General features: G+C 34.8%; 38 protein-coding genes, 1 pseudogene and 1 riboswitch (2 of these 40 running past the window's edge). Of the genes and pseudogenes, 21 read left to right on the plus strand and 18 right to left on the minus strand.

The features are described from left to right. From ACFO3N_RS18965 to ACFO3N_RS18985, 5 genes are all read left to right on the plus strand, one after another. Positions 1-2,073, plus strand: partial view of a TonB-dependent receptor gene (locus ACFO3N_RS18965; RefSeq protein ID WP_379800386.1) — the 3' portion only. The gene continues 132 nt to the left of window position 1, outside the view; only the last 2,073 of its 2,205 coding nucleotides appear in the window; its start codon lies beyond the left edge, outside the window; the stop codon is at positions 2,071-2,073. A 505-nt stretch (positions 2,074-2,578) separates the two neighbouring features. Beyond that, on the plus strand, positions 2,579-3,307 hold the full coding sequence (locus ACFO3N_RS18970) for a CPBP family intramembrane glutamic endopeptidase (RefSeq protein WP_379800388.1): 729 nt from the start codon (positions 2,579-2,581) through the stop codon (positions 3,305-3,307). A gap of 240 nt (positions 3,308-3,547) precedes the next feature. Continuing rightward, positions 3,548-4,714: a sensor histidine kinase gene (locus ACFO3N_RS18975; protein ID WP_379800390.1), complete on the plus strand. Its 1,167-nt coding sequence runs from the start codon at positions 3,548-3,550 to the stop codon at positions 4,712-4,714. After that, positions 4,714-5,421 (plus strand): LytR/AlgR family response regulator transcription factor, encoded by a 708-nt coding sequence (locus tag ACFO3N_RS18980; RefSeq protein ID WP_379800392.1) that lies wholly within the window; start codon positions 4,714-4,716, stop codon positions 5,419-5,421. The genes ACFO3N_RS18975 and ACFO3N_RS18980 overlap by 1 nt, the downstream gene beginning before the upstream one ends. An 854-nt stretch (positions 5,422-6,275) precedes the next feature. Beyond that, positions 6,276-6,689, plus strand: a complete 414-nt coding sequence (locus ACFO3N_RS18985; protein ID WP_095927837.1) for a 3-hydroxyacyl-ACP dehydratase FabZ family protein — start codon at positions 6,276-6,278, stop codon at positions 6,687-6,689. Positions 6,690-6,988: 299 nt separating this feature from the next. On the opposite strand, the gene ACFO3N_RS18990 is transcribed toward ACFO3N_RS18985, so the two are convergent. The 6 genes from ACFO3N_RS18990 to ACFO3N_RS19015 form a co-directional block, all read right to left on the minus strand. Beyond that, on the minus strand, positions 6,989-8,917 hold the full coding sequence (locus ACFO3N_RS18990) for an OmpA family protein (protein WP_379800394.1): 1,929 nt from the start codon (positions 8,915-8,917) through the stop codon (positions 6,989-6,991). A gap of 12 nt (positions 8,918-8,929) precedes the next feature. After that, positions 8,930-9,895 (minus strand): PorP/SprF family type IX secretion system membrane protein, encoded by a 966-nt coding sequence (locus ACFO3N_RS18995; protein ID WP_379800396.1) that lies wholly within the window; start codon positions 9,893-9,895, stop codon positions 8,930-8,932. 13 nt (positions 9,896-9,908) lie between these two features. After that, a complete protein-coding gene (locus tag ACFO3N_RS19000) occupies positions 9,909-20,339 on the minus strand; it encodes a PKD domain-containing protein (RefSeq protein WP_379800398.1) in 10,431 nt (3,476 codons plus the stop codon). Positions 20,340-20,599: 260 nt separating this feature from the next. Next, complete coding sequence (locus tag ACFO3N_RS19005) at positions 20,600-21,667, minus strand: BamA/TamA family outer membrane protein (RefSeq protein WP_379800400.1); 1,068 nt, start codon at positions 21,665-21,667, stop codon at positions 20,600-20,602. A 110-nt stretch (positions 21,668-21,777) separates the two neighbouring features. Then, the gene (locus ACFO3N_RS19010; RefSeq protein WP_379800403.1) at positions 21,778-22,980 is read right to left on the minus strand and encodes an FAD-dependent oxidoreductase; all 1,203 of its coding nucleotides are present in this window, start codon (positions 22,978-22,980) and stop codon (positions 21,778-21,780) included. 29 nt (positions 22,981-23,009) lie between these two features. Then, on the minus strand, positions 23,010-23,768 hold the full coding sequence (locus ACFO3N_RS19015; RefSeq protein WP_379800405.1) for a DUF6597 domain-containing transcriptional factor: 759 nt from the start codon (positions 23,766-23,768) through the stop codon (positions 23,010-23,012). Positions 23,769-24,078: 310 nt separating this feature from the next. On the opposite strand from ACFO3N_RS19015, the gene ACFO3N_RS19020 reads away from it, so the two are divergent. Beyond that, positions 24,079-24,591 (plus strand): hypothetical protein, encoded by a 513-nt coding sequence (locus ACFO3N_RS19020; RefSeq protein WP_379800407.1) that lies wholly within the window; start codon positions 24,079-24,081, stop codon positions 24,589-24,591. Positions 24,592-24,997: 406 nt separating this feature from the next. On the opposite strand, the pseudogene ACFO3N_RS19025 reads toward ACFO3N_RS19020, so the two are convergent. The 3 genes and pseudogenes from ACFO3N_RS19025 to ACFO3N_RS19035 all read right to left on the minus strand — a co-directional run. Further along, positions 24,998-25,447, minus strand: a pseudogene (locus ACFO3N_RS19025) (transposase); the annotation flags it as partial. Positions 25,448-25,746: 299 nt separating this feature from the next. Then, positions 25,747-26,124 carry a hypothetical protein gene (locus ACFO3N_RS19030; protein WP_379800409.1) on the minus strand — a complete coding sequence of 126 codons (378 nt, stop codon included), beginning with the start codon at positions 26,122-26,124 and terminating at the stop codon, positions 25,747-25,749. A 258-nt stretch (positions 26,125-26,382) separates the two neighbouring features. Next, positions 26,383-27,015: a nitroreductase family protein gene (locus tag ACFO3N_RS19035; RefSeq protein WP_379800411.1), complete on the minus strand. Its 633-nt coding sequence runs from the start codon at positions 27,013-27,015 to the stop codon at positions 26,383-26,385. A 107-nt stretch (positions 27,016-27,122) separates the two neighbouring features. Here ACFO3N_RS19035 and ACFO3N_RS19040 point away from each other — a divergent pair, with 107 nt between their 5' ends. Then, positions 27,123-27,479: a winged helix-turn-helix transcriptional regulator gene (locus ACFO3N_RS19040; protein ID WP_379800413.1), complete on the plus strand. Its 357-nt coding sequence runs from the start codon at positions 27,123-27,125 to the stop codon at positions 27,477-27,479. Position 27,480: 1 nt separating this feature from the next. On the opposite strand, the gene ACFO3N_RS19045 is transcribed toward ACFO3N_RS19040, so the two are convergent. The 3 genes from ACFO3N_RS19045 to ACFO3N_RS19055 form a co-directional block, all read right to left on the minus strand. Then, the gene (locus tag ACFO3N_RS19045; RefSeq protein WP_379800415.1) at positions 27,481-27,954 is read right to left on the minus strand and encodes a MarR family winged helix-turn-helix transcriptional regulator; all 474 of its coding nucleotides are present in this window, start codon (positions 27,952-27,954) and stop codon (positions 27,481-27,483) included. Positions 27,955-27,957: 3 nt separating this feature from the next. Further along, complete coding sequence (locus ACFO3N_RS19050) at positions 27,958-28,443, minus strand: GNAT family N-acetyltransferase (protein ID WP_379800418.1); 486 nt, start codon at positions 28,441-28,443, stop codon at positions 27,958-27,960. A 125-nt stretch (positions 28,444-28,568) separates the two neighbouring features. Beyond that, positions 28,569-29,162 carry a hypothetical protein gene (locus ACFO3N_RS19055; RefSeq protein WP_379800420.1) on the minus strand — a complete coding sequence of 198 codons (594 nt, stop codon included), beginning with the start codon at positions 29,160-29,162 and terminating at the stop codon, positions 28,569-28,571. Between the two features lie 330 nt (positions 29,163-29,492). Between ACFO3N_RS19055 and ACFO3N_RS19060 the strand changes: the two genes are divergently transcribed. The 3 genes from ACFO3N_RS19060 (at position 29,493) to ACFO3N_RS19070 (ending at position 31,796) form a co-directional block, all read left to right on the plus strand. Further along, positions 29,493-30,404 (plus strand): YybH family protein, encoded by a 912-nt coding sequence (locus ACFO3N_RS19060; RefSeq protein ID WP_379800422.1) that lies wholly within the window; start codon positions 29,493-29,495, stop codon positions 30,402-30,404. A 47-nt stretch (positions 30,405-30,451) separates the two neighbouring features. Next, a riboswitch (cobalamin riboswitch) is annotated at positions 30,452-30,651 on the plus strand. Positions 30,652-30,691: 40 nt separating this feature from the next. After that, on the plus strand, positions 30,692-30,889 hold the full coding sequence (locus tag ACFO3N_RS19065; RefSeq protein WP_379800424.1) for a hypothetical protein: 198 nt from the start codon (positions 30,692-30,694) through the stop codon (positions 30,887-30,889). Positions 30,890-31,157: 268 nt separating this feature from the next. Continuing rightward, positions 31,158-31,796, plus strand: a complete 639-nt coding sequence (locus ACFO3N_RS19070) for an NAD(P)H-binding protein (protein ID WP_379800426.1) — start codon at positions 31,158-31,160, stop codon at positions 31,794-31,796. A gap of 156 nt (positions 31,797-31,952) precedes the next feature. On the opposite strand, the gene ACFO3N_RS19075 is transcribed toward ACFO3N_RS19070, so the two are convergent. Next, positions 31,953-34,235: a cation:proton antiporter domain-containing protein gene (locus ACFO3N_RS19075; RefSeq protein WP_379800428.1), complete on the minus strand. Its 2,283-nt coding sequence runs from the start codon at positions 34,233-34,235 to the stop codon at positions 31,953-31,955. A 301-nt stretch (positions 34,236-34,536) separates the two neighbouring features. On the opposite strand from ACFO3N_RS19075, the gene ACFO3N_RS19080 reads away from it, so the two are divergent. The 6 genes from ACFO3N_RS19080 (at position 34,537) to ACFO3N_RS19105 (ending at position 41,076) form a co-directional block, all read left to right on the plus strand. Further along, positions 34,537-36,522, plus strand: a complete 1,986-nt coding sequence (locus ACFO3N_RS19080; RefSeq protein ID WP_379800430.1) for a GAF domain-containing hybrid sensor histidine kinase/response regulator — start codon at positions 34,537-34,539, stop codon at positions 36,520-36,522. 75 nt (positions 36,523-36,597) lie between these two features. Next, complete coding sequence (locus ACFO3N_RS19085) at positions 36,598-36,963, plus strand: response regulator transcription factor (protein WP_202001909.1); 366 nt, start codon at positions 36,598-36,600, stop codon at positions 36,961-36,963. Then, a complete protein-coding gene (locus tag ACFO3N_RS19090) occupies positions 36,963-38,177 on the plus strand; it encodes a tetratricopeptide repeat protein (protein ID WP_379800433.1) in 1,215 nt (404 codons plus the stop codon). Before ACFO3N_RS19085 ends, ACFO3N_RS19090 begins: the two co-directional genes overlap by 1 nt. A gap of 1 nt (position 38,178) precedes the next feature. Further along, on the plus strand, positions 38,179-39,000 hold the full coding sequence (locus tag ACFO3N_RS19095) for a hypothetical protein (RefSeq protein ID WP_379800435.1): 822 nt from the start codon (positions 38,179-38,181) through the stop codon (positions 38,998-39,000). A 12-nt stretch (positions 39,001-39,012) separates the two neighbouring features. After that, complete coding sequence (locus tag ACFO3N_RS19100) at positions 39,013-40,443, plus strand: glycosyltransferase family 2 protein (RefSeq protein WP_379800437.1); 1,431 nt, start codon at positions 39,013-39,015, stop codon at positions 40,441-40,443. Positions 40,444-40,446: 3 nt separating this feature from the next. Next, positions 40,447-41,076, plus strand: a complete 630-nt coding sequence (locus ACFO3N_RS19105; RefSeq protein ID WP_379800439.1) for a response regulator — start codon at positions 40,447-40,449, stop codon at positions 41,074-41,076. Here the strand turns inward: ACFO3N_RS19105 and ACFO3N_RS19110 are convergent. Continuing rightward, on the minus strand, positions 41,073-44,084 hold the full coding sequence (locus ACFO3N_RS19110; protein ID WP_379800441.1) for a sensor histidine kinase: 3,012 nt from the start codon (positions 44,082-44,084) through the stop codon (positions 41,073-41,075). The two genes, ACFO3N_RS19105 and ACFO3N_RS19110, sit on opposite strands and share 4 nt — an antisense overlap. A 163-nt stretch (positions 44,085-44,247) precedes the next feature. Here ACFO3N_RS19110 and ACFO3N_RS19115 point away from each other — a divergent pair, with 163 nt between their 5' ends. Further along, positions 44,248-44,802 (plus strand): NAD(P)-binding domain-containing protein, encoded by a 555-nt coding sequence (locus tag ACFO3N_RS19115; RefSeq protein ID WP_379800443.1) that lies wholly within the window; start codon positions 44,248-44,250, stop codon positions 44,800-44,802. A gap of 265 nt (positions 44,803-45,067) precedes the next feature. Here the strand turns inward: ACFO3N_RS19115 and ACFO3N_RS19120 are convergent, their stop codons facing one another. The 4 genes from ACFO3N_RS19120 to ACFO3N_RS19135 all read right to left on the minus strand — a co-directional run bounded on the left by ACFO3N_RS19120 (position 45,068) and on the right by ACFO3N_RS19135 (position 53,213). Further along, on the minus strand, positions 45,068-47,491 hold the full coding sequence (locus ACFO3N_RS19120) for an ABC transporter permease (RefSeq protein ID WP_379800445.1): 2,424 nt from the start codon (positions 47,489-47,491) through the stop codon (positions 45,068-45,070). Between the two features lie 183 nt (positions 47,492-47,674). Beyond that, complete coding sequence (locus ACFO3N_RS19125) at positions 47,675-50,086, minus strand: ABC transporter permease (protein WP_379800447.1); 2,412 nt, start codon at positions 50,084-50,086, stop codon at positions 47,675-47,677. A gap of 1 nt (position 50,087) precedes the next feature. After that, positions 50,088-52,499: an ABC transporter permease gene (locus ACFO3N_RS19130; protein ID WP_379800449.1), complete on the minus strand. Its 2,412-nt coding sequence runs from the start codon at positions 52,497-52,499 to the stop codon at positions 50,088-50,090. A 3-nt stretch (positions 52,500-52,502) separates the two neighbouring features. Continuing rightward, the gene (locus ACFO3N_RS19135; RefSeq protein ID WP_250835859.1) at positions 52,503-53,213 is read right to left on the minus strand and encodes an ABC transporter ATP-binding protein; all 711 of its coding nucleotides are present in this window, start codon (positions 53,211-53,213) and stop codon (positions 52,503-52,505) included. A gap of 284 nt (positions 53,214-53,497) precedes the next feature. On the opposite strand from ACFO3N_RS19135, the gene ACFO3N_RS19140 reads away from it, so the two are divergent. The 4 genes from ACFO3N_RS19140 to ACFO3N_RS19155 form a co-directional block, all read left to right on the plus strand. Further along, complete coding sequence (locus ACFO3N_RS19140) at positions 53,498-54,847, plus strand: sigma-54-dependent transcriptional regulator (RefSeq protein WP_379800452.1); 1,350 nt, start codon at positions 53,498-53,500, stop codon at positions 54,845-54,847. 2 nt (positions 54,848-54,849) lie between these two features. Next, positions 54,850-56,184 carry a sensor histidine kinase gene (locus ACFO3N_RS19145; RefSeq protein ID WP_379800454.1) on the plus strand — a complete coding sequence of 445 codons (1,335 nt, stop codon included), beginning with the start codon at positions 54,850-54,852 and terminating at the stop codon, positions 56,182-56,184. A gap of 109 nt (positions 56,185-56,293) precedes the next feature. Next, positions 56,294-56,890 (plus strand): biliverdin-producing heme oxygenase, encoded by a 597-nt coding sequence (locus tag ACFO3N_RS19150; protein ID WP_379800456.1) that lies wholly within the window; start codon positions 56,294-56,296, stop codon positions 56,888-56,890. Between the two features lie 5 nt (positions 56,891-56,895). Further along, on the plus strand, positions 56,896-57,671 hold the start of the coding sequence (locus ACFO3N_RS19155; protein WP_379800458.1) for an ATP-binding protein. Its footprint extends 1,501 nt past the window's final position; only the first 776 of its 2,277 coding nucleotides appear in the window; its start codon is at positions 56,896-56,898; its stop codon lies off the right edge, out of view.

A 57,671-nucleotide genomic window follows, 5' to 3' on the forward strand; every position in this document is an offset into this window, starting at 1 on the left:
ACACACGCACATACTGATGCCAACGGAAAATTTACATTGGAAGGAGTGGAGGTAAATGATAGTTTGCTGATTACAAAAAAAGGATTTTCTCCTCAAAAAATTAAACTTGCTTCTTTGGATTTCTTAACGATTTCAATAAATGAGAAACCTTTTTTGTTGGAAGAAGTTAAGATTAGCAATAATCTAAAATACCTGAATACTATTTCTAAAATTGATTTTGAAATCCAGCCAATTTCAAATTCTCAAGATCTGCTGCGAAAAGTCCCAGGACTTTTCATCGGTCAGCACGCAGGAGGAGGAAAAGCAGAACAGATCTTTTTAAGAGGTTTTGACTGTGATCACGGAACCGATATTAACATCACTGTTGACGGAATGCCCGTAAACATGGTTTCGCACGCACACGGGCAAGGGTATTCAGATCTGCATTTTGTAATTCCGGAAACAGTCGATAATATTGATTTTGATAAAGGAGCTTATTTTGTAGATAAAGGCGATTTTACAACTGCAGGATATGTTGGCTTTAATACCAAAAATGCTTTACAGAATAGTTCTATTTCTTTTGAAGGCGGACAGTTTGATACCTTCCGTACTGTTGCGATGTTTAATTTATTGAATAAAGAAAACCAATCGGCTTATTTTGCGGGAGAATACATGATGACGGATGGTTATTTTGATGCGCCTCAGAACTTTAGCCGAATTAATTTATTTGGAAAATATAATGCTAAAATGGAGAATGGAGATCGTCTGACTATTTCGGTTTCCCATTTTAAAAGCCAATGGGATGCCAGCGGACAGATTCCAGATCGCGCTGTAAACGATGGAACCATTTCGCATTTTGGAGCAATCGATTCTAATGAAGGTGGAAATACAGATAGAACCAATTTCAATCTGCAATACGATGCAAAAATTGACGAAAATACGCATATCAAAAGCAGTGCTTATTTGAGCAAATATGATTTTGAGCTGTATTCTAATTTTACTTTTTTCTTGAATGATCCTGTAAATGGCGATCAGATTAAACAAAAAGAAAATAGAACGATTGTAGGTTTTCAGTCGGAATACGATCAGAAACTAAATGAAAAATGGCGTTTTAAATTGGGCGCTGGACTTCGAAATGATAATAATAAAGATGTAGAGTTGTCTCATACATTAGACAGAAAAACGGTCTTAGATTATTTGAGTTTAGGAACGGTAAATCAAACTAACTTATTTACGTATTCAAGTCTTGATTTTACAGCAGGAAAATGGCTGGTAAACGGAGGTTTGCGTTTAGATTATTTCAAATTTGGCTATGAAGATCAATTGGCGGCGACTTACAGCAATCAGACGCAGACCAAAGCAATTGTGAGTCCGAAACTGAACTTTTTGTATACGCAGAATGAAAAATTAAACTATTTCTTGAAATTAGGAAAAGGATTTCATAGCAACGATACACGTGTAGTAGTGGCGCAAAAAGGGGAAAAGATTCTTCCAGAAACGTACGGAGCAGATTTAGGAATCAATTGGAAACCATTTCCCCGCATGATTGTTAATTCGGCAATTTGGTATTTGTATTTAGCGCAGGAGTTTGTTTATGTTGGAGACGAAGCGGTTGTTGAACCAAGCGGAAAAACAGAAAGAAAAGGTTTCGATTTTGGTTTTAGATATCAATTGACCAATTGGTTATTCTGGAATACCGATTATACCTATACGCACGCAAGAGCAATTGACGAACCTAAAGGAAACGATTATCTTCCATTAGCTCCAAAAAACACGTTGATGAACGGAATTTCGGTAAAAGATCTAAAAGGATTTTCAGGAAGTATAAGAACTCGTTTCTTAGGAGATAGACCAGCAAACGAAGATAATTCAGTTATAGCAAAAGGCTATTGCATTACCGATTTTTCTGTGAATTATCAAATAAAGAAAGTCTCGATTGGCGTAAACATCGACAATATTTTCAATACAAAATGGAAAGAAACACAATTCTTAACCGAATCAAGACTGGCAAATGAAACCGATCCTGTAGAAGAAATTCATTTTACAGCAGGAACACCGTTTAATGCAAGATTGATATTGAAATATATGTGGTAGAAATTAGTCAATATGTCAATTAGAAAATGTGCCAATTAGATAATGTGAGTAATTATCTAATTGGCACATTTTCTAATTAATGGTTTATTTTAAATCGAATTGAATTGAATTGAACTCTTCATATTTAATAGAGGCTGTCATTCCGTAGGAATGTTTCGTCGGTAGAAAAAAAATGGTATCCCAAATTTACGTTCCGTAGGAACGTTTGATATGTTTAATGAAAAAAATATGAAACTAACCAAACGTTCCTACGGAACGTAAAACGATTTAAAAACATAATTTTTTCTACCGATGAGATGTTCCTACGGAACATAAAATGAATATTAGCTGTTTTGATTTTTGAGATAGCCTTTTTTTAAACCCAAATCTAAAATCTGAAATCAACAATCTATTATCGGGTAAAATAACATTTTTACCGAGCAGATAGTGTGTTCTACCGATCACAATTTTAATTGATATACTCGCGATATACTTTTGATCAAAATTAAAACCTTAAATCAAAATTATGTCATTATTTACACCCCTTCTTTGGATTTTGCTAATCGCTCCGATTATTGTTATTGCGTGTTTCAAATCGGAAAAATTGAATTTAAAATATTTAGGATTTTTCATTTTATATTTTCTTGCCGATGTGTTTTTACAGGCTTCAGGAAAACAATTGATAAATCTTGATTTAAAGTTCAATTGGGCAGGAAAATTCCTGAGCTTAGTTTTAGCATTGATTATTATCTTTTCGGTTTCAAAAGAAGAAAGAATCAAAATCGGATTTACTTCTAAAACCAATTCGCCAACAAATTTGAAATTCGGATTATTAGTTTTCTTCGGATTCACTTTCTTCGACATTATTTTTAAACTCATTTTATTTCCAAAAGGAAATGCCTTCAATCTAGAAACTTTTCTTTTTCAAGCCACAATGCCTGGATTAACAGAAGAAATCCTTTTTAGAGGAATCTCTTTATGGCTTTTAGATAAAGCTTTTGCGCCAACATGGAATTATCGAGGCATTAAATTTGGCTGGGCGTTTGTTATCGTAACGGTTTTATTTGGAGTTTCGCACGGAGCAATTTTAGATCAGGATCTACATTTGAAGTTGGATATTGTTACAATGGTGTACTTAACCTTGATTTCTTCTTTGAGTGTTGGTATTCTAAGACAGTTTTCAGGAAATCTTATTTATTCTATTCTAGGGCATAACACGATTAATTTGATCAATGCGGTTATTAGAATTTTATAAAAAATGAACTCAATAAGTAATTAATTTTTAAACACATTTCGAAAAAGAAAAGGGAAAGAAACTAGTTTCTCACACATAGATATAAATTTTGCAAACATCTCTAGATACAACTATGTGTATTGAAATAAAGTGAAACGTCTCTAAACGCAAAGAAAATCTATGTTTCTATGTGTTTAATATATTTCCGCATTCAGTGGAAAAAAATAAATTATATTTGAAACTGCTTTACAAATCTTTTACATGCCAAATACCACATCGACTTCGGGATATTTTTTAGATAAAATGGCGTTGCTGAATTTTGATCACTTTTTTACGAGAAGAAATCGAATTTTACTGCACGTTTTCATGTGGTTAGGTTTTTCTGTTTTGCTTTTTTTGAGCTATGTAATTGGCTATAAATTAGTCTATTTTGATGCTGTTTTGCTAACAATAAGAATGGCATTGGTCAATATGATAGTATTTTATATGCTGTTCTATTTACTGTTGCCAAAGATATTTTCAGAAAGCAAAAACCGAATTATAATATTGCTGCTATTGGTTTTTCCAGTTTCCATATTGGTCTGGATGGCGGCGACGTATTTTATTTCGTTGTTTTATTATGCTTTAGGTCTTGAAATTACTTTTGGAGAACTGAAAGGCGTTATTAAAATGAGTGCAAATCAAACTTTTCTAGAAGCGGTTTCTCCAAAAAGAATGCTTTCTCAAACTATAATTGTCATCTCATTGCTTTCGCCTTTTTGTTTTGCTAAAATATTGGTCGAAATCACGAAATTGTATAACAAGAAATTTCAAATTGAAAGAGAAAAGGCCACTTTGGAACTTCAGAATATTCAAATTGAAAAAGACTTTCTGAAAGCGCAGTTAAATCCGCATTTTTTATTTAATACTTTGAATAATCTGTACGGACTGACGGTTAGGAAAGACAATCTGGCGCCAGAATTAATTTTGAATCTTTCTGATATTATGAGCTATACGCTCTACGAATCAAATACCGAAATGGTCCGTTTGGAAAAAGAATTGGACTTTATCAAAAATTATATCGCTTTAGAAAAAATGCGTTATCCCGATGATACCAATATTCAAGTCAGCATTGAAGGAGAAAGAAATACACCAGGACTTTTTATAGCACCGCTTCTGACTTTTACTTTTATAGAAAATGCGTTCAAGTATGGTTTGAAAACCAAGAATGCTTTTGTAAAACTAGACATTAAGATAGAAAATAATGCATTTTTGTTTAGTTTAAAGAACGATTCTGAAAAAATGGTACACGAATCAGTCTTTGGCGGAATAGGAGCGCAAAACGCTTGTAAACGATTAGAATTGCTATATCCCGACTTGCATGAGTTAGAAATTGAAAGATTGGAAAGTTCGTTTAGAGTCGATTTAAAAATTGTATTAAGGAAATAATGGAAAAATTAAAATGCATTGTCGTTGACGATGAGCCGATTGCAAGAGATATTATCGAATCGTTTATTGCTGAAGTTCCGTTTTTGGAATTGAAGAATTCGTTTGCAGAAGCCTCTAAAGCTTTTTTGTTTCTGGAGGATAACGAAATTGATATTGTTTTCAGCGATATTGAGATGCCTAAATTTAACGGTTTAGAATTGGCGCAGTCGCTTACCAAAGCTCCGATTATTATTTTCATCACGGCACATCGCAATTTTGCTTTGGAAGGGTTTGAAACAGGAGCAGCCGATTATCTCTTAAAGCCCGTTCGTTTTGATCGTTTCCTGAAAGCGGCGAATCGTGCCAAAGAATATCTTTCGCTAAAGAAAACAACTTCTGTTCATCAAATCAATTCCGATCGTATTTTTATCAAATCAGAAGGGAAGCTGATTAAAATCCTTTTGAGTGAAATTCTTTATGTCGAAGCCCAAGGAGATTATCTGAAATTCGTCATCAATGGCGCATCATACACAACTTTAGGAACTTTAAAATCTATGGAAGAAGTGTTGAGGCTTCCGATGTTCTTTCGTGTGCAACGCTCTTTTATTTTAAATCTGGAAGCGGTGAGAAGTCTCAACGGAAATGTTGTGGAACTAATCGATGGGAAAACTATTTCGGCAGCTCTGAATAAAAAGGACGAATTGTATCAGTTATTGGGGATTCGGTAATGAGATAATTTGGCAATTAGAAAATTAGAAAATGGGTGTAATGTTTCTTTTTTTTAATAAATAAGATAACTTAAAAATGAATTGTTTTTAAAATTTTGAGTATTTTTTACTGTTTAATGTGTTGATTTACATATTCATTGTTAATTGCTTGTTTGTTAATTTTTTATAAAATTTTTAATTGTTTACTTAGATATGGTTTTAATGGCTTTTGAATTGGAAAATAACACTTTGCTAATAGTTGTGTAATAGGCTTAAAATTATATTAAAAAACTTTAAAAGCAGGAGAGAAGCGAGTTATGATTTATTTATTTGAATTTTTGACTGAAAACGTATAAGATTTAAGTCAGAAATTATGAATTGAAGAACGTGGTTAGAACGAATTTTTTAATCTCTTTTTTTTGAAATTAAGAAATGATTTTTGTGGTAAAATAACTGTTTTTTATTAGATTTTCTATTATAGAGGTTTTCTATAGTGGCATGTTAAGGTGTTGATTTTTAGTTTTTAAATGGTTTTGGTTAAATGAAAAGTTTAATAGCTTAAATTGGAGTGTATTTTTTGCTTTTGAATTTGCTTTGTGTTTTTTATTGCTATTTTTTAGTAGAAAAAAAGCTAAAAAAAGCTTTAAAAAGACCAATTTATTTTGCTGTCAAATTGGGGTGTTTTTTTTTGTCTGAGCAGGTTATTTTAAAAATAGATTCAGATGACCAGCGTCTCGTTTTAAAATTCAATTTTTACGCTTTTACGAAATGAAATAGAGGTTATTATTTTAACGTTTTAGCCCGCTTTTAACATAGAATTAATTTTAATATTGTCTATTTCAGTTCAGATTCGTACATTGTTAAAAATTACAGACATGACTAAAAAAATAGAAGATTTAATTCCGCATCGTGCTCCATTTCTCTTTGTAGATGAAATTATTTCTTATACAACAGACACAATCGTTGGTTTAAAGACATTTACAGATAAAGATGCCTGGCTTCAGGGCAGTTTTCCTGATTTTAATTTTGTTCCGGGAACTATTTTGATCGAAGCCATGGCACAATGTGGCGGTGCAGGTATAAAGCTTTTAGGAATTGCAGATGGCGTTTTTGGATTGGTTAGTATGGATAATGTTGAATTTTTTGCAGGCGTTGAGTTCAATAAACTCGTTAAATTTGTTGTAAAAAATATTCGCACAAGCGAAAAAATCATAAAACAATCTGGAGAAGCTTTTGATGAGGATAGATTGATTATGAAAGGGGAATGGATGTGTGTGAAGCTGCAGTAGGAGGATAGAGGATAGAGGATAGAGAATAGAGAATAGAGATAGAGAATAGAGAATAGAGAATAGATAATAGATAATAGATAATAGAATTGATGTATAGAAAGGGATTTTAAAAGAAAAATAGTTTTTTTTAAGCTTCGGAGAAGCGAAATATTTATAGAAAAGAATAAAATTTTAGAGCAAAAGCTCCGGAGGAGCGACATATTCCTTAGCTAGATATGTCGCTCCTCCGGAGCTTTTTCTATTTGTTTTTTTGTAATTCTATAAATATTTAACTCCGCTGGGGTTTGCAAATATTTTTATCACATTTTTGTGATGATGAATTCGCTTCGGCGGTTGACTTGGTGCTGCGCTTCTGTGCAGGGAACTCCGTTAGAGCAGTTGTTGATTAATTGGGTTTCTCCGTAGCCTATTGCGCTCTCTATTCTTTCGGGGGCAACTCCTTGAGAAATTAGATAATCTCTTGTGGCTTTTGCTCTTCGGTCAGACAATTCGAGATTGTATTGGTCGTTGGCACGGGAGTCGGTATGCGATTCAATTTTGATTACAACAGTATTATACTGATGCATTAAGAGAACTACTTTATTTAATTCTATTGCAGCATCATAACGAATATCAGATTTATCTAAATCAAAGAAAATAATTCCGATTTTTATTTTTAGAATCCCATTTTTACGAACAATTAAAGCAGGATCTAAACCTACTAGAGCTTCGGTTTTTCCAGAACTGTTTGCTGTTACGATTGCTTTAGTATTGGCATTATAATTCTCTTTTGTAACCTCAATCGTGTAAGGAGTATTGCAATTTACGTTATTGTTAAAATCGTATTTTCCGTCTAATTGAGAAACCGTTTCTGCTACTTTTATTCCGTTTGCATTTTTAAGCGTTACCATGGCACCAGCAATTCTGTTGTTAGAAATGGCATCAAAAACATAACCGCTTATGGCTTGATTGCACGATCTTTCAAAAGAGTAAATATCATCATCGCCTTTTCCTGTCTTTCTGTTAGAGCAGACAAAACCTTTGTTGGTGGCTTCGTTAACGATATATCCAAAATCATCTCTGTTGCTGTTTAATGGTGCACCAAGATTGGCTGGCGTGTCAAAAGCACCATCAATTATTCTGCTTTCAAATACGTCTAAACCTCCTAAACCTAAGAATCCGTCAGAAGAAAAATACAATGCTTGATCGGTAATATACGGAAACATTTCACGTCCCATCGTGTTTATTTTTTCGCCCAAATTTTTTGGTTGAGAGAATTGATTATTGCCTAAAATATCAACCATAAAAATATCTGTAGAACCAATTGTTCCAGGCATATCCGATACAAAATAAAGCTTTTTGCCGTCTTTACTTACTGAAGGCTGTCCAACTGAATAACCATCGCTGTTAAAGGGCAGTTCCTGAATATTGGTCCATTTAGTACTGCCATTTTCGTTTTCTACAGCGGTTGCAGAGTAGATTTTTAGGTTATTAATGCCTTTGCTGTCACGTTTCAGTTTTCCGTTATAATTGTTTCGGGTGAAATAAATCGTTTTTTCGTCAGGAGAAAAGGCGATACAGGCTTCGTGATACTTTGTTGTAATGTCCTTTCCGAAACGTTCTTTGAAAGTGACGCTAGATTGCGTTTCGCTAATTTTCCCCAGTTGCATATTCAGATAAGGCTGATCGTTCCAGCCGTATTTATCTGTTTTCCAATAGGAAGAATCGGCAGTAGTAGAATAAACTAAGTCGCCTTTGTAATACATGGGGCCAAAATCTGAATTAGCAGTATTTATGTCTAAATTTTCTAGTAGAAAAGAAGGTTTTATATTTTCAATATCTTCTAAAGTGACATTTTTAAGAGAAAAATTCTTCGCTCTAGGATCTGTCGATTTTTGCTTTTCGGAGAAAATTTTCATCCATTTTTTAGCCAGATCATAATTCTGAATCCCTTGCAATGACTGAGCATAACGAAATAAATATTCTGCTGAAACTTCATTCGGATAATCAGCAATTAGCTTTCCATACCATTTGGATGCGCTTGACATTTTGGTATTAAAATAATAAGCATCTCCAAGTCGCTGAAGCGTTTCTCTGGAAGCATCACCATTATTTATCGAAAGCTCGTACGATTTTGCGGCTTCAACATAATGCATCTTATCAAAAAGAGCATCGGCAGTTTTGTTTTTGGTTTGTGAATAAATCAGCTGTATAACCAATAATGCGAGTATAGTAATTGTTCTTTTCATAGACTATCCGTATTAAAAGAATCTTGGTGATTTTAGTCCTTTTTTGCGTGAAACCAGTTCAAAACGAAGCATAATTTCGTGCGTACCGCTATTATAATTCTGCAAAGCGGTTGTGGTGTAATCGTAAGCGTATCCAGCCATTATCATTGGTGTAATCTGGATTCCGACAAGACCGCTTACAGAGTCTGATGTACGATAGGAAACACCGAGTGTAAGAGCATTGTTGAACATAAAATTGGCAGATATATCGGCAATCATCGGCGCGCCAGCCACATATTTCAGGAAAAGAGCAGGTTTGAATTTGGTATGCGCCGAAAGGTCAAAAACATAACCTCCAATAAGATAAACGTGTATTCTTTGGTTGACCAAATCTTCGCTAATATCATCATACGTATAACGTTCTTGGGTCATGAAATTCGGAATTGAAAGCCCTACATAATCTCTTTCTCCGTGCCAATACAATCCCGCGCCAATAACTGGAAGGAATTTGTTGGTGATGTTTTCACGAAATTGCACATCTGGATCTTTATAACTTCCCTTAGACCAGTCGATATTGATGACGCGACCACCACCTTTTACTCCAAAAGAAAGTTTGTGTGTTTCGCCAGATTTAATGGTGTAGGAGAAATTGGCATCTAGATATTGTTCTTCTGTTGGTCCGATTTCCTCGTTTACGATCGAAATTCCAAGACCTACATTTTTTCCGACTGGAGTGTCCAAAGAAAAACTTTGCGTGTCTGGAGCTCCTTCAATACCAACCCATTGTGTTCTGTAAATTCCTGTTATGGCTAAATGTCCCAGCGAACCAGCATAAGCCGAGTTTACGGTGAGTGTATTGTACATATACTGCGTGTATTGTGGATCTTGCTGTGCAAAGGCTCCATATGCCGAGAATAGAGTTATTATCGCGAAAACCTTTTTTATATTTTTAATCATAGCCAATTTTATTTTGGTTAATCCTATTCTTAAACTTTTCATTTTCTGGGTGGTTTTATTTTAGGTAAAGCCATCCAGAGGTTTTTTTAGATCCGTCTCCTAAATCCAAAATATAGAAATAGGTGCCTTCAGGAAGCGTTTTGGCAGAACCTTCCTCTTTTCCGTCCCAAGTATTTTTATAGCCTTTTTGGTAGTAAACCAAATTACCCCAGCGGTTAAAGATTTCCAGCTGATTATCTGGATATCTTTCGATACAATCGATATAGAAGAAATCATTCTGGCCATCATCATTTGGCGAAAATTCGTTATAGATTTTCAGACAGTTTGGCGAAACAGTCGCGCTATCCTGATTGTTTGCCGAATTGGTGTCTATCTGATCTAGTTTTGTCAAATGTGCTGTGTTCAGATAATCATTAAGATCGACCACTTTAACTGTTAAGGTTAGCGTTTGTAAAGCTCCTATATTGATCGATGGAATGCTCCAAATACCTGTTTTAGGATCATAAGTTCCTGAAGTTACCGCTGAGTTTACTAATGAATATCCTTTAGGCAACGCATCTTGAACTTCTACATTTGTGGCGGTTAAATTACCTAAGTTTTCAGCAGTGATAGTAAAGGTTACCTGAGTATCCATAGGAACATCTGTTTTATCGACTTCCTTGTTAATCGCTATATCAGTAGAAGGGATATTGATAGATTCGGAATCTTCATCATCTTCACTCTGATCTCCGTTGTCGTTATTTGGAGTCGAATCTGGATCAAATTGATTGCTGGCGGTTACCTGAGCTATATTAACATATTCAGCACTTTCAAGTCCAAACGGATTGACCACTGTTGCCTCATAGGTTAGTGTGATGCCTCCTACAGGAACGGTCAAATCAACCCATTTGATAATATTTTTGCTGAAAATACCGCCATTATTGATGTTCGAAATATTTTTGAATCCAAGCGGTATCAAGTCCTCGACAGCAACTCCAGTAGCGGTGCTTGGCCCTTCATTGTTAAGCTGAATAGTAAATGTGACCACCTCATTTACGTTTGCGTTTTTGTTGCTGGCTGTTTTCTCTAAACTTAAATCGGCAACGGCAACTTTGATTTGTAAACTGTCATAATCATCTTCTGTGGTTACCCCGTTGTTTGGAGTAGAATCGGGATCGGGCAGGTTACTGGCAATAACCTCAGTTATATTGGTGTATTCGCCTGCTATGCCTGACGGCTTATTTACTGTGGTATAAATATCTAATGATTGATCAGTTCCCGTTGGAATATTTCCGACATTCCAAATACCTGTGACATAATTGTACAAACCACTTGTAGGGCTACTTGTTTGATAGGTAAATCCAGGAGGAAGCAAATCTTTTACTCTTACACCAGATGCATCTGCAGGACCATCATTGGTAACGGTAACGGTAAAAATAACCGTTGAACCTACTTCATGAATTGCATCCTGATTAAGAGCCGTTTTCCTAATAGATAAATCTGCCATTACAATTACAGGCGTAACAGAAATACTGTCGTAATCATCTTCTGTCGCAATTCCGTTGCCAGGTGTACTGTCTGGATCATGCTGATCTGCAGTCATAATTTCTGCTATATTTAAATATTCGTTTGCAGTACCTGTTGGGGCTTTTACAAAAACATTTAAAATTAAAGTATGACTATTGCCAGCAAGTATAATTCCAGGAGTCCATTCTCCTGTTGCCGGATTATAAGCTCCCGAAGTCGAATTATAGAAAATATAATCATATCCAGAAGGCAGTACATCTTTGACAATAACTCCAGTGGCATTGCTCGGACCTGAGTTGGTTAATGTTATGGAGAATGAAATCTGCGATCCTACAGCAGGATTAAGTATGTTATTGATTACTTTTTTCTCAATAGATAAATCGGCTACAGCAGGAACAGGAGTCAGTAATACAGAGCTAATGTCGTCCTCGCCGCTGACATTGTTATTTGGTGTCGAATCTGGATCCAGTTCATTAGAAGCGTATACTTCTGCAATATTTTGGTAAACACCTGTAGTATTTACTTTAGCTCCAATTAATAATGATTCTGAACTGCCGTTTGGTATAGTTCCAATTTCCCAGATTCCAGTGCTATTAAAATATTGCCCAGCTGTTGAGCTGTATACCACATATTCGTAACCGCTCGGTAGCATATCGATTACTTTTACTCCAGTTGCATTTTGAGGTCCACTGTTTTTTACAGTTATTTCAAAAGTAACAGTCGCACCAAATATTGGACTAATATTACCGCCGACTACGGATTTTGTAAGTGATAAATCGGCCATAGGAACAGCAGGAGTTGTTGCAATTTCAGCATAATCATTTTCTGTTGTGATTCCGTTATTTGGAGTCGAATTAGGGTCTGGTAGATTACTAGCAGTAACTTCGGCAATATTTACATAATCTCCTGTCGGATTTACAACAGCGGTTATGCGTAATACTTGCGAATCTCCGCTTAAGAATGAACCAATTGCCCATTTTCCAGTTGTTGGATTGTAAGTTCCTTTTGTGGTGCTGTAGTTAGTAAAAGTATATCCAGAAGGGAGTAAATCTGTCACTTCCACTCCTATGGTATTTTGAGGACCATTATTGGTTGCAATTACTTCAAAAATGACTTGCGTACCTATAAGTGGCGTCGTATTATTTACTGTTTTAGTTAAAGATAAATCGGCTGCCTGTGCATTTGGAGTGACGGTTGCTGTTGCATAATCGTCTTCTGTTGTAACTCCGTTGTTTGGAGTTGAGTCAGGATCTTCATAATCAGCCGCCGTTACTTCTGCGATATTAGTATAATTTCCAGAGGCGTTTACAGTTGCTGTAATTTGAAGAGTTTCAGATTTTCCGTTTATGATATTGCCAACGTTCCATAAACCTGTCGCTGGCGTATAGGTTCCCGTAGAAATAGTATATCCAGTAAGTGTATATCCAGAAGGAAGCAAATCTGTAACTTGAACACCTTTATTGTCGTCTTTTCCGCTGTTGGTAATTACAACCTCAAAAGTAACTTGAGAACCGACTAATGGTGTAGCATTATTTACAGTTTTAGTTAATGACAAGTCAGAAACTGGTGGTGGAGGCGGTGTATCTGCCCTTGTTCCGACTAGCTCAAATGCATAATCATCCTCCAATAGTGCTCCGTTATTTGGAGTGGAATCAGGATCTGCAAGATCGGCTGCGGTTACTTCTGCTGTATTTGCAAAATTTCCAATCGAATTTGCAATTGCTTTAATCTGCAATGTTTCCGATTGATTTTTTGGTAAGTTTCCAATATTCCATATCCCTGTTGCAGGATTATAGGTTCCTGTTGAAACAGTATAGGCTGTAAAAGTAAATGCTGCAGGCAGTAAATCGGTTACCTGAACACCTGTATTATCTTGCGGACCGCTATTGGTAACAATTAATTCAAATGTGATTTCTGTATCCACAATTGGGGACGAATCGCTAACTGTTTTAGTTAAAGATAGATCGGAATATTGAACTGTTGGAGTAGTGGCCGCTTCTGCATAATCATCTTCTGTGGTAACTCCATTGTTTGGTGTAGAATTTGGATCAGGCTGGCTGCTAGCTGTAATTTCGGCAGTATTGATATAATTTCCTGTAGCATTAACTGTAGCTGTTATTTGTAAAGTATAAGAATCTGATACAGGCATATTTCCTACAGTCCAAACACCTGTTGCAGGATCGTAAGCTCCTGTAGTGGCACTATACGATGCGTAGGTGTATCCAGAAGGCAGTAAATCGGTAACAGCCACAGAATTTGCTTCTTGCGGACCAGAATTGGTTACCTGAATACTGAAAGTTACCTGTGAACCCACAAGTGGAGTGGCATTGTTTACTGCTTTTGTCAATGACAAATCTGCCGATGTCGGCACAGGAACCGTTGTAGCTTCTGCATAATCGTCTTCGGTTGTAACTCCATTATTTGGAGTCGAATCTGGATCTGGAAGATTAGCAGCAGTTACCTCGGCTTTATTCGTATAACCGCCACTTGGATTTACTCTCGCTACAATTTGAAGCGTTTCTGCATCACCAGTCACTAAATTACCCACCGTCCATACTCCTGTAGTTATATCGTAAGTTCCTGTAGAGACAGTAAAACCAGTAAAAGTATATCCAGACGGAAGAATATCTGTCACTTGTACGCCAAAGTTGTCCTGAGGGCCATTATTGGTTACAACCACTTCAAAAGTAACTAACGAACCTACTAAAGGTGTAGCACTATTAACGGTTTTAGTTAAAGATAGATCTGAAGATTGTGGAATAGGATTAGTGGTTGCAGTTCCATAATCGTCTTCTGTTGGCACTCCGTTATTAGGTGTGGAGTCAGGATCTGGAGTATCGCTATTAGTGACTTCTGCAATGTTGGTATAATTTCCTGTTGGATTCACAATCGCATTAATCTGTAATGTCTCAGATTCACTGCTCTCTAATATGTCTAGTGTCCATAAACCAGTTGTACTGTCATAAGTTCCACTTGTAGCATTAAATGTAGCAAAAGTATATCCAGAAGGCAGTAAATCGGTTACCTGGACTTGAGCAGCATCTTGCGGACCACTATTTGTGGTGATAATAGTAAACGTTACAACAGAGCCAACCAAAGGAGTGGCATTACTCACTGTTTTTGTCAATGATAAGTCTGCTGATGGCGGTATAGGAGTTAGCACCACACTGTCTTCATCATCTTCGCTTTGATCTCCATCGTCATTATTAGGTGTACTATCAGGGTCAGGAAGATTACTGGCGGTAACTTGTGTTATATTTTTATAATCTCCTTTAGGCAATACTTTTGCATCCAGAATAAGCGATTCTGTAACGCCAACATCGACAGTTCCAACATTCCATATTCCAGTAGTGCTGTTGTATGTTCCAGCAGACGAACTGTAATTTACGTATTGAAAACCAGTAGGCAATAAATCCATTACTTGTACTCCAGTTGCATTATTTGGACCATCATTGGTTATCTTAAGTTCGAAAGAAACTTGGCTTCCAACTACAGGACTTGTATTGCCTGTAACTACATTTTTGGTTAAAGATAAGTCGGCAGAAGGACCAAGAAAAATAATTTCTGCATCATCCTGATCATCTTCAGAAGCAACATTATTGTTTGGTGTACTGTCAGGATCTGGTAAATCACTAGCTGTTACCTCTGCAATATTGAGATAATTTCCTAAAGGGTTAACAAATGCATTAAAGGTCAGATCAACATTAGAGTTTGCCGCTATCGTTAAATTTGTCCATTCCAGTGTCGCCGTCGCAATCTGATAGGTTCCGCCATTAGATACTGACCCTGGTATAAGTGTATATCCGACAGGAATAACATCTTTTACGGCAACTCCAGTTGCGTTTCCAGGACCATTGTTAACGACATTGATGGTAAAAGCTACCTGTTCTCCAGCTGCTGCAGAAGTTGGAGTTACAGATTTAGTAAGCTCTAAATCGGCTTGTTTTAAGGTAATATTGGCACTTGCCATATCATCTTCTGGCAATCCATTTCCAGGAGTACTGTCTGGATCAAACTGATGAGCTGTTTGTATTTCAGCAGTATTAACGTAATCACTTGGTGATGAAACGACGTTTACTTTGGCTGTAATTTGCAAGGTAAGAGAGTTTCCATTGTTCAGATTGCCAACATTCCAAATTCCTGTGGCATTATTATATTTTCCAGCTCCATTATCACTTACATAAGTATATCCAGGAGGTAAATGATCTGATACTGTAATTCCAGTTGCATTATTAGGACCGCTGTTGGTAACTCGAATGGTAAATACAACATTATCGTTTATGCTGACAGTTGCTGGTGAAACGGTTTTTTGTAATGATAAATCAGCTACATCTAGAGTTACTGTTGCACTATCCTGATCGTCTTCTGCAGGATTCTGGTTATTGGGTGTACTATCAGGGTCGAATTGATCTGATTTTATAACTTCTGCTGTATTTACATAAGAACCACCGCCTAGAATTGTGGCTTTAAAAGATAAACTTAAGATACTGCCACTCGGAATTGTTATACCACTCCAAGTAATCGTATTATCACCAACATTATATATTCCGCCCGAAGTAACCGTTCCAGCAACAAGTGCAAAACCAAACGGAATGAAATCACGTATGGAAACATTAGTAGCAGTAGCTGAACCACCTAGTGCGTTATTATTGAAAACGTTGATATTGAAAGTAACCACATCGCCTATACTTCCTGTTGTTGGTGTTACTGTTTTAGTTAATTCAAGATCGGCAATAGATAAAATGGTTAGGTTCATAGTGTCTGATGAAACGGCACAATTTCCATTGCTTACAGTCCATTGTAGAGTATATATTCCAGGAACAGTTCCGGTTACTGCTGAAGTAGGAGAGTTTACATCCATAAAACCTATGACGCTTGGCCCAGAAACCTGACTCCATTGACCAGTGCCGACTGTAGGAACGGTTGCATTTAAATTTACAGCTGTAAATTGGGGAACTATTTGATTTGGTCCTGCCTCTGCAGTTGAAGGATTTGCATAAATGGTCACTAAAACAGTATCTTCAGAAATACATCCGGTTGTGGTTATTGTCCATTTAAAGGTATAAGCGCCAGGAATTAATCCTAACATCAGCGAGTTTGGATTATTTGGAGCTGATATTGTAGCCGAATTAGGTCCAGAAACTTGGGTCCATAGTCCTGTGCCAATAAGTGGAGTATTCCCCGCCATCGTTGTTGTTGTAGCATTACAGATTTCTTGATCGGGGCCGGCGTTGGCTACGGTCGGTGGATTATCGTTAAAAGTGATGTTGACAGTATCTGAGGTTGGCTGACATAACGAAGGATTGGTAAAAGGACCATTTGTAACCGTCCAAGTCAATACATACGTTCCCAAAACATTAATATTAGATAGGGTAGTAACAGGACTGTTTGGATTGTCAATGACAGCAGTTCCGCCAGGAGGCTGAGAAGCAAACGTCCATGTACCAATACCAACTGTTGGCGGCACAGCAGCTGTTTTGTAAGTGGTTTGACAAGCAACAGTATCATCAGGGCCTGCATTTGCGGCACTTGGAGGAGCATTCATTACGATTCTCACAATGTCAGACAATGTTCTGCAAGACGGGCTTTCAAATACCCATTCTAAAATATATAAACCAGGTACTGTTAAACCTGTAACAGTAGTCAATGGTGCAGTTGGAGTTGTTATTACAGCTACGCTTCCAGCAGGTTGAGACGCAAAACGCCATTCAAAAGTGGTAACATCTGGCGGAGGAACATTTCCGCTTAAAGTGGCAGTTCCATTAACATCAGAAATACATAAAGTTTGATCTGGACCTGCATTGGGCGGTACACTTGCTCCACTAAAAATTTCAACATTCACAGAATCAGATGATCCTGGGCAAGTTGAACCATCAGGAAAAGTGGTAGAACTGGTCGTATAAGTAAAAACATAACTAGTTCCAGGAACAACAGTAGCATTCGCAATATAGCTATTAGGAGGTGTCTGCGATATAACAACAGCTGCTGGATTTCCAGATGTGCTGGTAAGTGACCAGGTTCCAGTTGAATTTTTATTCCCTGTTAGCTGAATGCTGGTAACATCACAGTACGTTTGAGTATCTCCTGCATCTGCCGTTGGCGTTACCACCACAATCATATCGTCGAAAGTTCCCTGACATAAAAAGATACTTTTGGCTGTAATAGTCCACCTAAAAGTATAAGTACCTGCCGCAAGTCCGTTAATTACCGTATTTGGATTAGTCGGATCAACAATATTGGGCTGATTAGGAGCACCAGTCAACACTGACCATTGCCCAGTTTCAAAAAAACTATCGTAAGTACTCCCTGCCATTGTAAGGCTGGTACTAGCACAGACATTTTGATCTGGTCCTGCAACAGCTTGATGGGGCGGAATACCGATAGTTAAATTAACATCATCAAATGCTTGACCACAGATCGATGCATCTACTGTCCATCTAAAAATATAATAACCACTGTAGGTAAAAGTAAAGATCGCATTTGGATCATGTATATCGCTTATGGTATATTCTCCAACACCAGAAATCCTTGTCCAAGTTCCAATTGAACCACCACTGGTTGTAGCGGCCATTGTTACTGTATTACCGCAGATTTCCTGATCGGGACCTGCACTTGCAGCTGGAGGAATGTCTGCAATTGTAACCGAAACGCTGCTCTGATTTGATGCGCAAAGTCGTGTTATGGTTTCTATAGACCAAGTAAAAACATAGGTTCCGTTTCCTGGAACGGTAACTAGTGTGTTGGGATCACTAGCATCGGCAATAACAACTCCCGTAGACGGAGTTACAGACCAAATTCCTATTTCTGGAAAAGCAGGAGTGTTACCACTAAGGTTAAAAGAAGTGGTTCCTGAAGGATAACAAGCATCTGGCCCTGCATCGGAAGTTGATGCAGCGGTAGAATTATTTGTAGCGATTGTTACAGTATCAGAGATAGGAGAACCACAAGATGGACCGGGATTAAGATAGGAAACTGTCCATTGTAATTCGTATGCTGATACTGTTGAGGTAAAACCTGTTGCGACAGCGTTTGGATCATTAACATTAGAAAATGTAATTGTATTTGGCCCAGAAACTTGGCTCCATGTACCGATTTCTCCACTTTGTACAGGCACAGCCGTAAGACGCACCTGAGCATTGGCACAAACCACTTGGTTCTCTCCAGCATCTGGAGTAGCCAATGAAGTATCAGATACATGAATAGTTACTGTTGAAACAGAAAAACCACAAGTTGCACCACCTCCTTTTGTTATATATTGAAAAACATAAGTTCCTGGTATAAGCCCTGTAACCTGAGTGTCAATGGCAAAATTATCAGCAATTACGGCTTGATTGGGCCCGCTAAGCTGGCTCCAAAAATGCATACCTTCTCCTGTTACGACTCCAGAAAGCATTGTGCTTGTATCACCGCAAGGTAAACTTACATCAGATCCTGCATTTGATGGGGTCGGATCTCCAGAAACCAGAATATTTAAAGTGTCAAAACCGTAATCACAGCCAGAAGTGAGTGAACCATTTTGACTTCTAATGAATTCAACAGTATAATCTCCAGATGTTGTAAGTGTTAAGGTTAGAGAGTCTCCAACATCTTGCAATGCAGTAGGAAAGGGGGCGAGAGGTGAGCTGTCTGGTCCAGATACAATTCGGTACTGATTTACTCCGGATCCTGTAACCGTAAGCGGAATAGTAAATACCGTTGCATTACAGCTTCCCACCATGTCATTACCGTTGTTAGCAACAATAGTTCTAGTTGCTCCATTAAATTGTACATGGTAATCTTTAGTAAAAATACAGCCTGTATTACTATTAGTAAGCGTATATCTAAAAGTATAAGGATCACCTTGATCTGATATATTCGTAACTAACGTTGTGGGGTTTGTTGGAGAAACAATTACAGCACCACTGTCTCCAGCTATCTGTGTCCATTGAACAGTTTCTCCAGCATAAAGAGGAGTTTGCGCTACCAAAGTTACTTGAGTAATGGTATTGCTGCAAAAGAAAATATTTTCATCACCGCCAGGAAGAGTAGTAACGTCTTGTGTCGCGGCTGGAACATTAATTACAACCAAATCATTGCCAGAAGCACAAGGTCCAGTTACTGTCCATCTGAAAGTATAAGTTCCCTGAACAAGATTTGAAACTCCTGTATTATTAGCGTTAGGATTGGCAATAGTTGGCGTATTTGGACCGCTTACAAATGTCCACTGTCCATTTTGTCCGTTAAGACCGCAACCTCCGTAGGTAGCATTAAGATTAGTGCTTTGTGTTGTAGTATAACAATTGCTTAGCGTTTGATCTGGTCCTGCAGAAACGGGTTTCACCCCTCCATAATTGGTTACTGTTATCTGAGAAGTAGTTCTACAACGCTGTCCAGGAGCATATTCAGGTCCTTCAATAACCCATTGAAGTGTTGTAACGCCACAGCTTGTAGCAGGCAAAGTTATCGTTGAGGTAGGCAGATTCGGAAAATTAATTACCACTCCTGCATTATTAGCGCCAACAATTTCCCAATGGCCTGTTTCCCCAGTATTTTGAGGTGCATTTGCAGTTATAGATAAATTTCCAGTACTATTAGGGCAGCTTGTAATGTTGCCACCTGCATTTGCTGTAGTAATAGGCTCAACATTTACAACTTTATCCTGATAGGCTGTAATTCCGTCGCTACAAGTTGCGCTATATCTAAAAATATAAGTATTTCCTCCTGTGTAGCCAGAAATAGTAGTACTTGGGCTAGTTGGCGAATTAATAGTTACAGCTGGCCCAGAGATCTGAGTCCATTTTACTGTGCCGATAATAGGGCTAGGATTATTCCCAGTTAAAACCAATGCATCGGTTGCACAAATGGTAACATTTAAAACTCCAGCGTTTACAGTACAGTTTTGCGCATTTGCTTGAAAAGTGGCCAGAAACAGTATAAATACAGTGAAAACTAGTTTTTTTGATAAAGTGCAGATTTTCCAAGAAAAATAAAATTGTGCCATAAGCAATCAGGAATAGAAAGGAGGCAAAAAAGTATAACCACCTTAAATTAATAAATTGATTTTTAGCATTAATTAGTTAAGGTTTTTGAAAAGCAATATGAGGGGATGCTCAAATATAAAGAAAGATAGTCTTGAAATGTTTTTTAGTATGTTGCATATTATAAAATGAAACAAAAAACAGATTTTGAAACACTAAAAACTCATTATTTAAAAACAAAAAAAAATCTCTAAATATTTGATTTAGAGATTTTTTTGTTCAATTAAAATGCTTCACCAATTCTGAAATAAACTCCCCAGTCTCCTTTACCGACTGCACCGTCGAGACCGACATTGAATTTTGATTTTTTGAAAGGATTGTATCGGTATCCAACGCCACCTCCTGGATACATTTTCCAGTCAAAACTGGGAGTATCAGAACCGTAAATGGTTGCGATGCCAAAAAAGCCAACCATTCCCATTTTCTTTCCAAAGTTGTATCGGTATTCGCCTTGAATATCCATTAATCCTGACCCTCTGTATTTTCCTTCAGAATAACCCCGAATATCTGTTCCGCCAATAGTACTTTGCTGTTCAAATGCAACATTTCCAAGTCCGAACTTGCCATAAAAGCGTGCCGCGATAACATCCTTGCCTTCTCGGTTAGGGAAATATTTGTTGGCTTGAAAAGATATTCTGTTAGAAGCCAGTTCGTTATCTAAAAATTTCGGATAAGTAGACCAGTCCATTCTAATTTTGTAACCCGTTGTCGGATAGTAAACGGCATCTCTCGTATCGTACAATAAATTAAAGACAACTGCATTACTGTGAGAAATAGAAGAAGGAGAAATATCATCTTCATAAACGGTATTGTAGTGCGCATAAGTATAAGAAAGTCCGCCATAAAACTTGCCCACAATTTTACGCTGACCTCCAACGCTCATTACAGTTGTTTTGGTTCCGTAATCATAAAAATCGGGCTGATCTATATCATCCACATAAAACTGTGAATTCTGATTTCCAGTAAAAAAGAAAAATTTTAAACGCCATTTGTCTTCATTTAAATACCATTTATTAAAAAATGCCAAAGCGTATGATTTATTTGTGGTATAAATGGTTGACATTCCAGACAGTGATTTCGGCGAAATAGTATCGACTTCATTCACTTTATACATCATCATCGGAATTGCACCAAACATAAAATCAAGATTTCGATTATAGCTTAGATAAGGCATTACTCGCAGTTCGATTTTCTTTTCTTTTGCTTTTTTCGCAACCGAATCGGTATTTTTTTGACCGAAAGAAGGAGAAATAAAAGCTATAGAAAAGAGTAAAAGTAGAAAATGCCTCATTGTATAATTTGTTTAGTGAAAATTACATTGGCGTACAAGTACTTAAAAATTACGCTTTTCAGGTTCTTGTAAATTTAAATAAAAAATGTAAGTATTTGAAATAAAAACAATTAAGTTTGGTTTGTCCTGTTAAATATAGAAACAAGTTTTTCTAAAGCGTTTTCAGAATGCAGTTGTTCACCATTACTTAAAGTATCATTTAAAGCTTCTGCAGCTCTTTTTAGCATTCGTTTTTCAAAACAAGAAATAGCAGTTTTTAAATCAGAAAACAGATTATTGGTTAAGAATTCTGCCAATTCTAGAGCATCCAGCATAGCCAGATTAGCGCCTTTTCCTGCAAAAGGAGGCATTCTATGAGCTGCATCGCCAAGAATGATAAGGTTTTCTTGTGTTTCCCAAGATTGATTTTGCGGAAAATAATACTGTGGACGAAATATAAAGTGCAATTCTTCACTTTTAAAAAATTCATGCCACTCAGAACTCCAATCTTTGTAAACCTCTTCAAACCAATCAAAAATCATCTGATTGTTCTTAAAATCCAAATTCTTTTCTGCAATCCCGTTTTCAGGAATTTTACTGCTAAGAAGAAACATCAAAGAACCGTCTCCTTTTGTGCCGTACATAATCGTCTGTTCATTTCCTAAAGCGAGCACTTTTCCACCTTTTGAAAATTCAAAAAGCTTGGGAGCATTTTCCTTGGCATTATAAATTGTACCTTCAATCATTGTTATGCCAGAATAAATAGGTTTTTGTGTGCTTAGATAAGAACGAATTTTAGAATTTGCTCCATCTGCGCCAATGACCAAATCGGCATAAACGGTTTTCCCATTTTTAAAGAACAATCTCCAGCCATTATTTTCTTTTTCCATAGAAAGAAATTGACTATCCCAAACCATAGTTTCTGGCAAAAGCGAATGCAATAAAACAGCTCGAAGTTCTGAGCGATCTATTTCTGGACGTGGTTTTGATATATCCTGAAGTGAATCATGATTGTTTTCTGAATTTATCTGAGAAATGCTTTTCTGATCAGCATGCTCATCAAATTTCAATTCAAAATTCTGATTTACAATTCGAGCTTTACTAGCATTTAGACGAATCTTTTTGTAAAACTCATCTAGTAAATTTGCTTTTTCCATGGCTATTAAACCCGAATCTTCATGTAAATCTAATGGAGAACCCTGTACACGAACTGTTGAGTTGAGGTCTCTTTCGTAAACCTGTACCTTTATATTTTGCAACTGTAAAAGACGGGCTAATACTAAACCGCCCATTCCGCCGCCAACAATGGCAACCTGTTTATTTTGTAGTAACATAGTTTGTAGTTAAAATCTATGTTGCAAAATTATTTAGAGGAAAGAGCAGATAATAGTATAAATCGGTCGTTTTTGTTTTGAAAAAGCTCTTTTGGCAACGAACCCGAAATTTTCTTGATTTCTTTAATAAAATGTGTTTGATCTGTAAAATTCTCCTCGGGAAAAAGTTTCCCTTTAGCAATATGTTCTAAGGAAGCACGAAAACGAAGAATGGAACAATAGGCCTTTAACGAAATACCAAAATATTGATTAAAATACCGATTAATTTGACGGCTGCTCCAATTAGATTGTTCGGATAATTCTTTTACAGTCAGATTTCCGTTGGTTTGATAAATGAGTCTAAATAGTTTTTGTTTTCGAGTATCTATTTCCTTTACTAATAAAGACTCGATTTTTGAAGAAGCTTTTTCGCAAAACAATTCAAAATCATCTAAATCATTTTCGTTAAAATCCCAAAAGTTGTTTTCAAGCAGTTTTCCTGAGTTTAAAATTTCAGTAATGCTTTCGCAGAAAATATACTCAATAGCAGGAAGTTTAAAGCTAATGACAAAGGTCAAGCTATTGGCTGGAATTATCCCTTTTTCATATTGTTGTGTTCCTAAACCTAAAAGTCTAATTTGAAAAGAAGTTTCAGCGGTTTTCATTAAAGACAAATCAATTCGTCCATCAGGAAGGCCAATCGTTTCCAATGTTTGATCCGATTTATTTTGCATGCACCAAAAGCTATCTACAAAAGGGGAGAGCTTGTTGCTAGGTTTTATGGATTTGTATGCTAAATCGTTGAACATTTTATCAAATTTTAAAGTGAAAGTAAACAAAATGTGCTTTATTTCTAAGAAAAGAATCGCTTATAGAAAGCTTATAAGAGACTTTCTAATTCGATAAAAAGTGCGATGAAAAACTTAACATTGGGTAAGTTGTTGTATATTAGTTGTTTGTGTTTGTTTTTTTGAGGCAATCAAAAACTTAACATTGGCGAATGTCTTTTTCAATTTATCTTTGTTTATTATTTTTTGATGTTAATTTAATGATTTAATAACATTGAAAATTAGTTTAATTCAAAATAAATTTAATCAATTTCTTAAAATTAACAGAATAATGGCAAAAGAAATACTTGTTGATGAAATCAATCAGGAGGCAGAAGCTGTTTCGGTTATCTCTAACGACGAAATCGAACAAAAAGAGACTCCAGTTCTAGAATCTGCTGAAACTCCAGAAGCAAAACCAAAACCTAAAAGAGCTCCCAAAAAAGTGGCAGAAAAAGAGGCTAGTACAGTAGAAGAAGCTGTGCAAGAACCAACACAAATAGAAGAAATTTCGTCTGAGGCTGAAGAAGAAACATCTGAAGAAAACAATGATCAGCCAAAATCTAAAAAGAATAAAAAAATGAAAGAAAAAGACAAAGAGAAAAAAGAGAAAAAGAAAAAAGCTGTTGCTAAGAAAAAAGAAAAAGCAAAAGATAAAAAGAAAGAGAAAGCTAAAAAAGCAAAACTAAAAGCTAAAGCTAAAAAGAAAGCAAAAGCTCAAAAAGCAAAGGAAAAAGCAAAAGCGAAAAAGATTGCTAAAAAGAAAGCAAAAAGATCTAAAGCAAAGAAGAATAAAAAGAAATAAAGGTTAATGATTAATTGTAAATGGTGAATTGTTAATTGTTAATTGTTGAAGGTTATGTAGGATAGCTATAACTTTCTGACATTGTCAGGCTGAGCGAAGTCGAAGCCCGCGCAACATTCATCCATTCCAATAAAATTACAAAGCCACAGATTACAAGATTAATAAAGATCTTAAAAAATCATTTTAATCCTGTAATCTGTGGCTATTTTTTTTAATAAATTTTGACATTTTAAGGTTTGTTAGGCTGAGCGAAGTCGAAGCCCGCGTAAAGATTCATCCATTCCAATAAAATTACAAAGCCACACATTATAAGATTAACACAGATTTTAAAAAATCATTTCAATCCTGTAATCTGTGGCTGTTTTTATTGCAGTTTTCACATTTCACATTTCGAAATTCACAATTTTTGAGTTTTTTTCTCTATCGCAAGTTTGTCAATTTTCTGAAGAAATTCGGGATCAAATTCGGAGTAAGCACGTAATCTATATTTTTCGTCTCTAATTTTCATTACTAGACGAATCTTCTGTACCATCAGCCAAATCGGCTCATATCTTTTATGGCCAAGCAAATATTGAATTTTAAGAATTGACATTTTTCGGTGGGAAAGTGTCATCAATTCAATGCAAATCATCCAATAACGAATGGGGAGATTGGAGTTTTCCATTACAGTTCCCGATCTTAGACTAATTCTACTTCCACATTTTCTGCACTGAAATTTTAAATCATTCTGACGAAAAGAATGTACGTCATGCCCACATTTTCGGCACAAAAGTCCATTTTCTAGACGTTTGTTTTTGAGCTCTTCAATACAAGTTGCTTCATCAGAATATTTTTCAAAATAAGCGCGTAATTCCATTTATATAATTCCTTATTTAGGTTTCGAAATATAAAATATTTTGAAGAAATGAAGATCACGTTGGAATAAAAAATAAAATGTTTTTTTGCGTTTTCTGAATAGTATTGATTGTGCCGATATATTTCGCCTAATTTGGGCTTTGAGTTATATAGCAGAGCTCCGGAGGAGCGCAATATTTATAGAGAGAAATAGTACAAAAGATATAAAGCTCCGGAGGAGCGGCATAAAAACAGGTTTAAAAAATAAAAAGGAATACTCGCGAACGACTATTCCTTTTTATCAAGGGGGGCAAAACTTTGTTACAATTTACCTGCGATTTCTTTTTTATACTTATTAAGGATAGATTTTGTCATACCTAAATTAGCTTTTGTAGAATCTACAGCCAAGTAAATAAAATAATCTTGATTATCAGAAACGTCGATAATGTGAATTTGAGAACTTAGCGTAATCATAACATTATCGATAACCTGACCATTTAAATTCAATGCTTTAATAGCATTCATTTTAGCTTTTACTACTTCAAGGTTGTATGCAGATGCCAATTCTGGGTCAAAATCTGCAATTGCAGAGTGTGAATAATATGACATACCGCTTGCGATTTCAGCAACAGATACTGCGATGAAACCTGGGACGTTCTTTTTTAGGTCTTCCCCAAATTGCGTTAAGAAATCAGACATAGGTTTTTAGGATTTAATTAGATTGAATCGTTTTGGATGAGGCAAAATTAATTATACAATATTATTTAATTATCCGTAATGCGTACCTATTTTTAGGCAAATAATAAAATTAACATAAGTTCTAAAAATCACCTTTTCTGATTTCTTTAATTGAATTTTGTTTCAATTTGAAAATGAAATAATTAAACAAAAAAAGCTTCTGAAAAAGCGCTACTGCACTATTTCAAAAGCATTTTCGTTTAAGCAAAAATTAATTTTTTACTTGATTTCGGTTATAAAATCTTCCTGTGGAGTTCTTACTTTTTTCATGTTTACCAACCAATCATTTTCATGATCTCTATATCCTAGAGGTAAAACTAAAACACTCTTTAATCCAAGTTCGTTTAAACCTAAAAGTTTGTCTACTTCAGCAGGAATAAAACCTTCCATTGGAGTTGCATCTACTTCCTGTTCGGCAGCTGCAGCAATTGCAACACCAAACGAAATATAAGCTTGTTTTGCAGCGTGGTTAGCATGCCATTCTTGTCCAAGTGGCTCGTACATTCCCCAAAGTCTTTGTTTGTATTCATCCATTGCATCAGCAGGAATTCCTCTTTCAGCAATTGTTCTGTCAAAAACAGCAGAAATTTTTTCTAAACTATAGCCGTCCCAAGCAGCCCATACCAAAACGTGAGAAGCATCTGTAACTTGACTTTGGTCAAAACTTACAGCTCTAAGTTTGTCTTTTAATTCTTTGTTTGTGATAACAAAAATCTTATAAGGCTGTAATCCAGAAGAAGATGGTGCAAGTTTTGCAGCTTCAAGGATATAATCTACTTTTTCTTGCGGAACAGCTTGTCCGTTCATTTTTTTTGTAGCATAACGCCACTTTAGTGCATCTATTAAGGCCATTTTTCTTTATTAATTAAAAATTCTTTTCAAATGTAAACACTTTAGGTGTATTTTTGTCATCCGATTACCAAAAGTAACTGTAACATCGAGGTAACTTATAATAGAACATGCTAAAACAACTCGACCACGATCCTAAAAAATGCACGCAGCACATTATGGCGGTGCATGATGCTATGTATATCTTAAACGGAAGATGGAAAATTTCTATAATTGCATCACTGTGCTTTAGTACCTTAAGATTTACCGATTTATTGAGGGAAGTAGAAGGGATTTCGGGAAAAATGTTAAGCAGAGAACTAAAAAACCTTGAAGAAAATCAATTGGTTACCAGAACTGTTTTGAATACACAGCCCATAACGGTCGAATATCAGTTAACAGAATATGGGCATACTTTAAAAGAGGTGATTGATTCTTTGGCAAAATGGGGTCATAACCACAGAAAAAAGATTACGGGTAAAGAATAAATCAGCTTTTGAGTTCTGAAATTCTCTGAAAAAATCCTTGTGTAGCCAATCTTTGCTCTGTTTCTTCAATAGCTCTCAAAAGGTTGTTCTGATTATCAGTGATTTCGTTTAAAGCATTTCTCATCACCGTCCAAACTGGTTGCATTTTTACAACCAGTTCTTTTCCTTTGGCGGTAAGCACAATTAATCTCTTGCGTTCGTCTAATTTGTCTTTTTTAGAACTGATAAGTTTTTGTTTCTCTAATTCCTTCAATAAACTTATAGTTGACGGATGGCTATAGCCAATTTCGCTCGCAATTTCTACAACACTCAGCATTTCTTTGATGTGAAGCGTATAAATTACAGGAAACCATTTCGGTTCAAAATCAATATCAAAAGATTTGTAGATTAAAGCACCGTCTTTGCGCAATTGTTCACTCAGACGCTGCAACCGCGTTGATATGGCTAATATTCCAATCTCGTCAATTATATTCATTTTTTATTGCTTTAGATTTAAATGACAAAAAACATTATCGGGTTTCATTAACGGAAAATCAGTTGGAAGCGCTTCTTTTTCGATCGTTACAAAATTATTCTTTTCGTAAAAACGCAAAGCCGCCTGCAGTAAAGAAACCGTTCCTAAATATAAGTCTTTAATTCCTTTTTCTTTGCTGTATGCAATTAGCTGTTCTAATAATTGTTGAGCAATTTGGAATTCTTTACCTCTGTATTCTTTTTTAACGAACATTTTTCTGATTGCTGCAGCTTCAGAATTGAATTTTACCAAAGCAATTGTTCCAACCAACTTTTCGTCTATAAAAGCACCAAGAAAAATCCCACCTGGCTTATAGTAAAAGTTCTCAATATCCAATAAATCAGGCTGATCTTCTAATGTAACAGGAACATTAAATTCTTTTTGCTGAATGTGTAAAATCAAATCTACGATTTCATTTTCGTACTTATTTTGTATAGGCTGAATGTGCATTTGTCTTGTAAATTAAATATGTGTACAAAACTACGTAGTTAGCTACATATATGCAACAAAAAAACTGCTGAAACCAGCAGTTTTAAGTGTTTTTTATGATTTCAAACGATTTCTGTTAGAAAGTTTTATTCTTTAACTAATACAATAACAGCTTTGTAGCCCGTACCAACATTCCATTCGCTTGACGAAATAACCTGACCTTTGTCGTCATAAACTTTAAATTCGGCTGTATTTGGAGAAGCAAAACCTTCGTTTAAGGCTTCAATATCAATTTTGTTGATTCCTTTTACTAAGTTTATTTTCACACTTTTAAAATCACCAGTTAGGAAAACTTCAGGCTCAATTACTTGATCGTTTAAATATACTTTTACTTTATCGCCGTCTACAAAAGCAGCATCGCGATACATAATGGTCGAAGTAACAGCTGTTGTATTGAAATTACCCAAAAACTGATTTCTTCTATAAAAGATTCCCTCAACATTTGCTTCTGGCTTATAAAGATTAGTGTTTTTAAATAACTCGTCTGGATTAACCTGAAGCGGTGCAGGTTTCTCAATAGGCGCTGGCGGGTTTTCTTTTGGAGCTTCTTCTTTTGGCGGAATAACTTCTTTTACAGGAGATTTTTTTGCTGGAATCGATTTGAATTTATTATCAAGTTCCTGAGCAAAACTGTGCAATGAAAAGGAAGCAAAGGCAATTATCAAAAATATTTTTTTCATGTTTTTATACTATTAATCTTGTGTGGTATTGATTAAAAAAAAATTAGATGCATCATAATCTTTTATATATAAACATTTTATAAAACCAAATATTGTCTTGTTAGGAATTATTTGTTCAAAAATTAACTTCTTTATAAGCAAAATTTAAGTCTTTTGTGCTGAAGCTGAATTATCTCTATATTCTCGTGAAGTTTTGAAGATTCTTTCTTTTATAATGGAAGGGAAAATGTTCTCAACGATTGATTTTAATTACTTTTTTATGTTTTTTAATTGTAATGTGTTGAATGTTAATATTTTGTATATTTATTATTCAATAAAATAATTTCTGGTATGAATAGGTTAAGTTTTATCTTTTTCCTTTTTGCATTCGCTGGTTTTGCTCAGGGAAGTAAAATTGATTCGGTTATTACAAAACAAATTGAAGAGTATAATTCTTCATTTGCAAATGCTTTTGTAAAAGGAAGCAAAGATGATTTGGTAAAAGCATATACCGATCAAAGTATATTTATGCCAGAACATAGCAGACAGCGAGTGGGCACGAAAACAATTCTAGACTTCTATAAACAATGGCTAACTCAGGCAAAAATCACTTCTTATGAAAGAAAAATTCTGGAAATGCAAGATTTTGGAAATTACCTTTTAGAAATTGGAACTTTTGATGAAAATCTAACGATAAACGAACAGAATTCATTTTCTTATTCTGGAAAATATTCAGTTTTATGGAAAAAGCCTTCAAAAAGGGGGCAGCCTCTAACAATTGCTGCTGAAATCTGGGGTTCTTCAAGTTATTTTGATGATAAAAATATTCCTGATATTGATGACTCTTCGGTTCCGCAAACAGAAGAATATAGTGTATCAGACAAATTAGCGTCAGAAGTTAGAGAGCGAAATAATACGATTAAAAAGCTGGTTCAAGACAGGCAAGGAGCAGAACATGCCAAAATGTTTATGCCAGATGCGATGTATTTGACTTATTACACACCAATTCTTTCTGGCGAAAAAGAAATTACGGATTATTTTACCGAACATGAAAAACCAGGAACTTTAAGCATTGATAAAATTTCCATTCTAACTTCTGGAATTATTTATGCAAGAACTGCTATCATAGAATTTGGTTTTTACCATGTAGACTGGCGTGATGGCGCTAGTAACGGAAACGTAAGAGGTAAAAGCATCAATGTTTGGAAGAAAGATAATAATGGCGAATTACTGCTTTTTCGTCAAATGGTAAATCATGATTAAAAATTGAAAAATAGACCTGTAGCTTGTAGACACCATACTTGAGTTATATTTTTGCGACTGATTTTGGTCTATTTTTTCAATTCAGAAAAAATAGTAAAAGGGAATCAGGTGCAAATCCTGAACAGACCTGCTACTGTAAGTTCTATTTCAGTCTTTAAACATTACTAATGCCATTGTTCGTTATTTTGGATTGGAAGGCCGTTTAAAGATGGAATAAGTCAGGAGATGCCGACTTTCAACGATTTAATTATACCATTATAGGTTGGAGCACTTTGAGGCCAGAATACATGAATCAGTACGATGTTGGTTTTACGTATAATTTCCCCGTAAGTGAAAGCTTTTTTGATAAATTTCCTTTTCAGGAAGATGCTTACTATACCAGTACAAAAGATAAAATTATTGCCGCTCCGACAGGAAATTTGTTTCGCTGGATGATAAATATCGGACAGGTAAAAGGAAAAAGGAATCGAAACGGTTCTCAATAAGACAACGCATTTCAATAAGTTAAAACTAGATGTCAATTTAACGTACACTTATAGCAAAGAAACATAACCAATGATTTTGACCATTGGAATGCAAAGAAAAACCGAGCACAATACTTTTTTTAATGCTTCGGAGAAGCATAATATTTATAGCAAATAGAATAACCAAAGAAAACGCTCGTAGGATCGAAATATTGGTAGACGACATATTGGTAGACGTTTTTTTCAATAAAAAGATCATTATATTTACGATACAAAATTTGCGAATATTATGAAAGCATTGGTAATTGGAGCTACAGGCGCGACGGGAAAAGAATTGGTTAATCTGCTATTGGAAAGTACAGATTATTCAGAAGTCTCCATTTTTGTGCGACGTGCAACAGGAAAATCACATTCAAAATTAACAGAACACGTTGTTGATTTTTCAGATGTAAATTCGTTTCGGGAATTAATTACGGGCGATGTTCTTTTTTCTTGCATCGGAACAACTTTAAAAGATGCAGGCTCAAAAGAGAAGCAATGGAAAATCGATTATGATATTCCAGCTGAATTTGCTTCTGCCGCAAAACAAAACAATGTAAATTCGTTGGTTTTGGTTTCTTCTTACGGAGCTTCGGCAAAAAGCAACGTATATTATTCGATGATGAAAGGAAAACTAGAAGATTACCTTCAAGAACTTCATTTTCCTCAATGTATCATTTTCAGACCTGGACCTTTAATTCGAGAAAATACAGATCGTTTTGGGGAAAAGATTTCAGTAAAAGTTATTAAATTCTTCAATGCCATCGGACTCTTTAAAAACCTAAAACCAATCACAACCGCATTTTTAGCTAAAAAAATAGTAAAAGCACCAAAAGTACTTCCTGCAGGAAATACAACACTTGAATTGAATAGAATTCTTGAGTTATAAGTTATAAGTTATGAGTTATGAGTTATGAGTTATGAGTTATGAGTTATGAGTTAAGAGTTATGAGTTATAAGTTATAAGTTATAAGTTATAAGTTATAAGTTGTAGCTGCAAATAGGTCAACTCATAACTTATAACTCATAACTCATAATTTAAAAGCTATTTTTTATCTTCAGAAAGAATTAAAGTAGAAGGTATATTAGCCAGCCAAGGACTTTTATTCTCTACCAAATGTTTCCATCCATCAATAGAAATCAGCATAAGATCTTGTTGGTCAAGAAAATCTTTTTCAATAGATTGTTCTTTTCTTAGAGTCAGCTGGTTTGGAGCAGCCTGTTCCATTAACCTAATTTTTTCTTTCGTGTCCAGATCGGCCATAATTTTGCCTTCAACATCCAAAATTTCAATTCTCGCATTGATATTCTGAATAAATTTCTGAACATAGTTCTGTATAAAATTCCAATCCTTTAAACTAAAAAGCGGAATAAAAATCGTGTTGATGTCGGCTAAATCCTTGTCAATTAAAACTCCAACCGGAATATGAGATTTTGCAATAATTTGTCTTGTTCCGTCATCAAAAGGAGCAGATTCTAAAATGTTTTCCTTTCCAGTTACGGTATTTAATAGGTTTTCAGGATTGATAATTCGAGTTGTAAATCCAAGTACTCTTCCTAATAAACTTCCTTGATAGATAGATTGCCCTATTCCAACCAATAATAAATCATGTTTGCTTTTGTTGGCCACATTTACAATTTCGTTATCAATATCAGAAGATGCCTTAAACATAGTAGTAATATTTCGGTTTAAAGCAACAGATTCTTCTACAATATCTTTAAACTTTTCGTTTTCATAAACGTCAGTGTTGTAGTGATGTAATTCTTCTGTCGGAAGAAAGTGCATGGCGGTAATTTCGGCACTTTCAGAACGTTTATTGGTTAATCCGTCCGCAACTTTAAGTAAAGCCCTTCCAGATTCTGGTCTGTCAAAAGACAATAAAATTCGGTACTTGTTTTTTAATGCAATATCTTCTTCTGTTTCTGGTTTGCTAGATCTAAAAAGCCAATTGATTAAATCTAATGTTGGTCCCGTCATAAACGTGGTAGCCAGCGCCATAATTACAAACATAGAGAACAATTCTGGACTCAATACGCCAAGATCGTAACCAATATTTAAAGCCACTAATTCTGTTAAACCTCTTGTATTCATCAAAGCTCCAATCGATAAACTGTCTTTCCAGTTTTGTCCCACAAATTTTGCTGCAAGCGCACTGCTGACAAATTTGCCTATAACAGCTACTGCAAAAATTAATCCCGCAATTTTCCATAAATAAGGCTCGTTCAACAAACCAATTTGCGTTCTTAAACCAGTGAAAACAAAGAATAACGGCAATAAAAGTACAAGTGCAACGTCTTCGACTTTTTCGATAAATAGATTTCTGAATCTAATATTTTCAGGCATGATTGCTCCAGCAATAAAAGCTCCAAATAAAGCATGAATTCCGATAACTTCTGTTAAGTAAGAAGAAACCACAAGCGTTAAAAAGAAAATGGCAACAATGGGTTTGCTTAATTTTTCGCTTGTCGCATACAAATCTCCAATTCTTTTAAGGAATGGACGAACCACTTTTATCATTAAGAAAACATATCCTAAAGCCAAAACAACCGTGTATAAAGCACTACCAAAAGAACCCGCTTTTACAATTGCAATTACAACCGCAAGAATACACCAAGCCGTAATATCATCGGCAGCGGCGCAGGTAATTACGATAGTTCCTAGTTTTGTTTTATGAATGCCGCGTTCCTGCACAATTCTGGCAAGCACCGGAAAAGCTGTGATACTCATCGCGATTCCGGCAAACAAACCAAAAGATGTAAATTGTACATCTGCGGGGGCAAACTCATCATATATAAAATACGCCAGTCCCATTCCTAAAACAAACGGAATGATAATACTTGCGTGACTTATCACTACAGCATCATGGGCTTTGTTTCTCAAAATCTTCATATCGATCTCCATTCCCACGATATACATGAAAAGAATTAAACCAATCTGACTTAAGAACTGAAGATTTCCAAGTGATTCCGCAGGAAATAAAGCTGCAGAAAACTCAGGTAGATACATTCCGATTAAAGAAGGCCCCATTACAATTCCCGCAATCATTTCTCCAATTACGGCAGGCTGTTTTATTTTAATGCAAATCCATCCAAAAATACGGGCAACAAAGATAATCGTAACAATCTGTGCCAATAAAAGCGCTAAAGGATGGTGCAGGTTTTTTATAAGAGAATCGAGAAATTCGCTCCATTGGCTTTTGTCTGAAGTGGGGATTTTAAGATTTCGGCCTGTTTCCAGTTTTACGCCTAACAAAATAATCCAATACATTAGAACAGAGAATCCTCCAATAACTCCAACGTAAAAAATACTGTTTCTTAAATTTTTCATTTATTTTAATTTTTTGCTCTTCGCAACGACTTGATTTTCTTTAAAAAAAAGATAGAAAAAAGGAGTTTTTTGAAGAGATTAGTGGATAAAATCAGGGCAATTTTATAACAAAATCAGCATTCGCCCAATAGGGGATATTCAATTTTGTAATGACCAAGAAAAAATTTGTAATGAAATAAAAAAAGGAAGATTTGACCGATGAAAATTATTGTGCTGAAAGTCGTTTTGATAGAAAAGTCGAGATAATGCAAGGGGCTTAGACTAAATTGCCTTACCTTTATACCTTTACCACTTGAATAAAATGAATAAAGATTATCCAATTCCAGATAACGAACTTCAACGTTTAGCTGCTCTAAAACGTTATAATATACTCGACTCGCTTCCAGATGATGCTTTTGACGATGCGACAAAGCTTGTTGCTTATATCTGCGGTGTGCCAATTGCCCATATTTCTTTTATTGATGAAAATAGACAATGGTTCAAATCTGAAATTGGAATAGGAGTTTCTGAAGTTCCGCGCGAAATCACTTTTTGCAATTACACTCTTTTAGATACAAAAATTCTAGAAATCAACGATACGCATGTCAACGAAACATTCAAAGACGATCCCAATGTAACAGGCGGATTTAATGTTCGTTTTTATGCAGGTGTACCGCTTACAACGCCCGATGGCTATAATATCGGGACTTTGTGCGCAGTTGATCATGTCGTAAAAGAACTGAATGAAAATCAGCGTAATGCACTTTCTATCGTAGCAAAACACGTTATCGCACAGCTCGAATTAGGCACAAAAAACCATCAATTATATACACAGCGAAAAATTGCCGAACGCGCTGTTCTGGCAAGAGACAGTTTTTTGGCCAATATGAGCCACGAAATTAGAACACCTTTAAACGCAATTATTGGTTTTACAGATTTGCTTGCACAGACAGAACTCGATGATACACAGCGCGATTATATTGAAAGTGTGCAGATTGCTGGCGAAAATTTACTTTTGATTGTAAATGATATTTTGGATCTTTCTAAAATTGAATCGGGAAATTTACCAATTGAAGCCGAACCATTTAATTTAAAGAAAACGCTCAAACACGTCTATAATTTACTGAAAGTAAAAGTGCAGAAAGAGGTGGAGTTTAATCTTTTCTTGGATGCCGAAATGCCAGATTTGGTTATTGGAGATCAAGGAAGACTTAATCAGATATTGGTAAATCTTATCGGAAACGCTCTTAAATTTACAAATGAAGGAGAAGTAACCGTTTCGGTAAAGAAAATAGAGGAAACAGAAGACAGTTATTCGCTTAAATTTTCTGTAAAAGACACCGGAATCGGAATCCCGAAAGATAAACTTGCAACTATTTTTGAACGCTTTACACAAGGCGAAGAAAGTACAACGCGAACATTTGGCGGTACCGGACTTGGATTGAATATTGTAAAACAACTGGTTGAATTGCAGAAAGGAGAAGTTCACGTAAAAAGTACTTTAAACCGCGGTTCTGAGTTTTTCTTTACCCTTTCGTACAAAAAGTCAAATTTTGAAGAAACCGCAGTAAAAACGGTTTCTAAAAATGATTTAGGAAATCTTAAAATATTGCTTTGCGAAGACAATGTTTTAAACCAAAAGCTTGCAAAAAGCGTAATTAATAATTTTGGTTTTGATTTGGATATTGCGCAAAATGGCGAAGAAGGCATCGAGCTTTTGTCTCAAAACGAATATGATTTGGTTTTAATGGATTTGCAGATGCCTGTTAAAGATGGTTATCAAACCACAGAATATATTAGAAACGAGATGAACTCCAGTATTCCAATTATTGCCATGACGGCACATTCTCTGGTAGGCGAGCAGGAGCGATGCTATAAAGTAGGAATGAATGCTTATGTGCCAAAACCGTTTAAACAGTCTGTTCTTTTAAAAGCGATAAAAACAGTAATGACGCCAGACAACAATACGCACCATAAGAGAATTATTGATATGTCTTTTTTGGATGAAATGTCTGGAGGCGATCCTGAATTTAGAAAAGATATGATAGATCTTTTTATAGAAAAAATTCCAAGTCAGGTGTTACAGTTAGAAGAGGCATTTAAGAATACCGATTATGAAAATGTGAAAAAACTGGCGCATAATATGAAATCAAGCATGGATATATTTATGCTGCAAGATTTAAGCAATTGTCTGTCCATTATCGAAGTAGAAGCGTCATCTGGCGAATTTACTTCGGAAACATTAGATAAAGTGAATATTTTTCACTGCGGAATTGAAGAAGTCGTTAAAATTTTGAAAGAGCTATGATATAATAGAAATATGAAGTAGCTTTATAAATAAGAAGTTATAATTTTGAATATCCCCCAGATAAAAAAATAAAAAATGAGAATTATTGTAGCAGAAGATAATGATATCCTACGCAAATCGTTATCTTTTTTCTTAGAGTCGAAAGGATTTAGTGTTGACCAGTTTTCTGATGGTAAAGAGGCGTTGGACGCAATCGAAAAAGAAAACTATGACTTAATATTGACTGATATAAACATGCCGGGTGTTAGCGGAATGGAAATTACGCAGCACGTCAGAGAGAACCTTAAATCTGATATTCCAGTTATTATACTGACTTCTTCGGGCGTTGAGCAGACCGAGCTTGATTCTTTTGATATTGGGGCAAACGAATTTATTGCCAAGCCAGTAAGTCCGGCTGTACTTTTAGTGAGAATTAATAAACTACTAAAAACCCGAATCTGATGAAGTTTATATATTATTCTATTTTCCTGCTTTTTATTTCTTCTGTTGCAATAGGACAAGAAATCAATATAGACGAGGCTTTGGCCAATGTGAAGCGCGAAGTCGAAAAAGAAAATTACGATAAGGCATTATCGATTATAGAACCTCTGCGCGCCAAATATCCTGAAAATGAAGATATACAAATCTACACAGGACGCATTTACAGCTGGAAAAAAGAATATAAAACTGCTATAAAAATTTTGTCTCCAATGGCAGACCGAAATAATCCAAATCCCGAAGCTTTACAGGCCCTTCTAAATGTCTATTTTTGGACAGAAGATTATGAAAAATGCATTTCGTATTGCGATAAATATCTGGCCATTGATCCAAAATCGGTTGATGTATTGAAGATTAAAGCAACTTGTCTAGAGAAATTAAACCGCGATCAAGAAGCTTTAGATTTAATAGAAAAGGCATCTTATATTGATAATAGTACGCAGGCTTTTAGAGGAATCCGTACGCTTATTGGGCGCAAAGCAAAAAATGCCGTTTCGTTTTCTTATCTTAATATTTCGACCTCAGATCCTGGGCAATCTCCATTTCATTATGGATATGCAGAGTATTCGCATAAATTCAGCAAATCGGCAATTGTAGGAAGGGCAAATATTGGAAATATCAGCAATGAAACCCAAATGTTATTTGAAACCGATTTCTACCAAACCTTTTCAAACAAAAGCTATTTGTATGCAAATGCCGGTGTATCAACGGGAGAAACTATATTTCCTGTAGCCAAAGCTGGTTTAGAATATTATTTTAAGCCACAGAAACATTTTGATTTTTCGCTTGGAGGAAGATTCATGCATTTTGATACCGACGATATTACACTACTTACAGGGCAAGTTGCCTATAACGCCGGAATTTATAGTTTTGCGTACAGACCTTATTATGATACTTCGAACGAATTGTTTTCTCATGTTTTAAGCGTGCAGCGCGTAAACGAAGAAAAAGAACATCTTATCAGGCTGGAGTTGCAATACGGAAACGTTCCTTATTTGTATCTGTACAATAATTTTACGCAACCTTTAAAAGCGTATAGAATTGGAATTCAGTATCAGCATCGTTTTGGTGATTCGTTCTTTGTACGCCCGATTTTCCTTTATGAAGATGAGGAATATGCACCTGGAGAATATAGAAACAAGTTTAATGTGCAGTTAATTGTAACAAAACGTTTTTAATATGACTGAAATCTGGGAACTATATAAGCAAGGTCAGTGGGAAGTGCCTTTTCTTACTTTCTCTATTTATCTGTTCATAGTGGCTTCACTCATTCTGTATCTTATTATTGTTGCCAGCAGAAACGGTAAAATAAAACGAGAACGCCTTAGCAAAGAATACAGTACAATAATAGACAAAATAATGTCGGCTGTTATTTTTGAAGATGTTCCGTTTGCTGAAGTAAAAAAAGATAAAAATTTCCTAGTTCTGTTTGACACTTCTTTTTTTAGGGAAGTTTTGACAGAATCTCTTATCAATCTGCATAAAAACTATGAAGGTGTTTATGCTCAAAAATTAGAACATTTTTATAAAGATTCTGGACTGATAAAAGATTCATTCAAAAAATTGAAAAGCCTGAAATGGGAGGTAAAATGTAAAGGAATCACCGAACTGGCAGAGTTTAATATCAATGAAGCTTTTGATCAGGTTATTGTTTATTCTAAAGCCAGAAAGAAAACATTAAAAATTGTAGCACTAAATGCAGCTATTAAACTTGAAGGCACTGAAAGCATAAAATATCTTGTAGAACATTCAGATCCTATAGACGATTGGATGCAGTTAAATATCATTGGTGCTTTTAAAAAACACGATATTGGTGATAGAGAAGGAATTGAACATTTGTTAGAATCGCAAAATACGACTGTAATTGCACTTGGTTTAAAACTGATAAAAGAACTTAAACTAACACAAAAGCTTCCTTATGTTGTTCATTTGGCAGACAATACATCAAATACTATAATTAAATACAAAGCACAGAGTCTTTTACAGACCTTAACACCATAATATTATAAGAAAATGACTTTTTTTAATACTGAAATAACGTGGTTTTTGGATGTATATATACTCCTTATATTAGGTTACGCCATACTAATCATGTCTTCTTATTTAATGTTGGCTTATCTTTCTACAAAAGAGCTTAGAAAATATCTTAAAAGAAACAGTTTTGTAGATTATGATGTTTTGTTAACCAGCGAGTTTGCACCAAAACTTTCGCTTATTGCCCCTGCTTATAACGAAGGTTTGACTATTGAAGAAAATGTAAAATCGCTGCTTTCGCTGAATTACAATAATTATCAGGTTATTGTGGTAAATGACGGAAGTAAAGACAATTCGATGGAAATCTTAACCAAAACCTACGATTTGGTTTTGACTGATTTGGATTTTCATCCGCAGATTGAAACCAAAAAAATCAGAGGAATATATACTTCCAAAAATGCCGCTTTCAAAAAACTGATTGTAGTTGACAAGGAAAATGGAGGAAAAGCCGATGCCTTAAATGTCGGACTTAATATTGCTCAAAATCCTTACGTAGTTTGTATTGACGTTGATTGTATCTTAGATAAAGATTCACTTTTAAAACTCGCAAAACCATTTTTAGAATCGTACGGAAAACGAATTATTGCAACAGGAGGAGTGGTGCGAATTGCCAATCAATGTGTGATAAAAAACGGACGCTTGGTCGAAGTAAATGTTCCAGATGTAATGCTGTCGAGAATTCAGGTTTTAGAATATCTAAGAGCTTTTCTTTTAGGACGAATGGCCTGGGGCAAACTGGATGGATTACTGCTTATCAGTGGTGCTTTTGGAGCTTTTGACAAAGAAATAGCCATTCTTTCTGGCGGGTACAGTACCAAAACGGTTGGAGAAGACATGGAACTCATTGTAAGAATGCGCCGTTATATGTTGGACAATAAACTGCCTTATTCCGTGAGTTATATTCCAGATCCGCTTTGCTGGACCGAAGCGCCAGAGGATTTCAAAATATTCAAAAAACAGCGTTCTCGCTGGATGAGAGGAACCATAGAAACATTAAGCATTCACCGCGGAATGTTCTTAAATCCAAAATACAAATTATTAGGAATGCTCAGTGTGCCGTATTGGACTCTGTTTGAGTTTTTAGCGCCTGCAATTGAGTTTATCGGTTTGGTCATAACCGCGGTATTTATAGTGTTCGGTTTGCTAAACTGGCATTTTTTCTTTTTACTGCTGCTTTTTGTGTATACCTTTGCAGTGTTCTTTTCGGTGATTGCCTTATATAGCGAAGAGAAAACCTATCATAAATACCCAAAACAAGCCGATTTTTTCAAATTATTGATGGCCGCTTTTATTGAGCCGTTTTACTTTCATCCGCTTACAGTTTATGCGGCGTTAATTGGTTATAAAGAAAAAATGATGGGTACTAAAGGTTGGGGAGAAATGACCAGAAAAGGATTTACGAAGAAATAGAAGATGACAAAGAAAATTTTAATAGTTGATGATCATTTGGTAGTGCGAAATGGAGTGGCCATGATTTTGGAGCGACAATTTGATGATGTTGCCATTTCGAATGCCGAAAATTTCTTTGAAGCGATTACACTTTTAAAAAATCTCCCTTTTGACTTAGTGATTTTAGATATCAATATTCCAGGAGGAAAAAATACTGATATGATAACCGATATCAGAGCCATTCAGCCTGAGGTGAAAATATTGATTTTCTCAGCGCACGAAGAAGAACAATATGCTTTAAAATATCTTTCTTCTGGTGCCAACGGTTATGTAGACAAACTGTGCAGCGAAGAAAAAATTATGTTTGCCATTACTTCAATTTTCGAATCGGGAACGTATATTTCATCTGAACTGGTTAATAAATTGGTAGACATTCAGACGAGTAAAAAGACTTTAAATCCGTTGGAAGGTTTGTCTAAAAGAGAACTTCAAATTACAGATTTGCTGGTTCAAGGAAATGGTAATTTAGAAATCTCCAACAAACTCAATATTCACATGTCGACCGTGAGTACTTACAAAGCGAGGGTTTTTGAAAAATTAAAAGTCAATAATCTGGTAGAACTCATTAATTTATATAATACGTTTCAGAGTTAGTTGTATTCTACCATAATCTCTATCGTAGTGCCTTTATCAAGGTCGCTAATAATATTGATGTTTCCTTCAATAAGAATAAGAAGTTCAATAATCATATGAAGTCCCAGATGGTAATTTTTTGAAATCGGGTTTTTATAAAAATTATGGTAATAATCAATAAGCTCTTTGCTCATTCCTTTACCATTATCTATAATTTTTAAAGTCAGAATATTTTCATGAGTCGTGCATAAAAGCTCAATTCTTCCGTTTTTGGTATTTTTTATGGCATTATCAATCAGATTATGAATGATAATAGAAAGCGCTTTCTTGTTGGTTCTAACACAAAAACCTTTTTCTACATTATTGACAATCGATACGTTTTCTGCTTCAGCAATCTTTTCAAAAATCTGGATTCGTTCTTCGATCAATTCATGCAAAGAATAACTTTCGTCTTCCAGTTTTTTCCCTTCAATAAAAATAGAAGAATATTTTATTAGATTTTCTACATATTCATAAAGCTGAGATGTCGAAGTCTGTAAAGTTGTTAATTGCTGTTTGAGGCGTTGGTCGTCTTGAATACTGCTGTTTTCAGAAAGATGTTTTATAGAAGAAGACAAGAATTTCAACGGACTTTTTATATCATGGCTCACACTTTTAACCAGCATTTCGTGCTGTTTAATTTCTTGTTTTAAATTGTTTTCTGTTTTTTCAAGCTTTTTAACGGTAGAGGCTAATTTTTTCGTTTTTTTCGCAATTACTTCTTCCAGCTGTCTTCTTTTCATTCTTTGATAATACAATCTGATATGCCAGATCGAAATTACAAAACCAACGGCCAGAATACCGCAGAGAATGGCAAACCAGATCGTCTGGTAAAATTTGGCAGGAACAACAAGAATTACAGTTTTGTAGGCATAATTGGCGTTAAAACCAGATAAACTTCTAAAGGTAAGTTTGTAATTTCCAGGAGGAAGCGTGGTAAAAGATATCGATTTGTCGGCTTTTAATCGTTCCCAGCGATCACTGCCAATTTTGTCCATTTTTGCCTCTATAGACAAATTTTTAGGATTGCCATAATAAGGATAAGAAACCAAAAAACTAACCCTCTGAAAGTTGTTTTTTAAGACAATGGTGTCTTTTGGATCAATTGTTTTCTGGTCTAGAACAATCCTGTCAATAAAAAGTTCCTTGCCAGGCAGTAAAGGAGCTACTTTGTAAGGATTGAAAAACACGATACCATTCATAGACGGAAAAACGATATCATTATTTTTTAGAAAATTCCCGCATGGCTGGCATCCGCCGTTAAATTCATTAATCAAGAAACCCTCCGATTTAGTGTATTGATGGTAGTAAATAACCGTGTTTTTATTTTTAATATATTGAAGCAGCGCTTTTCTAGAAACTTGAAAAAGCCCTTTGTTGGTAGATATCCAGAAAAAATTATTTTTATCTTCAATGATGCAGTGTGTCGTGTTAAGATAATGCTCTTCGTCTGTTGGAAAAGAATGCAGCATTTGGTTTTCATACAGAAAAAAGCCTTTTTCGTATGTGGTGAGCCAAATTTTTTGTTGACTGTCTATAAAGACACTTCTAATATTTATTTTTTGGGTATTTTTTGCAAAATCTAACTTTTTGGTTTTTAGATTATAAAGAAACAAACCGTTATCTCCAGCCAAGTACAGAATATTGTTTTGCTGGACAATATAATTAATGTTGTTTTTCAAAACTGCTTCAAGCTTCACAACTCCATTTTTTATGGAATATAATTTGGGTTTGTGAAACTCGTCCAGACTCAAGGCAACCCAGATAGTATTGCTGTTATCTTTAAATATTGTTTTCGGATTTTGATCAAAAGGGTAGGTGAGATATTCTTTGTATGCTGATTTTTTCAGATAACAAAGTGCTTTCTTGTCTCGGCTGATCCATATATTTTTTTCGTTATCGAGAGCAATGTTTATTCTTTCATCTAGATAAACACTCTTAGGAAAAGGAATACTATTAAGAACTCCTTTGTTGCTAATAATCAGCCCTTCAGAAGTGATGACGGTACTGTCGCTTAAAGCTTGTACAGCATAGTAAACTTCGGCTTTTCCGTTGTTTTTGGTTATTGTTTTAAACGCAGGAAAAGAAATAATACACAATCCGTTTGTGCCGCTTCCTAAGTACAGTTTTTGGTTTTTCTGATCGAAATAAATAGCGATGATATTGCTAGTTTCAAAATCTTTGTAATCTACAATCAGCTTAGCTTTTAATTGATCATTTTGATTCTCTAGCCGATATATTTTATTTTTTATACAAAGAAAAACCTGTCCAGTTGTGATATTCCAGAATAGCTTATGATTGCCTTTTGATGCTATATTCAGCTTTCCCGAAGATTCACCTTTACTAGAAAAACACTTGTAACCGCCATTATCTGTCAGGTAAAAAAGAGAATTGTCGATTGCAAAAAAATTAAAAACATTATCGTTTTTGAAAACAGTTTTAGAAATGCTATTCATTTTAGAATCGCATAATTCAATAGTTTGGTTATCTATAAAAAATATATTTCCAGTAGCTAATTTAATATAATAAGGTTCATGCTTATTGATCGTATAGTTGGAAGGAAGGCCGTCATGAAAAAAGAAACGTCTGCCGTCTCGCACTAAACTAGAATTGAGCGCGTTTTTTTTGAGTATCTGTACTTTGGCATTTCGGATAAAGACAAGCTCTTTTTTGCTTTCGTTAAAACTGGTAAGACTGTCTTTTTCTATACTTCCGAAAATATCGGTAAAGCGGGTATGTTCTAAAGAGGTATTGGAAGAATTGAAAGTAAGAAAATTATTCCCGTCATAGCGAACAATGCCATTTTCAGTTGTCATCCATATAAAATTGTGTTTGCCCTGAACAATTGCCTTTATGCTATTCTGTTGCAGCTCGTTATTATCCGCAGTATACCATCTGGCTGTGTAGTTCTCTTGACAGACCATTTGGGTTGTAATGAGCAAAAGCAGAAAACAACAGTAACGCAAAATATGAACCGCTATTTTTGGCATCTGACTAAATTATAGAACAAACTTAGCAAACATAAATCACAATTTGCCGTTTGTAGTTTTAAATCTACAACGTTGTAGATTTATTGGCACAGCAAAAACAAGTCTTGTAGTACTTTGTAACGCTATATTTGCGTTATTAGGTTAAAAGCAAAATGCAAAACGTATGAAGGTAGGGGTAATTGGTTTATGTAGTTTTACAATGGATTTTGTGAACCGTATGGTCAAGGCTGGGCATCAGGTATTATTAAGTTCTACGCGAGAAAATCGTCAGTTTAAAGATATGGCGGAGACTTTGGGAGAGAACGTAAAATTGGTTAGCAAAGATGAAGCTGCAAAAGCCAGCATTTTAATAGTATTTATTCCGCGAGAAGATGTTGGATTGTTCCTTACAGACTTGCCAGATATGAACGAAAAAGTAATTATATACGAGAGCAATCCGATTTTTAGTTTAGAATGCTTGAAGCCAAATTCTAAATCATCATCTGAAATTATTGCTTCTCTTTTGCCGGAAGCTCATGTTATAAAGGTGCTTAATATAGTTAATCCAGAAGTGTTTTCTATAATAAACCAAAAGCAGAATGACGATGAAATATTTTATACAGGATTGAATAAACAGGCAAAAAATAAAGCAAAAACATTTTTTAAAAGCCTAAATCTCGTCGGAGTAGATTTTGAAGAATTGTACCAACTTCCAGTGCATTCTTGTTTCCTGAATTAAAAGAGGAATATATTACGAAACCAGCTTTGAATAAATTAGAATTGTTCAACCTCAAATGTTCCCAGAAAAGCTAACTTTCTGGGACATTTTTTTTGGTTTAAATTGCGCAATAGTTGCCTTTGCGTTAATTTATTCCGTAGGAACGTTTTATTATGTTCACAACATTCATTCCGCAAAACAGGTGTCCCTAGCGGAATATAATTTCATAAAAAAAGCTGTGCAAGGGCTCAGACTTGCACAGCTTTTTACAAAAACTCAAAACTACTTATTCGTATTTTAAATATTTTAGGACATCCACTTTTGTTGCCTGATACGCTTTTGCTAAAACAATACATAAGGTAAGAAATAATAAAAGCAAAAAAGAAAGTAGAAACGGCAGCATCGGAATTTCGATTCTAAAAGCAAAATTATTCAGCCATTTCTGCAATAAAACATAGGCAGGAAATACAGCAATAAGAAAACCTATTGCACAATAAACTACATATTGTTTAGATAATTCTTTTAATAAGATATTGGTTTCTGCTCCCAAAGTTTTTCGAATCGCTATTTCTTTCATTCTCCTTTGAATGGAATAAGAGGCTAAAGCAAATAATCCAAAAAGAGCAATTAGAATGACGACAATATTTAATAGCGAAAACAAGTTGTTTTGTTTCACATACGACTCATAAGTTCTCGCGTATTGCTTATCAACAAAATCATATTGAAAAGGATTTTCGGAATCTACTTTTGCTTTCCAAAAATTTTCAATGCCTGCAATGGTATTTTGTATGTTTTCTGGCTTTAGCTTTATGTAAACAACGTTCATCTCTGCAGCCATATCCAAAGATTTAACATGATAGAAAGTCATTGGTACGATACTGGATTCTGGGCTTAGAAGATTGAAATCTTTTACAACTCCAATAATTTTCATGGGTTGATTGCCAATTCTAATTTCGCTGTTAATCGGATTTTTAATATTCATCAGTTTTAATGCTGTTTCATTTATCAAAACAGAATTTACCGTATCTGAAGCTAGTTTTGTATTAAAGTCACGTCCTTGAATGATTCTTATGTTCATCAGATCTAGCATTCCATAATCTAGTCCAATTGCTTTTTGTTTAAAGAGTTCCTCTTTGTACCAGACTGGCCACAAAGAATTATCATTTCCGTCAAATGCAAGCAGTCCTGTCGAAACTTTAGAAATACCGTTTAGCTTTGATAACTCTTCTTTTATCGTATTATATCGATTATAAATTCTCTTAGTGCTTGACTCTCCTTCAAAATAAGACGAAGGAAAATTTAAAGAAACAGCAATAACTTGATCTCCTTTAAAACCTAAATCTTTATTGCTTAAATATTCTATTTGTTTATAAACTATGTTAGAACCAATGATAAAAAATGCAGCAATCGAGAATTGAAAGACTAGCATTCCGTTACGAAGCCAAATGCCATTTTTACTTCTTTCAAAATTACCTTTTAATACATTTATCGTTTCAAAATTAGAAACATAAAGTGCAGGAAATAAGCCAGCTGCTAAAATTGTAATACTAAAGATAATAACAAGTTGCAAGTAGAATTGGGCATTTATGATCGTTAGATTTTTACCAAGAAAATTATTGTAGTAAGGAAGCGTTAACTCAACAATTACCAATGCCAATAAAATAGAAAAGCAGGTAATTAAAGCCGTTTCAAAAATAAACTGTAAAACAATTTTGCTTTTTGAAGCTCCAAGAATCTTTCGTATTCCAACTTCTTTAGCACGTTTAATGGCGTTTGCTGTTGCCATGTTAATATAATTGACAATTGATAAAATCAAGATCAAAATAGACAATCCAGCCATTATTAAGAGAAATTGATAATTGCCTCTTCCTTCTGGATAACCGTCTAGTATAGAATGCAATCTAGAGTCAGAAAGCGGTTCCATAAAGACTTTAAAATGGCCAATTTTCTTTTCCATTTCAGCAGGAGACATTCCAGCTTCTTTCGAGTTTTTTACAATAATTTCGTCATAGTATACTTTTTCGAGCATTGTCCTTGTACTCTCAATTTTTGAGGGATCTTTAACCTTCAACAGTATTTTTAAAACAAACAAACCTTGGTTTTTGCTCAAATCGACTAAATCTTTCATTTTATTGACAATTACTGTCGGGGCGATAGAAGAATTTCCTGGAATGGTGTAAACAGTCTTAACAGTGAACGTTTCTGATAGGCAATTAATCTGTTTGCCAATAGGGTTTTCGGTGCCGAACAATCTTTTTGCAATGTTTTGCGAAATTGCCGCACTTGAGCCTTCTTTTAGAGCCGAAAAGCTATTTCCTTGAATTATTTTAAAGGGAAAAAGAGAAAAGAAACCATTTTCCACGTTGATAATTTTATCTGTAAATTCTTTTTTTCCTTTATAGATTATTTTGTCTTTCTGATACCAATCGTCTGCATAAACGATTGTCTCCACATTAGGGTCATTTTTTAAATATGCTTTTAATCGAACCGAGTTTTCGGCAACTGCCGGCATATCGCCAAGTTGAACCAAAACCTGATAAACCTTATCTTTTTCTGGATTCCAAGCATTGTAACTATGTTCGTCGTTCCAATATAAAAGCGCGAAAATTAGACCTGAAATTCCTATTGACAATCCGAGAATATTGAGAGCAGTAAATAATTTACTGTGTTTGATTTGATAGATAAATATATTGATCCAGTTCTTTAGCATTTTATTGGTGTTTTTTATGGTTGGGTGGTTAGTTTCATATAGGTTTGCTCCGCCTGTTTGCTTAAGCTCGGATTGCCGATTCTAGCAGATTGTTTTTAATCAAAAAATAGTCTGCTAGAATCTGCTAAAACCTTATTAACTCTGATTGTTATTGGGAGTTTGAAATCGAAAAACTCAAACGACTTACTCGTATTTTAAATATTTCAGCACATCTACTTTGGTTACTTGATAGGCTTTTGCTAAAACAATGGTCAGCGTTAAAAATAACAGTGATACAAAAGCAACTATAAAAGGCAGAAACGGAATCTCAATTCGAGAAGCAAAGTTTTCAAGCCATTTTTGCATTAATAAATAAGCGGGAACAATTCCGATTAAGAAACCAATTACGCAGAAAATCACATATTGTTTAGATAGTTCTTTCAGTAAAATAGTGGTTTCTGCACCAAGAGTTTTTCTAATCGCAATTTCTCTTAATCGTCTTTCCATAGAAAACGAAGCTAGAGCAAACAGACCGAAAACAGCTATTAGAATTACCACAATATTCAGCAGCCCAAACAAATTTCTCTGATCCTGATACTTTTTGTATGTTCGGGCAAAGTTTTTATCTACAAAATCATATTCAAACGGATATTCCTGATCTACTTTAGATTTCCAGAATTTATTAATGGTTGCAATTGTTTCTGGCATTTGCTCGGGCGATATTTTGATGGTGATATTTCTCATATCATTAGACATCCAATCAAAAGCTTTAATATGGAAGAATATCATTGGAGCCACATTATATTCTAAACCGATGTAATGGAAATTTTTGACAATACCCACAATTTTAAATTTCTGCCCACCAAAAAGAACTTCTTTATTTATAGGATCTTTTACCTGAAGTGTTTTTGCAGCGGTTTCATTCAATAAAGCACTCGAAATGCTATCTGTTGCCAATTCAGGATTCAGATCTCTTCCTTTTAATATTTTTATACCTAAAAGGTTCAGTTGTCCAAAATCCATAGGCAATTGCTGCGTAATTACTTCTTTGTTTGATTGATAATGAAGTCCTTGCCAAGAATTGTCATTGCTTCCAATAGAAAACATTCCAGCAGAAACATCTTCAACACCTTTAATTTTCTTCAGTTCTTGTTTAATGGTTTTATACCTTTCGTATTGATTTTTTCCTTTTTGCGGTTTAAAGTCAATATCCATAACCTGAGATCCGTTAAAGCCCAAATCCTTCGCCATCATAAAGTTTACCTGTTTATAGACAATAAAGGATCCTATAATGAAAAGTGTAGCAATAGAAAATTGTAAAACAAGCATTCCGTTACGAATCCAAACACCGTTTTTGCTTCGAGAAAAATTGCCTTTTAAGACTTTCAGTGTTTCAAAATTTGCTATATAAACTGCAGGAAAAACGCCAGAAACCAATATCACAACAAAGAAAATAACAATTAACTGAAGGTAAAATTGAGTTCCAATCAAAACTAGATTTTTGTCGAGAAATGCATTATAAAATGGCAAAGAAAGTTCTACAATTACCATGGCTAGCAGAACAGAAAACAGCGTTATGAGTGTAGTTTCAAATACAAACTGAGCTATAATCTGAGATTTTGTAGCACCCACTATTTTGCGAACACCAACTTCTTTGGCTCGTTTTACAGCATTTGCCGTAGCCATATTGATATAATTGACAATTGATAAAATTAAGATTAGGATCGATAAGCCCATTACTATTTTTAAGAACTGTAAATTGGCGTTTTTTTCAGGAAAAGCATAATTGCCCTGCTGAAGTCTTGCTTTTGTAAACGGAAGAAGCCTTGATTTTATAGGGTCTCCATATTGTTTAAAAAACTGTTTTATCGATAAGCCTTCAGCTTTTGCCTGTTTTTTATAATAGTCTTCAAGAAATATTTTGTCTAAATTTTGAATGACTGCAGTGGTATCGCTGGGTTTTTTGAGCTTTAACATTAATCCGTAACTAAAGCCCCAATTATCTTTATTTTGTTCTAATTCCTCTTCTACAATCGGAGTTATTACTGAAGGCATTACCGAAGATTTTTCAGGTATTTTGTAAACACCGCGAACAACAAAAATGTGATCTGCATATTTTAGTTGTTTACCCATTGGGTTTTCATTCTTAAAAATTCGTTCTGCAGTTTCTTTAGAAAGCACCATGCTATTGCGATCGCTTAGAGCTGTTTTTGCATTACCTTGAATGAATTCAAAAGGGAAAAAAGAAAAAAAACTCCTTTCGGCCGAAAAGATTTTGTCAACCAATTCGATTTTTCCGTTATACTGAATAGTTTCCGTGGTATAGTTTACTCTGAAATAACAGTATTTATCCAAGTATGAGGTAGTTGCATTAAGCATTCTACCTGGAATTGGAGAATTTGTTGTCCAGATGTTTCCTCCGCCAAAATCGTTCATTACAATGAAGATTTTGTCTTTTTCAGGATTCCACCGATCGTAAGCGTGTTCGTCGTTCCAGTATAGAATCGCAAAAATTAAACCTGCAATTCCAATACTCAAGCCCACTATATTTAAAGCTGTAAAGAATTTGTTATTCTTGATATGATATACAAATATGTTAATCCAATTTTTAAGCATCTTACTCGTATTTTAAGTATTTTAAAACATCCACTTTTGTTACTTGATAGGCTTTTGCTAAAACTATTGTCAGCGTAAGGAATAACAAAGACACAAAAGCAAGAAAAAAGGGTAGAAGAGTGATATCTATTCGGAATGGGAAATTTTTAAGCCATTTCTGCAACAATAAATAAGCAGGAACAATTCCGATTAAGAAACCAATTATACAGAAGATCACGTATTGTTTAGACAATTCTTTCAGTAAAATATTGGTTTCGGCGCCAAGTGTTTTTCTGATTGCAATTTCTTTTAATCTTCTTTCCATAGAAAAAGAAGCTAGGGCAAACAGCCCGAAAACGGCAATTAGAATTACAACAACATTCAATAAAGCAAATAAGTTTCTTTGATCTTCGTATTTTTTGTAAGTGCGCGCAAAATTTTTGTCTACAAAACTGTATTCAAAAGGATATTCGGCATCTACATTTTTGGCCCAGAAATTCTTTAGCGTAGCAATAGTCTGATCCATATTTCTAGGAGAAACCTTTACCGTAATAGATTCGATATTTCTCTGTGTCCATTTTTGGGCATTGATATGAAAGAAGATCATCGGACTAATTTCTTTATCAAGACCAGAACAGTGGAAGTTCTTTACAACTCCGACCACTTTATATTTTTCGCCCTGCCAATCGATGATTTTATCTACAGGATTTTTTTCGTTCATTGTTTTAGCTGCCACTTCGTTCAGTAAAACATTAGAAATCGTATCAGAAACCAGTTTATCGGTCAGGAATCTTCCTTTTAGCAGTTTAACGCCTAACATTTCCAGCATTCCAAAATCTGAACCCAATTGCTGAATGATAACTTCTGGATTATTTTTATAATGCAAACCGCCTCTGGAGCTCCAATCACTTCCAATAGAAAAAGCAGCCGCAGAAACCGCTTCAACACCTTGAATTTTCTTCAGTTCTTGTTTTATGCTTTCGTAACGCTCAAATTGACCTTTATCTTTTTGTTCCCTAAAAGAGATATTCATTAACTGTGATCCATTAAAGCCTAAATCTTTTTCTACCATAAATTGAACTTGCTGATACACAACAATAGAACCGATGATAAAGAAAACAGCAATCGAAAATTGTAAAACAAGCATGGTATTTCTAAGCCATAAACCGTTTTTGCTGTGCGAATAATTTCCTTTTAGAACATTCAAAACCTCAAAATTTGAAATATAAACCGCAGGAAAAACACCGCTTACAATAATCACAAGGATAAAGATTACAACAAGCTGAAGATAAAACTGAGATCCCGCAAGAACCAATTCTTTGTTTAAAAACTGATTGTAAAAAGGCAGAGAAACTTCGACAATTACGAGTGCCAATAATAAAGCAAAAAGCATGGTCAAAGCAGTTTCAAATACAAATTGAAGCACAATCTGTCTTTTTGTAGCACCAATAATTTTTCTCACACCCACTTCTTTTGCACGTTTTATAGCATTGGCCGTAGCTAAATTGATATAATTGACAATTGACAGTAATAAAATGACAATAGACAATCCCATTAAGATTCGTAAAAACTGAAGACTTCCTGTTCCTTCTGGAAATGGATAGCTTTCATTGTGGAGCCTAGAATTTTCAAATGGAACTACTATGGTTTTCAAAGGTTCTCCGTATGTTTTTATAAACAGTTCAAGCGTCATGCCTTCATTTCGTGCTTGTCTTTTATAATTTTTTTCTAAGAATATTTCATCTAGAGCTTTTTTTGCCAGTGGAGCATCACTCTTTTTTTTCAATTTTAGCACTAAACCATAATTGAAGCCCCAATGATCTTTATTTCTTTCAAGACTTTCTTCAATGGTGTTGGTAACCACATCTGGCATGACAACCGATTTTCCAGGTATTTTATAAACACCACGAACTATATAGGTTCTGTCATCATATTTTACCTGTTTTCCGACTGGATTTTCATTCTTAAAAAACTTAAAAGCAGTTTCTTCAGAAAACACAATGCTTTGAGGTTCTTGAAGCACAGTATTGGGATTGCCGTATTTGAATTGATACGGAAAAAAAGAAAAGAAACTTTTTTGTGCAGAAAAGATTTTATCTACAATTTCTGTTTTGCCATTATATTGAATCGTCTCCTTTGAGTAATAATCAGTAAAATAGCAATAATTTTCTACATATGGAGTAGACGATTTTAGAAGTGGCGCTGTAATAGCAGAGTTTGTAGCAAAAATATTTCCTTTTCCCACATTATTCATAACAATAAATGTTTTATCCTTTTCGGGATTCCATTTATCATACGAATATTCGTCGTTCCAGTACAGCGTTGCAAAGATTAGTCCTGCAATTCCGATACTTAAACCAAGAATATTTAAGATGCTGAAAAGCTTGTTATGCCTTAATTGATATATAAATATATTGATCCAATTCTTAAGCATAAACTAGTTGTTAGCAGTTACCAAAACGTCCACATTTCTATGATTTACTTTTTCAGAAAGGATTTCGCCATCTTTCATTAAAATAGTTCTTTGCGAGAAAGAAGCGTCATAATCAGAATGTGTTACCATCAAGATTGTCGAACCGCCGGCATGAAGATCGGTCAATAGTTCCATAACCTCATTTCCGTTTCTGCTGTCTAGGTTTCCTGTTGGCTCATCGGCCAAAATAATTTTCGGATTATTGATTAAAGCTCTCGCCACAGCCACACGCTGCTGTTGACCTCCTGAAAGCTGCTGTGGAAAATGTTTTAATCTGTGTGCGATTCCTAAAATTTTTGCGATCTCGTTTACTCGCGATTTTCTTTCGGCAGATGGAACATTATTATAAATCAAAGGCAATTCGATATTATCGAAAACAGATAATTCGTCAATTAAATTGAAATTCTGAAAAATGAATCCGATATTTTCTTTTCGGGCTTGCGCTCTAGATTTTTCCTTTAAACCTACCATTTCCTGATCAAGGAGTTTGTAGCTTCCGCTAGAAGCGCTGTCTAGCAATCCAATAATGTTTAATAAAGTCGATTTTCCGCTTCCAGACGGTCCCATAATCGATACAAAATCGCCTTGATTGATAGTTAACGAAATTTCACTTAATGCTTTGGTTTCTAATTCCTCAGTTCTAAATACTTTTGAAAGTTTGGTAATGGTAATCATAATTGGACTGTTTTAATTTTTGATTGATTTCTTTTAAAATTTTTATGCCCTTTGGAATGACAGAAACAAGTCTGAAAATTAAGATAAATTATTTTTAATTTATCGCTATTTATTTTGTTATTTGTACTTCCGAAAGAGGTTAATTATTAATGATTTACAAGTTCTAATGTGATTTTCGTGCCAGTAAATTAAACATTCTAAACACCTTGTTTTTAAGGGATTATTTTTTAATAAAAATTTGAACTGTCCATAAGTGGACACCTTTCGTCCAAAACTGAACAATAATGAAAAAGACCAACGCATCTATTTTAATCATCGACGATCAGGAAGACATTCTTTTTGCATCAAAAGTCTATCTGAAAAAGTATTTTGAAAACATTTATACCCTCAATAATCCAAAAAATATTGTCGAATTATTGGCAAAAAATGCCATTGATGTTGTCCTTTTAGACATGAATTATAGATTAGGATTTGAAGATGGAAGGGAAGGTTTGTACTTATTGAAAGAAATAAAAACGCTTTCGCCTAAAACGGTTGTAATTTTAATGACGGCTTTCGGAAAAGTAGAAACGGCCGTTGAAGGCTTAAAATCGGGTGCTTTTGATTATATCTTGAAACCTTGGGAAAATAAAAAGCTTTTAGAATCGGTAAAACAAGCAGTTGATAAAGCCCGAAAAGAACAAAAGAAAACTAAAGACATTGAGATAAAAGAGGACTTTTTTGTTGGCAGTTCTGAAATTATAAAAAAAGCCTATTCTCTGGCAGATAAAGTGGCAAAAACCGATGCGAATGTTTTGATTCTAGGCGAAAACGGAACAGGGAAATTTGTTCTGGCACATCATATTCATACCCAATCTGAAAGAAAAAATCAGCCGTTTATTGCAGTTGATTTGGGTTCTTTAAATTCGAATATTTTCGAAAGCGAATTATTTGGTTATGCCAAAGGCGCTTTTACCGATGCTAAAACGGATACAGCGGGACGTTTCGAAATGGCACAGAACGGAACCATTTTTTTGGATGAAATAGGAAATGTACCGCTTCATTTACAATCAAAACTTTTGCAAGTTATTCAGACCAAAATGGTAACAAGATTGGGAGAAACAAAAGCAAGACCGTTGAATGTGAGAATTATTACAGCAACCAATTTGAACTTAAAACTAGAAGTTGCCGATAAAAACTTCCGTGAAGACTTGTATTATCGCATAAATACGATGGAAATTGTTTTGCCTCCGCTAAGGGAAAGGCACGAAGATAAGATTCCGCTTGCCGAATATCTTTTGGATAAAATGATTGAAAAATATAACCGAGACGAAATTACCTTTGATAAAAAAGTCTTGGAACAGATTGAAAAACATGCGTGGAATGGAAACATTCGCGAAATGGAAAATAAGATTGAACGTGCGGTTATTCTTTGCGAAAACAACACCATAACGGTTTCCGATCTGGATTTAGAAACGATAACGCCTTACGAGGAAAACTCAGATGATATTCAGCTTTCTTCGGTTGAAAAAGCAACGGTCGAAAAAGCACTTCTCAAAAACAACAATAATATCAGCAAAACGGCCGAAGAACTAGGCTTGTCAAGAGGAGCGCTGTACAGACGTTTGGAGAAATTTAATATCAATATCGACTAATTATGTTAAGGACTTTACAAACTTACAAACTCCTTTTTCTGCGATTAATTTTTATAGTGATCGGAATCGAATTGTCGCTGTATTTCTTTAGAATTGGTTTGCTTTTTACGGGAATTTTTGGTCTCTGCATGGTTTTTCTATTGGGCAGGGAAATGTATTTTTATGTTAGAAATATGGTTCTGATTTATAATAAAACCATTTCTTCAATCTTGCAGGATGATTTTAGTTCCGATTTCTCTAAGCATAAATTCAACAGTACTTATAATGAGCTGTTTACTTTGTATGAAACCTTAAAAAGCAAGCAAAACGAGCAAGTTACAAGAGATATTATTTATCGTTCGATTTTAAATAACATAGAATCGGGTGTTATTATTTTGCAGAAACAAGAAAAAGATTGGAGTATTTTTTTGATGAACGATTATTTTTCGAGTCATTTTAATGTCCCGAAAGTTTCGAAATGGAGATATCTTAAAAATCAGTTGCCGTCTTTATGTGAAATAATCGAAGAAGATGATTTTCACGAAATTAAAACTTCAATCGAGATTAGCATAAATGAAAAAAGCAAACAGACCTTTGTTTTGCAGGCTTCACGAACTGAAATTTTCGAACAAGATTATTTTATTGTTTTGTTGGATTCGATTCAGAACGTAGTAGAGAAAAAAGAAAAAGATGCGTGGATTAATTTGATGAAAGTGATTTCGCATGAATTGCTAAATTCTATAACGCCAATTCGTTCAATCTGCCAGAATTTGGAGGATTTAGTAGAACAAGATTCGCTTTCGACAGAAGACTTAGAAGACATAAAAAACAGCGTGCAGACGATGCTGAGACGAAGCGATCATTTGCAGAAATTTGTTGAAGGGTATAGAAAACTGGCCATGCTTCCTTCTCCTAAAAAAGAAAAAGCAGAATTGCAGCATCTGGTTGACAGTTGTATTCAGACTATGAATCCGTTGTTTAAGAAAAATAATATCGAAGTAACCAATGCCGTTGCCCAAAACATTTTGATCAATGTCGATTCTCAACAGATAGAACAAGTGATAATCAATTTATTGACCAATTCGATTAATGCCTTAGAAAACAGTAATCTGAAGCAAATTTCGATTTCGGCGGAAGCCAAAAACAATCGTATTTTTATAAAAGTTTCGGACTCTGGAAAAGGAATCGAAAAAGAAATTGAAGAAAAGATATTTCTTCCCTTTTTCACCACCCGAACTGAAGGAGCAGGAATCGGACTTACTTTGTCTAAAAATATTATTGAAGCACACGGCGGTTATATTTCGCATAAAAGCGAAAATAATACCACTGTTTTTGAGATTTCTTTGGTTGAAGATTAACAGAATAACGGTTAAAATATCTTTTTAAAATTTGGATAATTTTTTTTGTTTAAATTTGTGAAAGAGGAGTTGCAATTTGACTCTTTTAAATAATAATAATATTAAAATAATGAGTACAAATTCAACTTCAGCAATAGCTTCTAGCTTTCTTAATGATCTAAAAACACAAACTGCTGATTCTCATAAAAAATTAGAAGAACTTCCGGTTTCCATGTCAATTATGTCTCCAGACATGAAAATTGAGGAATATGCGAAATACTTAAATCTGATGCATGATGTTCATCAAGATACAGAGGGAACTATTTTTCCTTTGTTTGCAAATCTAATCGACGATTTAGAACAAAGAAGAAAAAAACAGCTTATAGAAGCAGATCTTTCATTTTTAAATTATGAATTGACTCCTTCAGAGAAAGTTTTTAAGACCAACGGTATTTCGGTTCCTTTTGCGCTTGGTATTTTATATGTAGTAGAAGGTTCCACACTGGGCGGAAGGTTTATTTTAAAAAATGTTTCAAAAGTACCACAACTTTCAGGAGATAAAGGCGTTTCTTATTTTAATGGTTATGGAGAAAAAACAGGAAGTTTCTGGAAATCTTTCTTGAATTTTCTCTCTGAATACGAACAAGAAAATAATTGTGGAGATAGTATTATAGAAGGAGCTGTATTTGCTTTTGATAGTATTTATAATCACTTTGAGAGCAAATAAAAAGAATGAAAATTAAGGATATAGTTAATCGCGATATCGTTACGTTAACCAATTGTGAGCATGAACCTATACACATACCAGGTCAGATTCAGCCTCACGGTTTTTTGCTTGGTATAACACTGCAATGGAAAATAGATTTCTGTTCAGAAAATGTTGCTGCTTATTTTGGTATTTCCCACAATCAAATGTTAGGAAAAGATTTTGCAGCAGTTTTTGGAGTTACAGCCGAAAATGAAATTTTAGCTTACACAAACGGAGATGAGTTTAAAGACGCTTTTCCTCTGGAGATCGAATTGTTGGGTAGCTTATTTCAAATAAACATTCATAAAAGTGAAGGAATTTACATTCTTGAGGCTGAATTACTGTTTGCAGATCAAGAAAAACTCGCTGATGCTTACAAACAAACGATTCAGTTTGTAAGTCAGATGAATAAAACTACTTCGCTTAAAGATCTCTGCGCACTTGTAGCACAAGGAACGCGCGAAATAACGGGTTATGATCGTGTCATGATTTATCGTTTTGATGAACAATATAACGGAGAGGTTTTTGCCGAAGATTGCAGAGAAGATCTAGAACCTTTTTTAGGATTGCATTACCCTCATACCGATATTCCAGCCCAAGCAAGAGAATTATATATTAAGAATCTGTTGAGGCTGATTGTAGATATTGATTATGAGCCTGTTCCAATTTATACGGTTGATGATAAAGAGGGAAAAAATCTCGATTTAAGTCTTTCTATTTTAAGAAGTACATCACCGATTCACGTAGAATACCTGAAAAA

It is taken from the genome of Flavobacterium chungangensis, from assembly GCF_042654045.1.
Taxonomy (GTDB): Bacteria; Bacteroidota; Bacteroidia; order Flavobacteriales; family Flavobacteriaceae; genus Flavobacterium; species Flavobacterium chungangensis.

Excerpts from the sequence above, each read along its gene's own strand:
- ACFO3N_RS18970 (WP_379800388.1), top strand. The coding sequence starts at position 2,579 with ATGTCATTATTTACACCCCTTCTTTGGATTTTGCTAATCGCTCCGATT.
- ACFO3N_RS18975 (WP_379800390.1), top strand. The coding sequence starts at position 3,548 with ATGCCAAATACCACATCGACTTCGGGATATTTTTTAGATAAAATGGCG.
- ACFO3N_RS18980 (WP_379800392.1), top strand. The coding sequence starts at position 4,714 with ATGGAAAAATTAAAATGCATTGTCGTTGACGATGAGCCGATTGCAAGA.
- ACFO3N_RS18985 (WP_095927837.1), top strand. The coding sequence starts at position 6,276 with ATGACTAAAAAAATAGAAGATTTAATTCCGCATCGTGCTCCATTTCTC.
- ACFO3N_RS18990 (WP_379800394.1), bottom strand. The coding sequence starts at position 8,917 with ATGAAAAGAACAATTACTATACTCGCATTATTGGTTATACAGCTGATT.
- ACFO3N_RS18995 (WP_379800396.1), bottom strand. The coding sequence starts at position 9,895 with ATGAAAAGTTTAAGAATAGGATTAACCAAAATAAAATTGGCTATGATT.
- ACFO3N_RS19000 (WP_379800398.1), bottom strand. The coding sequence starts at position 20,339 with ATGGCACAATTTTATTTTTCTTGGAAAATCTGCACTTTATCAAAAAAA.
- ACFO3N_RS19005 (WP_379800400.1), bottom strand. The coding sequence starts at position 21,667 with ATGAGGCATTTTCTACTTTTACTCTTTTCTATAGCTTTTATTTCTCCT.
- ACFO3N_RS19010 (WP_379800403.1), bottom strand. The coding sequence starts at position 22,980 with ATGTTACTACAAAATAAACAGGTTGCCATTGTTGGCGGCGGAATGGGC.
- ACFO3N_RS19015 (WP_379800405.1), bottom strand. The coding sequence starts at position 23,768 with ATGTTCAACGATTTAGCATACAAATCCATAAAACCTAGCAACAAGCTC.
- ACFO3N_RS19020 (WP_379800407.1), top strand. The coding sequence starts at position 24,079 with ATGGCAAAAGAAATACTTGTTGATGAAATCAATCAGGAGGCAGAAGCT.
- ACFO3N_RS19030 (WP_379800409.1), bottom strand. The coding sequence starts at position 26,124 with ATGTCTGATTTCTTAACGCAATTTGGGGAAGACCTAAAAAAGAACGTC.
- ACFO3N_RS19035 (WP_379800411.1), bottom strand. The coding sequence starts at position 27,015 with ATGGCCTTAATAGATGCACTAAAGTGGCGTTATGCTACAAAAAAAATG.
- ACFO3N_RS19040 (WP_379800413.1), top strand. The coding sequence starts at position 27,123 with ATGCTAAAACAACTCGACCACGATCCTAAAAAATGCACGCAGCACATT.
- ACFO3N_RS19045 (WP_379800415.1), bottom strand. The coding sequence starts at position 27,954 with ATGAATATAATTGACGAGATTGGAATATTAGCCATATCAACGCGGTTG.
- ACFO3N_RS19050 (WP_379800418.1), bottom strand. The coding sequence starts at position 28,443 with ATGCACATTCAGCCTATACAAAATAAGTACGAAAATGAAATCGTAGAT.
- ACFO3N_RS19055 (WP_379800420.1), bottom strand. The coding sequence starts at position 29,162 with ATGAAAAAAATATTTTTGATAATTGCCTTTGCTTCCTTTTCATTGCAC.
- ACFO3N_RS19060 (WP_379800422.1), top strand. The coding sequence starts at position 29,493 with ATGAATAGGTTAAGTTTTATCTTTTTCCTTTTTGCATTCGCTGGTTTT.
- ACFO3N_RS19065 (WP_379800424.1), top strand. The coding sequence starts at position 30,692 with ATGAATCAGTACGATGTTGGTTTTACGTATAATTTCCCCGTAAGTGAA.
- ACFO3N_RS19070 (WP_379800426.1), top strand. The coding sequence starts at position 31,158 with ATGAAAGCATTGGTAATTGGAGCTACAGGCGCGACGGGAAAAGAATTG.
- ACFO3N_RS19075 (WP_379800428.1), bottom strand. The coding sequence starts at position 34,235 with ATGAAAAATTTAAGAAACAGTATTTTTTACGTTGGAGTTATTGGAGGA.
- ACFO3N_RS19080 (WP_379800430.1), top strand. The coding sequence starts at position 34,537 with ATGAATAAAGATTATCCAATTCCAGATAACGAACTTCAACGTTTAGCT.
- ACFO3N_RS19085 (WP_202001909.1), top strand. The coding sequence starts at position 36,598 with ATGAGAATTATTGTAGCAGAAGATAATGATATCCTACGCAAATCGTTA.
- ACFO3N_RS19090 (WP_379800433.1), top strand. The coding sequence starts at position 36,963 with ATGAAGTTTATATATTATTCTATTTTCCTGCTTTTTATTTCTTCTGTT.
- ACFO3N_RS19095 (WP_379800435.1), top strand. The coding sequence starts at position 38,179 with ATGACTGAAATCTGGGAACTATATAAGCAAGGTCAGTGGGAAGTGCCT.
- ACFO3N_RS19100 (WP_379800437.1), top strand. The coding sequence starts at position 39,013 with ATGACTTTTTTTAATACTGAAATAACGTGGTTTTTGGATGTATATATA.
- ACFO3N_RS19105 (WP_379800439.1), top strand. The coding sequence starts at position 40,447 with ATGACAAAGAAAATTTTAATAGTTGATGATCATTTGGTAGTGCGAAAT.
- ACFO3N_RS19110 (WP_379800441.1), bottom strand. The coding sequence starts at position 44,084 with ATGCCAAAAATAGCGGTTCATATTTTGCGTTACTGTTGTTTTCTGCTT.
- ACFO3N_RS19115 (WP_379800443.1), top strand. The coding sequence starts at position 44,248 with ATGAAGGTAGGGGTAATTGGTTTATGTAGTTTTACAATGGATTTTGTG.
- ACFO3N_RS19120 (WP_379800445.1), bottom strand. The coding sequence starts at position 47,491 with ATGCTAAAGAACTGGATCAATATATTTATCTATCAAATCAAACACAGT.
- ACFO3N_RS19125 (WP_379800447.1), bottom strand. The coding sequence starts at position 50,086 with ATGCTTAAAAATTGGATTAACATATTTGTATATCATATCAAGAATAAC.
- ACFO3N_RS19130 (WP_379800449.1), bottom strand. The coding sequence starts at position 52,499 with ATGCTTAAGAATTGGATCAATATATTTATATATCAATTAAGGCATAAC.
- ACFO3N_RS19135 (WP_250835859.1), bottom strand. The coding sequence starts at position 53,213 with ATGATTACCATTACCAAACTTTCAAAAGTATTTAGAACTGAGGAATTA.
- ACFO3N_RS19140 (WP_379800452.1), top strand. The coding sequence starts at position 53,498 with ATGAAAAAGACCAACGCATCTATTTTAATCATCGACGATCAGGAAGAC.
- ACFO3N_RS19145 (WP_379800454.1), top strand. The coding sequence starts at position 54,850 with ATGTTAAGGACTTTACAAACTTACAAACTCCTTTTTCTGCGATTAATT.
- ACFO3N_RS19150 (WP_379800456.1), top strand. The coding sequence starts at position 56,294 with ATGAGTACAAATTCAACTTCAGCAATAGCTTCTAGCTTTCTTAATGAT.